The organism is Brevibacterium sp. CSND-B09 (assembly GCF_052906525.1).
Genome location: NZ_JBREGI010000001.1, coordinates 4,074,519 through 4,130,434 on the forward strand (window position 1 = coordinate 4,074,519; position 55,916 = coordinate 4,130,434).

The 55,916-nt window shown below is 64.3% G+C and carries 57 protein-coding genes and 1 tRNA gene (2 of these 58 cut by a window edge); 43 read left to right on the forward strand and 15 right to left on the reverse strand.

The annotated features are described in order from the left end of the window. From ACU4IU_RS18165 to ACU4IU_RS18175, 3 genes are all read left to right on the forward strand, one after another. On the forward strand, positions 1 to 538 hold the 3' portion of the coding sequence (locus ACU4IU_RS18165) for a MaoC family dehydratase (protein WP_446657528.1). The gene continues 314 nt to the left of window position 1, outside the view; only the last 538 of its 852 coding nucleotides appear in the window; its start codon lies off the left edge, out of view; its stop codon occupies positions 536 to 538. 84 nt (positions 539 to 622) lie between these two features. Beyond that, positions 623 to 710, forward strand: a tRNA-Leu gene (locus ACU4IU_RS18170). Between the two features lie 270 nt (positions 711 to 980). Then, positions 981 to 2,288, forward strand: a complete 1,308-nt coding sequence (locus tag ACU4IU_RS18175; RefSeq protein ID WP_139467248.1) for a M20/M25/M40 family metallo-hydrolase — start codon at positions 981 to 983, stop codon at positions 2,286 to 2,288. On the opposite strand, the gene ACU4IU_RS18180 is transcribed toward ACU4IU_RS18175, so the two are convergent. After that, the gene (locus tag ACU4IU_RS18180; protein ID WP_446657529.1) at positions 2,242 to 3,270 is read right to left on the reverse strand and encodes a DMT family transporter; all 1,029 of its coding nucleotides are present in this window, start codon (positions 3,268 to 3,270) and stop codon (positions 2,242 to 2,244) included. The two genes, ACU4IU_RS18175 and ACU4IU_RS18180, sit on opposite strands and share 47 nt — an antisense overlap. Positions 3,271 to 3,274: 4 nt before the next feature. Continuing rightward, positions 3,275 to 3,457, reverse strand: coding sequence for a DUF5703 family protein (locus ACU4IU_RS18185; RefSeq protein ID WP_139467246.1), 183 nt, complete (start codon positions 3,455 to 3,457; stop codon positions 3,275 to 3,277). A gap of 58 nt (positions 3,458 to 3,515) precedes the next feature. On the opposite strand from ACU4IU_RS18185, the gene ACU4IU_RS18190 reads away from it, so the two are divergent. Next, on the forward strand, positions 3,516 to 4,229 hold the full coding sequence (locus tag ACU4IU_RS18190; RefSeq protein ID WP_446657530.1) for a histidine phosphatase family protein: 714 nt from the start codon (positions 3,516 to 3,518) through the stop codon (positions 4,227 to 4,229). A 78-nt stretch (positions 4,230 to 4,307) separates the two neighbouring features. Here ACU4IU_RS18190 and ACU4IU_RS18195 read toward each other — a convergent pair whose 3' ends face one another. After that, complete coding sequence (locus ACU4IU_RS18195; RefSeq protein ID WP_139467244.1) at positions 4,308 to 5,144, reverse strand: undecaprenyl-diphosphate phosphatase; 837 nt, start codon at positions 5,142 to 5,144, stop codon at positions 4,308 to 4,310. Positions 5,145 to 5,213: 69 nt separating this feature from the next. Between ACU4IU_RS18195 and ACU4IU_RS18200 the strand changes: the two genes are divergently transcribed. After that, positions 5,214 to 6,128: an aldo/keto reductase gene (locus tag ACU4IU_RS18200; RefSeq protein ID WP_446657531.1), complete on the forward strand. Its 915-nt coding sequence runs from the start codon at positions 5,214 to 5,216 to the stop codon at positions 6,126 to 6,128. 29 nt (positions 6,129 to 6,157) lie between these two features. On the opposite strand, the gene ACU4IU_RS18205 is transcribed toward ACU4IU_RS18200, so the two are convergent. Then, positions 6,158 to 6,418 (reverse strand): hypothetical protein, encoded by a 261-nt coding sequence (locus ACU4IU_RS18205; RefSeq protein ID WP_025778383.1) that lies wholly within the window; start codon positions 6,416 to 6,418, stop codon positions 6,158 to 6,160. Between the two features lie 57 nt (positions 6,419 to 6,475). On the opposite strand from ACU4IU_RS18205, the gene ACU4IU_RS18210 reads away from it, so the two are divergent. The 3 genes from ACU4IU_RS18210 to mshC are packed head-to-tail and all read left to right on the forward strand — an operon-like array spanning position 6,476 to position 9,178. Then, a complete protein-coding gene (locus ACU4IU_RS18210; protein WP_115614059.1) occupies positions 6,476 to 7,039 on the forward strand; it encodes a DUF3090 family protein in 564 nt (187 codons plus the stop codon). Between the two features lie 6 nt (positions 7,040 to 7,045). Beyond that, positions 7,046 to 7,858, forward strand: a complete 813-nt coding sequence (locus ACU4IU_RS18215; RefSeq protein ID WP_446657532.1) for an SCO1664 family protein — start codon at positions 7,046 to 7,048, stop codon at positions 7,856 to 7,858. Between the two features lie 60 nt (positions 7,859 to 7,918). Continuing rightward, entirely contained in the window at positions 7,919 to 9,178 is a 1,260-nt protein-coding gene (mshC, locus tag ACU4IU_RS18220; protein ID WP_139908045.1) for a cysteine--1-D-myo-inosityl 2-amino-2-deoxy-alpha-D-glucopyranoside ligase, read from the forward strand. 56 nt (positions 9,179 to 9,234) lie between these two features. Here the strand turns inward: mshC and ACU4IU_RS18225 are convergent, their stop codons facing one another. Continuing rightward, positions 9,235 to 10,065: a proteasome assembly chaperone family protein gene (locus tag ACU4IU_RS18225; protein ID WP_139908044.1), complete on the reverse strand. Its 831-nt coding sequence runs from the start codon at positions 10,063 to 10,065 to the stop codon at positions 9,235 to 9,237. A 22-nt stretch (positions 10,066 to 10,087) separates the two neighbouring features. On the opposite strand from ACU4IU_RS18225, the gene ACU4IU_RS18230 reads away from it, so the two are divergent. Next, positions 10,088 to 10,762 carry an HAD family hydrolase gene (locus ACU4IU_RS18230; RefSeq protein ID WP_446657533.1) on the forward strand — a complete coding sequence of 225 codons (675 nt, stop codon included), beginning with the start codon at positions 10,088 to 10,090 and terminating at the stop codon, positions 10,760 to 10,762. 3 nt (positions 10,763 to 10,765) lie between these two features. Here ACU4IU_RS18230 and ACU4IU_RS18235 read toward each other — a convergent pair whose 3' ends face one another. Continuing rightward, positions 10,766 to 11,575: a RecB family exonuclease gene (locus ACU4IU_RS18235; RefSeq protein WP_376905677.1), complete on the reverse strand. Its 810-nt coding sequence runs from the start codon at positions 11,573 to 11,575 to the stop codon at positions 10,766 to 10,768. Between the two features lie 127 nt (positions 11,576 to 11,702). On the opposite strand from ACU4IU_RS18235, the gene ACU4IU_RS18240 reads away from it, so the two are divergent. Genes ACU4IU_RS18240 through arc form a run of 3 tightly spaced genes read left to right on the forward strand, consistent with a single transcriptional unit; the run spans position 11,703 to position 15,631 of the window. After that, the gene (locus tag ACU4IU_RS18240; RefSeq protein WP_139467236.1) at positions 11,703 to 12,863 is read left to right on the forward strand and encodes a site-2 protease family protein; all 1,161 of its coding nucleotides are present in this window, start codon (positions 11,703 to 11,705) and stop codon (positions 12,861 to 12,863) included. 45 nt (positions 12,864 to 12,908) lie between these two features. Next, positions 12,909 to 13,982 carry a tRNA (adenine-N1)-methyltransferase gene (locus ACU4IU_RS18245; RefSeq protein WP_446657534.1) on the forward strand — a complete coding sequence of 358 codons (1,074 nt, stop codon included), beginning with the start codon at positions 12,909 to 12,911 and terminating at the stop codon, positions 13,980 to 13,982. Then, positions 13,979 to 15,631 (forward strand): proteasome ATPase, encoded by a 1,653-nt coding sequence (gene arc, locus ACU4IU_RS18250; protein WP_446657535.1) that lies wholly within the window; start codon positions 13,979 to 13,981, stop codon positions 15,629 to 15,631. The genes ACU4IU_RS18245 and arc overlap by 4 nt, the downstream gene beginning before the upstream one ends. Before the next feature lie 102 nt (positions 15,632 to 15,733). Here the strand turns inward: arc and ACU4IU_RS18255 are convergent, their stop codons facing one another. Beyond that, the gene (locus tag ACU4IU_RS18255; protein ID WP_139467233.1) at positions 15,734 to 16,138 is read right to left on the reverse strand and encodes a DUF3054 domain-containing protein; all 405 of its coding nucleotides are present in this window, start codon (positions 16,136 to 16,138) and stop codon (positions 15,734 to 15,736) included. A gap of 32 nt (positions 16,139 to 16,170) precedes the next feature. On the opposite strand from ACU4IU_RS18255, the gene dop reads away from it, so the two are divergent. The 7 genes from dop to ACU4IU_RS18290 all read left to right on the forward strand — a co-directional run bounded on the left by dop (position 16,171) and on the right by ACU4IU_RS18290 (position 22,268). Further along, positions 16,171 to 17,700: a depupylase/deamidase Dop gene (dop, locus tag ACU4IU_RS18260; RefSeq protein WP_172169512.1), complete on the forward strand. Its 1,530-nt coding sequence runs from the start codon at positions 16,171 to 16,173 to the stop codon at positions 17,698 to 17,700. A gap of 11 nt (positions 17,701 to 17,711) precedes the next feature. Beyond that, positions 17,712 to 17,903 (forward strand): ubiquitin-like protein Pup, encoded by a 192-nt coding sequence (locus tag ACU4IU_RS18265; RefSeq protein WP_025778371.1) that lies wholly within the window; start codon positions 17,712 to 17,714, stop codon positions 17,901 to 17,903. 1 nt (position 17,904) lies between these two features. Continuing rightward, positions 17,905 to 18,702, forward strand: coding sequence for a proteasome subunit beta (gene prcB, locus ACU4IU_RS18270; protein WP_139467231.1), 798 nt, complete (start codon positions 17,905 to 17,907; stop codon positions 18,700 to 18,702). A 34-nt stretch (positions 18,703 to 18,736) separates the two neighbouring features. Then, entirely contained in the window at positions 18,737 to 19,426 is a 690-nt protein-coding gene (prcA, locus tag ACU4IU_RS18275; protein WP_139467230.1) for a proteasome subunit alpha, read from the forward strand. After that, positions 19,427 to 20,830 (forward strand): Pup--protein ligase, encoded by a 1,404-nt coding sequence (pafA, locus tag ACU4IU_RS18280; RefSeq protein WP_139467229.1) that lies wholly within the window; start codon positions 19,427 to 19,429, stop codon positions 20,828 to 20,830. 64 nt (positions 20,831 to 20,894) lie between these two features. Next, positions 20,895 to 21,851, forward strand: coding sequence for an FKBP-type peptidyl-prolyl cis-trans isomerase (locus tag ACU4IU_RS18285; RefSeq protein WP_229663925.1), 957 nt, complete (start codon positions 20,895 to 20,897; stop codon positions 21,849 to 21,851). A gap of 42 nt (positions 21,852 to 21,893) precedes the next feature. Then, the gene (locus tag ACU4IU_RS18290) at positions 21,894 to 22,268 is read left to right on the forward strand and encodes an FKBP-type peptidyl-prolyl cis-trans isomerase (protein ID WP_025778366.1); all 375 of its coding nucleotides are present in this window, start codon (positions 21,894 to 21,896) and stop codon (positions 22,266 to 22,268) included. Positions 22,269 to 22,407: 139 nt separating this feature from the next. Here the strand turns inward: ACU4IU_RS18290 and ACU4IU_RS18295 are convergent, their stop codons facing one another. Next, on the reverse strand, positions 22,408 to 23,541 hold the full coding sequence (locus ACU4IU_RS18295; RefSeq protein WP_139467228.1) for a DUF3866 family protein: 1,134 nt from the start codon (positions 23,539 to 23,541) through the stop codon (positions 22,408 to 22,410). Between the two features lie 40 nt (positions 23,542 to 23,581). On the opposite strand from ACU4IU_RS18295, the gene ACU4IU_RS18300 reads away from it, so the two are divergent. The 5 genes from ACU4IU_RS18300 (at position 23,582) to ACU4IU_RS18320 (ending at position 29,395) form a co-directional block, all read left to right on the forward strand. Further along, positions 23,582 to 24,604 carry a helix-turn-helix transcriptional regulator gene (locus ACU4IU_RS18300; RefSeq protein WP_229663924.1) on the forward strand — a complete coding sequence of 341 codons (1,023 nt, stop codon included), beginning with the start codon at positions 23,582 to 23,584 and terminating at the stop codon, positions 24,602 to 24,604. Next, positions 24,588 to 25,475 carry a WYL domain-containing protein gene (locus ACU4IU_RS18305; protein WP_446657536.1) on the forward strand — a complete coding sequence of 296 codons (888 nt, stop codon included), beginning with the start codon at positions 24,588 to 24,590 and terminating at the stop codon, positions 25,473 to 25,475. The genes ACU4IU_RS18300 and ACU4IU_RS18305 overlap by 17 nt, the downstream gene beginning before the upstream one ends. Before the next feature lie 86 nt (positions 25,476 to 25,561). Beyond that, positions 25,562 to 25,843 (forward strand): Sec-independent protein translocase subunit TatA, encoded by a 282-nt coding sequence (tatA, locus tag ACU4IU_RS18310; protein ID WP_139467226.1) that lies wholly within the window; start codon positions 25,562 to 25,564, stop codon positions 25,841 to 25,843. After that, complete coding sequence (gene tatC / locus ACU4IU_RS18315; protein ID WP_446657537.1) at positions 25,840 to 26,682, forward strand: twin-arginine translocase subunit TatC; 843 nt, start codon at positions 25,840 to 25,842, stop codon at positions 26,680 to 26,682. The genes tatA and tatC overlap by 4 nt, the downstream gene beginning before the upstream one ends. Beyond that, entirely contained in the window at positions 26,675 to 29,395 is a 2,721-nt protein-coding gene (locus ACU4IU_RS18320; protein ID WP_446657538.1) for a DEAD/DEAH box helicase, read from the forward strand. The genes tatC and ACU4IU_RS18320 overlap by 8 nt, the downstream gene beginning before the upstream one ends. Positions 29,396 to 29,449: 54 nt before the next feature. On the opposite strand, the gene secA2 is transcribed toward ACU4IU_RS18320, so the two are convergent. Both secA2 and ACU4IU_RS18330 read right to left on the reverse strand, forming a co-directional pair. Beyond that, complete coding sequence (gene secA2 / locus ACU4IU_RS18325; protein ID WP_446657539.1) at positions 29,450 to 31,711, reverse strand: accessory Sec system translocase SecA2; 2,262 nt, start codon at positions 31,709 to 31,711, stop codon at positions 29,450 to 29,452. A 42-nt stretch (positions 31,712 to 31,753) separates the two neighbouring features. After that, positions 31,754 to 33,457 carry a 5'-3' exonuclease H3TH domain-containing protein gene (locus tag ACU4IU_RS18330; protein WP_434595310.1) on the reverse strand — a complete coding sequence of 568 codons (1,704 nt, stop codon included), beginning with the start codon at positions 33,455 to 33,457 and terminating at the stop codon, positions 31,754 to 31,756. 76 nt (positions 33,458 to 33,533) lie between these two features. Between ACU4IU_RS18330 and ACU4IU_RS18335 the strand changes: the two genes are divergently transcribed. Beyond that, entirely contained in the window at positions 33,534 to 34,460 is a 927-nt protein-coding gene (locus tag ACU4IU_RS18335) for a metal-dependent hydrolase (RefSeq protein WP_181270642.1), read from the forward strand. Between the two features lie 277 nt (positions 34,461 to 34,737). After that, the gene (locus tag ACU4IU_RS18340; protein ID WP_446657540.1) at positions 34,738 to 35,496 is read left to right on the forward strand and encodes a polyprenol monophosphomannose synthase; all 759 of its coding nucleotides are present in this window, start codon (positions 34,738 to 34,740) and stop codon (positions 35,494 to 35,496) included. Between the two features lie 127 nt (positions 35,497 to 35,623). Here the strand turns inward: ACU4IU_RS18340 and ACU4IU_RS18345 are convergent, their stop codons facing one another. Both ACU4IU_RS18345 and ACU4IU_RS18350 read right to left on the reverse strand, forming a co-directional pair. Next, the gene (locus ACU4IU_RS18345; RefSeq protein ID WP_446657541.1) at positions 35,624 to 35,965 is read right to left on the reverse strand and encodes an RNA polymerase-binding protein RbpA; all 342 of its coding nucleotides are present in this window, start codon (positions 35,963 to 35,965) and stop codon (positions 35,624 to 35,626) included. Positions 35,966 to 36,076: 111 nt separating this feature from the next. Then, positions 36,077 to 36,841, reverse strand: coding sequence for a glycerophosphodiester phosphodiesterase family protein (locus tag ACU4IU_RS18350; RefSeq protein WP_139467221.1), 765 nt, complete (start codon positions 36,839 to 36,841; stop codon positions 36,077 to 36,079). Positions 36,842 to 36,897: 56 nt separating this feature from the next. Between ACU4IU_RS18350 and ACU4IU_RS18355 the strand changes: the two genes are divergently transcribed. Together ACU4IU_RS18355 and ACU4IU_RS18360 are read left to right on the forward strand one after the other, a co-directional pair. Then, complete coding sequence (locus ACU4IU_RS18355; protein ID WP_181270499.1) at positions 36,898 to 37,221, forward strand: hypothetical protein; 324 nt, start codon at positions 36,898 to 36,900, stop codon at positions 37,219 to 37,221. A 261-nt stretch (positions 37,222 to 37,482) separates the two neighbouring features. Then, on the forward strand, positions 37,483 to 38,319 hold the full coding sequence (locus ACU4IU_RS18360; RefSeq protein ID WP_181270498.1) for a septal ring lytic transglycosylase RlpA family protein: 837 nt from the start codon (positions 37,483 to 37,485) through the stop codon (positions 38,317 to 38,319). A 29-nt stretch (positions 38,320 to 38,348) separates the two neighbouring features. Here the strand turns inward: ACU4IU_RS18360 and ACU4IU_RS18365 are convergent, their stop codons facing one another. Beyond that, on the reverse strand, positions 38,349 to 39,284 hold the full coding sequence (locus tag ACU4IU_RS18365) for a helix-turn-helix transcriptional regulator (RefSeq protein WP_181270497.1): 936 nt from the start codon (positions 39,282 to 39,284) through the stop codon (positions 38,349 to 38,351). A 63-nt stretch (positions 39,285 to 39,347) separates the two neighbouring features. Here ACU4IU_RS18365 and ACU4IU_RS18370 point away from each other — a divergent pair, with 63 nt between their 5' ends. From ACU4IU_RS18370 to ACU4IU_RS18410, 9 genes are all read left to right on the forward strand, one after another. After that, entirely contained in the window at positions 39,348 to 40,334 is a 987-nt protein-coding gene (locus tag ACU4IU_RS18370) for an SDR family oxidoreductase (protein ID WP_139467219.1), read from the forward strand. 103 nt (positions 40,335 to 40,437) lie between these two features. Beyond that, the gene (locus tag ACU4IU_RS18375; protein ID WP_139467218.1) at positions 40,438 to 41,796 is read left to right on the forward strand and encodes a flavin monoamine oxidase family protein; all 1,359 of its coding nucleotides are present in this window, start codon (positions 40,438 to 40,440) and stop codon (positions 41,794 to 41,796) included. A 1-nt stretch (position 41,797) separates the two neighbouring features. Next, the gene (locus ACU4IU_RS18380) at positions 41,798 to 43,321 is read left to right on the forward strand and encodes an APC family permease (RefSeq protein ID WP_181270495.1); all 1,524 of its coding nucleotides are present in this window, start codon (positions 41,798 to 41,800) and stop codon (positions 43,319 to 43,321) included. Further along, a complete protein-coding gene (locus ACU4IU_RS18385) occupies positions 43,318 to 43,725 on the forward strand; it encodes a helix-turn-helix transcriptional regulator (protein WP_139467216.1) in 408 nt (135 codons plus the stop codon). The genes ACU4IU_RS18380 and ACU4IU_RS18385 overlap by 4 nt, the downstream gene beginning before the upstream one ends. Before the next feature lie 19 nt (positions 43,726 to 43,744). Further along, positions 43,745 to 44,155 carry a VOC family protein gene (locus ACU4IU_RS18390; RefSeq protein ID WP_139467215.1) on the forward strand — a complete coding sequence of 137 codons (411 nt, stop codon included), beginning with the start codon at positions 43,745 to 43,747 and terminating at the stop codon, positions 44,153 to 44,155. 5 nt (positions 44,156 to 44,160) lie between these two features. Next, positions 44,161 to 46,533, forward strand: coding sequence for an ATP-binding cassette domain-containing protein (locus ACU4IU_RS18395; protein ID WP_446657542.1), 2,373 nt, complete (start codon positions 44,161 to 44,163; stop codon positions 46,531 to 46,533). A gap of 171 nt (positions 46,534 to 46,704) precedes the next feature. After that, on the forward strand, positions 46,705 to 47,175 hold the full coding sequence (locus ACU4IU_RS18400; protein WP_282433169.1) for a transglycosylase family protein: 471 nt from the start codon (positions 46,705 to 46,707) through the stop codon (positions 47,173 to 47,175). Between the two features lie 351 nt (positions 47,176 to 47,526). After that, positions 47,527 to 47,952 (forward strand): DUF1801 domain-containing protein, encoded by a 426-nt coding sequence (locus ACU4IU_RS18405; protein WP_139467212.1) that lies wholly within the window; start codon positions 47,527 to 47,529, stop codon positions 47,950 to 47,952. A gap of 48 nt (positions 47,953 to 48,000) precedes the next feature. Then, complete coding sequence (locus ACU4IU_RS18410) at positions 48,001 to 48,519, forward strand: hotdog fold domain-containing protein (RefSeq protein WP_218973596.1); 519 nt, start codon at positions 48,001 to 48,003, stop codon at positions 48,517 to 48,519. 37 nt (positions 48,520 to 48,556) lie between these two features. Here the strand turns inward: ACU4IU_RS18410 and ACU4IU_RS18415 are convergent, their stop codons facing one another. Further along, the gene (locus ACU4IU_RS18415) at positions 48,557 to 49,117 is read right to left on the reverse strand and encodes a maleylpyruvate isomerase N-terminal domain-containing protein (RefSeq protein WP_446657543.1); all 561 of its coding nucleotides are present in this window, start codon (positions 49,115 to 49,117) and stop codon (positions 48,557 to 48,559) included. A gap of 241 nt (positions 49,118 to 49,358) precedes the next feature. On the opposite strand from ACU4IU_RS18415, the gene ACU4IU_RS18420 reads away from it, so the two are divergent. The 5 genes from ACU4IU_RS18420 to ACU4IU_RS18440 all read left to right on the forward strand — a co-directional run bounded on the left by ACU4IU_RS18420 (position 49,359) and on the right by ACU4IU_RS18440 (position 54,293). Beyond that, entirely contained in the window at positions 49,359 to 50,105 is a 747-nt protein-coding gene (locus tag ACU4IU_RS18420) for a DUF5058 family protein (protein WP_139467210.1), read from the forward strand. A 9-nt stretch (positions 50,106 to 50,114) separates the two neighbouring features. Beyond that, positions 50,115 to 50,852, forward strand: coding sequence for a hypothetical protein (locus tag ACU4IU_RS18425; RefSeq protein WP_139467209.1), 738 nt, complete (start codon positions 50,115 to 50,117; stop codon positions 50,850 to 50,852). 94 nt (positions 50,853 to 50,946) lie between these two features. Next, positions 50,947 to 52,188 carry an amidohydrolase gene (locus ACU4IU_RS18430; protein ID WP_446657544.1) on the forward strand — a complete coding sequence of 414 codons (1,242 nt, stop codon included), beginning with the start codon at positions 50,947 to 50,949 and terminating at the stop codon, positions 52,186 to 52,188. Next, positions 52,185 to 53,618, forward strand: a complete 1,434-nt coding sequence (locus ACU4IU_RS18435; protein WP_139467207.1) for an amidase — start codon at positions 52,185 to 52,187, stop codon at positions 53,616 to 53,618. The genes ACU4IU_RS18430 and ACU4IU_RS18435 overlap by 4 nt, the downstream gene beginning before the upstream one ends. A gap of 159 nt (positions 53,619 to 53,777) precedes the next feature. After that, the gene (locus tag ACU4IU_RS18440; RefSeq protein WP_139467206.1) at positions 53,778 to 54,293 is read left to right on the forward strand and encodes a ferritin; all 516 of its coding nucleotides are present in this window, start codon (positions 53,778 to 53,780) and stop codon (positions 54,291 to 54,293) included. A gap of 147 nt (positions 54,294 to 54,440) precedes the next feature. Here the strand turns inward: ACU4IU_RS18440 and ACU4IU_RS18445 are convergent, their stop codons facing one another. Then, positions 54,441 to 55,373 carry an AEC family transporter gene (locus tag ACU4IU_RS18445; RefSeq protein ID WP_139467205.1) on the reverse strand — a complete coding sequence of 311 codons (933 nt, stop codon included), beginning with the start codon at positions 55,371 to 55,373 and terminating at the stop codon, positions 54,441 to 54,443. An 82-nt stretch (positions 55,374 to 55,455) separates the two neighbouring features. Between ACU4IU_RS18445 and ACU4IU_RS18450 the strand changes: the two genes are divergently transcribed. Continuing rightward, a protein-coding gene (locus ACU4IU_RS18450; protein WP_139467204.1) for an Hsp20/alpha crystallin family protein crosses the window boundary here: on the forward strand, positions 55,456 to 55,916 show its 5' portion. It continues 10 nt past the right edge of the window; the window shows 461 of its 471 coding nt (coding positions 1–461); its start codon is at positions 55,456 to 55,458; the stop codon falls past the right edge of the window.

The following is a 55,916-nucleotide window of genomic DNA, read 5'->3' on the forward strand; positions in this document are numbered from 1 at the left end:
GGTTGTGGACTTCCACCTCGAGCTCGCCGGTCCCTTCGAGCACACGAAGGGCACCACGATCGAGGTTCGGCTCGAGGCGAAGGTCGACGGTCGTCCCGTGATGGACGAGGTCTCGACGTACCTGGCCAAGGGGCGGAAGCTCTCCGGAGCCAAGCCGAAGGCACAGGTGCCGCACCTCGAGTTCACGGCGCCGCAGCCCAGTGCCCTGTGGCGTCTGGATCCGATCATCGGTCAGCGCTATGCGAAGGTCTCCGGTGACTACAACCCGATCCACCTCAACGGTCTGGCCGCGAAGGGATTCGGATTCCCGCGGCAGATCGCCCATGGGATGTACAGCGCCTCCCGGGCGTTCTCGGCGATGGATCCGCGGCTCGAGTCCTACCGCTGGGATGTGTCCTTCGCGAAGCCGATCCTGCTGCCCGGCACGGTCGGCTATGTGCTGACCTCCGGGCGTCGTCACGAGGCTGCGCAGTCGGCCGTCTTCGACCTGAAGAACGGCAAACCGCACGTCCTCTCGCGGGTGGCACACCTCGAATGATGGCGTGATAAGTGCAGTGCGTCACAAAAGCCGATTTCGATTTTGCGACACCGTTTCGCGCATGTAGAGTTATCTCTGTTGCCAGCGCGAGTGGCGGAATTGGTAGACGCGCTAGCTTGAGGTGCTAGTGCCCAACTTATCGGGCGTGGGGGTTCAAGTCCCCCTTCGCGCACAACGAGGAGATGGCCTCCGGATTTCGATCCGGAGGCCATCTTCGTATTCGGCAGTCGGAGTCGTCTGCGGCGGGCTTCCGAGCCATCAGCGGCGGGCTTCCGCGGGTTCAAAGATCATTCGCCCCGATCACGATCACCACATTTGAACTTCCGACCCGCGGATCGACGCCATTTCCTCGGTGAGCCGGGCTCGCGGGTGGGATACGGTGGTGACTGTCAGGCCGATCACAGCACTGCCGCGTGATCGAACCACCATCGAGGGGAGTCCCGTGTTTGATTTCAGCACCGCAGAGGACGAAGTCACCGAACTGTGCCGTCAGCTCATCCGCATCGACACACAGAACTGGGGCGGGAACAAAGCCAACCCGGAGCTGCCGGCCGCCGAACTCATCGCGTCCTGGCTCTCCGAGGTTGACCTGAAGTCCGAAATCGTCGAATCCTCCCCGGGCCGGGCCAATCTCGTCGCTCGTGTGAAGGGCTCCGATCCGGAGGCTCCGGCGCTCGTCGTCCACGGCCACACCGACGTCGTTCCGGCGGCCGCGGAGGACTGGAGCGTCGACCCCTTCGAAGGAGTCGTCAAAGACGGTCTGCTGTGGGGCCGCGGAGCGGTGGACATGAAGAACATGGACGCGATGATCGTCGCGTCCGTCCGCGCCATGCTCCGCCAGGGACTCACTCCGCGTCGGGACCTCGTGATCGCGTTCTTCGCCGACGAGGAGGCCGGAGGAAACTACGGTGCCCGCCATATGGTGCGCAACCGTCCCGAGCTGTTCTCCGGGGCCACCGAGGCGATCTCGGAGGTCGGCGGCTACTCTGTCGACGTCCGCGGCCAGCGGATCTACCTCATCCAGACGGCAGAGAAGGGGCTGGCCTGGCTCAACCTCGTCGCTCACGGCACCGCCGGACACGGATCTCAGCGCAACGACGACAACCCCGTCACGCGGCTCGCAGCCGCGATCACCCGGATCGGCAACCACCCGTGGCCCCAGGAGATCCCCCTGGCCACACGGAAACTGCTCGAAGGCGTCTCGGAGCTCACGGGAATCGAGTTCACGGCAGAGACGATTCCGCAGCTGCTCGCCGAGCTGGGTTCGGTCGAGAAGTTCGTGGCACCGACCCTGCAGAACACCTCCAACCCGTCGTTCCTCGAAGCCGGATACAAACACAATGTCATTCCCGGCACCGCGACCGCCTACGTCGACTGCCGCACTCTGCCGGGACAGCACGAGGACGTCATGCTCAAGATCAAGGAACTCGCAGGGGAGGGGATAGACATCACCGCCGAAGATGAAGGCGAGGCGCTCGAGTCACCGTTCGACACTCCGCTGGTCGCGCAGATGCAGAAGAGCCTGCTCGCCGACGACCCGAGCGCGAACGTCTTGCCCTATACGCTCTCCGGAGGCACGGACAACAAGTCGATGGCCGAGCTCGGCATCACCGGCTACGGCTTCGCTCCGCTCCAGCTGACCGGCGACCTCGACTTCCCGGCCATGTTCCACGGCGTCGACGAGAGGGTGCCGATCTCGGCGCTCAAGTTCGGGACGCGGGTCCTCGGCGACTTCCTGATGAAGGCCTGACCGCTGATTTGGGCCTGGCCGCTGAAGTTGAAGGCCCGACCGGCACCGGCAGAATCGTCACGACGATACCGATGAGCACTCCGATGGCGCTGAGCACCGTGGTCAGCGTGACATCGGAGCCGGGGATCGGCAACAGCACATCGAGGGCCAATGCCCCGACGAGGTTACCGAAGAGCGCGAACAGGCTGAGCAGCAGCACACCCAGCCTGGCTACGGTGACCGTCGTCAGGGCGATGAAGACCACCCCGAAGGCCCCGCCGAGGAGGATCCACCACTGATCCGGCGCGGTCGGGAATTCGCGCCAGGGATGTCCGGTCATGAGCAGGACGAATGTGCCGACGACGAGTGCTGCGAAGCCGACCGTGAAGTTCACCGTCGTCGCGACCACCGCCGATTCGGTGGCAGCCCGGATATGGCCGTTGAACGCCTGCTGCACACTCGTCAGTGCCCCGGAGACGAGGGGGAGCAGGGCAGTCCACAGCGGAACCCCCGACTGCAGGCGGTCACCGGCGGCGAAAGCCAGGGAAGCGAGGACGATGACGACGCCGAGGATGCGCAGGACGCCCAGACGCTGACGGCCGCCCGGCGGCAGTTCGGTGGCATCGACGATGAGCCCGCCGGTGACCTGGCCGGAGACGAACGCCATCGTGAACATGGCCACGCCGATCCGCGGAATGGTCGTGGCTTGTGCAATGACGACGAGACAGCCGCTCAAGCCCCCGAGGAGCATCCACCAGGGCAGTGCATGGTCCCGCAGCAGCGTGAAAAGACGTCGGCCTGCAGCACGGGATTTGGCCGAGACAGCCAAGGCGATGCCGACGCAGATGAGACCGACGAAGAACGAGACGAGGGCGGCGAAGACGGCATGTCCGAGCACCTGCCCGAGCAGACCGTTCGCTCGTCCCTGCAGGGACATCGCCGCTCCTGCAGTGATCGTGACGAGGCCGGCAGTGAGAACAGGAACGAGGGAAGGCGATCTCACACCATCAGCTGCTCATCGTCAACGGCATGATCTTCCGGCGCAGCCACACGGTGCGGACTCCGCCGACCGATATGCGGGTGCGGGCGAGCTCCCATTGGCCGTATTCCGCCTGGTCGTTGAGTTCCTGCAGGCTGACCGACCGCGGCACATCACGAGAGAACGAGACCTTGCGGAACTCGTATGTCATACGTGGACGCTGACGTTTCATAGCCTCACCCTAGACGATCTGGGCTAATCTTGAGGGTATGCCCGTCATCGTTCTGCTGCGGCACGGCCTCTCCAGCGCCAACGTCTCCGGAATCCTGGCCGGACGCGCACCCGGCGTGTCCCTCACCGATGAGGGAACCCGGGCACTGCGGGCCAACCTCGAACTGCTGCCGCATCGGCACTTCACCCAGTTGCTGCATTCGCCCCTGCAGCGCTGCCAACAGACCGCATCGATCGCGGCCGAAACAGCTGACTTCGATCGCATCGACGTCGACGAGGCCGTCATCGAGCTCGACTACGGCGAATGGACGGGCCGGCCACTCAAGGAACTGGGCCAGGAGCCCCTGTGGGCGACCGTAGTGAAGTCGGCGTCGCAGGCCAGGTTCCCCGGAGGGGAATCCATCACCGAGGCGGCCGAACGTTCCACAGCCCGAGTCCGTGATCTCGTGGCCCAGCTGCGTAAGGACGAACGTGCCGATGCCGAAGCCCGGGGCGATGCAGTGCCCACGGGCGGTGCCGAGAAGTCGGCACCGCCTCGGTGGGCGATGATCGTCTCCCATGGAGACATCATCAAGGCGATCATCGCCGACGCCCTGGGGATGCCGCTGGACGATTTCCAACGGCTGAGCGTCGCTCCCGGGTCGTTCACGGTCATCGACTTCTCCGGTGACAGGCCGGTGCTCGCGGCGATGTCGGTGACCGCCGCCGGACTCGCCCAATCGGCCGCCGTCGGCGGCGGCGGATTGCGCTGATCCCGGCACTCGTAAGTGAATGCCGGGATCAGATGATGCTGGAGTGTCGGACGACAGCCCAAAATGAAATGTGCGGACTCAGACTGCTGCGAGGACTCCGGTGCCGAGCAGGATGTAGAGGACGATGCCCAGGGCGACGCGGTACCAGACGAAGATGGCGAAGGACTTCGTCTCAACGTACTTGAGGAACCAGTGGATGACGACGAGACCGAGAGCGAATGAAATCACTGTGGCGAGGATCGTCGGTCCCCAGCCGAGAACCATGGCTTCACTCCGACCGAGCGTCTGCGCCACACCGTAGAGACCGGAACCGACGACGGCGGGAATGGCGAGCAGGAACGAGTAGCGAGCCGCCGCAGGACGATCGAAGCCCATGAAACGGCCGGCCATGATCGTGCCGCCCGAGCGTGACACGCCGGGAATGACGGCGAGCGCCTGCGCGAAGCCGAACAGGATGCCCTGACCCCAGTTCATGTCCTCGAGGGTGCGTTCGCGTTTCCCGGCCCAGTCGGCGATGCCGATGATGAGACCGAAGACGATGAGCATCGTCGCGGTGATCCAGAGGCTGCGCAGTGCACCCTCGATGTAGTCCTGGAAGAGCAGGCCGATGATGACGATGGGAATCGAACCGACGATGATCAGCCAACCCAGGCGCACCTCGGGGTCCCTGCGATCATGCTTGCCGACGAGTGCCTTGCACCATTTGGAGATGATTGTGACGATATCGCGCCAGAAGTAGACGACGACGGCCGCCTCGGTGCCGATCTGGATGATGGCGGTGAAGAACGCGCCCGGATCCGAACCGGGCAGCATAAGTTCGCCGACGATGCGCACATGCGCCGAGGAGGAGATCGGGAGGAACTCGGTGAGTGCCTGCACGATTCCGAGCACGGCAGCGACCAGCCAGTCGTACATACGACTCCTTGAGAATATGAGGTGGGAACGAAACCACGGTAGTCGCAGCATCGGGTAACCTCAAGAAGCATGAAGCACCAACGCCTCGGCACTACCGGTCTGGACGTCAGCGATGTGGGCCTCGGAACCTTCGAGTGGGGGCATCGGGTCGATGACCAGGTCGCCCAGCGCCTCGTCGATGAGTACAAAGACGCAGGTGGCAACCTCATCGAGCTGCCCAGCTCGGCCACGATCTCCGCCGAGGTTCTCGGACGGCTGAGACTTCCCGAAGAGATTCTGCTGCTGGCCCGGGTGGGCGTGTCCATCAGTGAACCCGGCCACATCGAGGCCGGACTCGGGCGCTCGAGAATCCTCAGCCAAGTCGATTCCCTGCTGCGCACAGTCGGTCGCGACCACCTCGACGTGCTCATCCTCGACGTCTTCGATGCCGAGGTCGACCGTGCCGAGACCGCATCGGCGGTCGAGACCCTGCTCACTCTCGGGAAGATCCGCTACGTGGGCGTGTCCCACCACACCGGTTGGCAGCTGGCGGAGATGCGCGGGGCCGGGATTCCGGTCGCGTGTGCCGTCGCAGAATACTCGCTGCTCAACCGCGAGGCCGAGTCGGAGCTCGTTCCGGCCGCCGACTATGCGGGAGTCTCAATCATCGCCGGAGCAGGACTGGGTCGCGGAGTGCTCACTGACAAGTACCGGAACGCGACTCCCCAGGATTCGCGGTTGGCGGGGGAGCTGAGCGATTACGCCGGTGCCTATCTCGATGAGCGGTCGAACCGTGTGCTTGCCGGCGTCCGTCGTGCCGCGACCGCTCTGGGTGTGTCGACATTGGACATCGCCGTGGCTTTCAACCGGCAGCACGGTATCGCGAGCACTCTGGTCTCGCCGCGCACTTCGGCACAGCTGGCCGAGGTCACCGCCAGCGAGGTCGAACTGGCGGATGAGATCGCCGAAGTGCTCGACCAGATCTCCTGGGGCCCGTCGGACTAGAGCGGCAGGTCCGACGCTCTGTCAGGCCCTCAGTCGTCCTCGTCGTCATCGTCGAGGAGGAACTCGTCATCGTCCTTGGCATCCTCGACGTCATCGAAGAGTTCGAATGGAGTGACTTCGTCGAACGCGGTGTAGATCGCGTCTTCGTAGATTTCGAAGGCATCGGCCAAAGCCATATAAGCGGCTTCGACTCGGGGGTCTTGGTCACCATTGCGGTGCGCGGATGCAGCGTAGTGCTCTCTCACTGCTTCGAGGAATGCGTCCAGGGCCTCACGAGGATCAGTGCTCATGACTCAAATGTATCCCAGGCCGGACCGTCATGTAAGTCTTTGAACTAGGCTGAAGACATGGCAGCTCTGTACGACCACCCCACACCCGATCGTTTCGTCGTCGGCACAATCGGACTCCCCGGTGAGAGGACGTTCCTCCTCCAGGCGAAGTCCGGCAACGCGCTGACGACCGTGGTCGTCGAGAAGGAGCAGGTCGAAATCCTCTCCGACCGGATCACCGAACTGCTCGATATGGTGATGATCAAGGATCCGGCCGCGCGGGTGCCGCAGACGGCGCTCGACGATCTCATCGACAACGCCGGTCTCAACGTCCCCATCGAACCGGAGTTCCGCGTCGGCACGATGAGCCTGGGGTGGGACACTGTCAAGCACGAACTCGTCATCGAATGCTTCGAACTCACCGAGGCGGATGCCCAGGCCGGAACCTCTGCCGACCCCGATGACGACGAGGTCGAACGCGAAGTCCTGCGGATCGTCCTCGACGCAGCCGCCGCGCGAGAATTCGCCCGCCGCGGAGAACAGGTCGTCAGCGCCGGACGCGGAGACTGCCCGTTCTGCTCCCTCCCGCTCGAACCCGACGGCCATCTGTGCCCCCGTGCCAACGGGATCCCGCGCGCCTGATCAGTGATGGACCACGGGATTCTCCTCGACGCGCTGGCTGCGGGGGAGTGGACGGAGATGGGATCGATCCCTCGAGCCAGCAATGACACCCGACTGCTCGTGCTCGAACACGAAGGCCGGGCGATCAAGGCCGTCTACAAGCCCATCTCGGGGGAGCGGCCCCTGCACGATTTCCCGGCACAGACATTGGCTCTGCGCGAGGTGGCGGCGTATCGACTCTCTGCCGCACTCGACCTGGGGGTCGTTCCGCCGACGGTTCTGCGCGATGATCTGCCCGCTGGCCGCGGATCCCTGCAGGCCTATGTCGAAGCCTCCGACGATGACGAAGCGGTGACGCTGTCGGCGGTCAACGCGATCCCTGTCGATCACACTCCGATCTTCGCTCTGCGCACCGAGGACGGACGTGACCTCGTGCTCTCGCACTCCGTCGACGAGAGCCTGCGTTCCATTGCCTTCTTCGACCTGCTCGCCAACAACGCCGACCGCAAAGCAGGTCATGTCATCACCGGCAGCTGTCTGCCGAGCACCGCCGCGGCCGACATCGGCGTCTTCGGCATCGACAACGGACTGACCTTCCACAATGAGGAGAAGCTGCGCACCGTTCTGTGGGGTTTCTCTCGCACCTCGTTCTGCGCCGAAGAGATCGATGCGCTTCAGGAAGTCGCCACCATGGACGAGAGGCTGCGGACGCAGCTGAGCGACTGCCTGTCGGCAGACGAGATCGAGGCTCTGAAGGGCCGGGCCGATCGGCTTCTCGCCGCCGAGTTCTTCCCAGACGCACCGGACGATCGCACCGTCATTCCCTGGCCGCCGATATGAAACCGGCATCACTTTGCTTCGGAAGTGCCGAACGCCAGCCTCTCGGTTAGGCTGGGTGCCGTGAAGTCATGGCCCGAACCTCAACTGCCCCGTCTGACCAGCACCGGCAAGGTGCCTACGGTTTTTGATACGAGCACACGCAGCCCGCGCAGGCTGCGCGGATCCAAGCAGACCGCTCGACTCTACGTCTGCGGCATCACCCCCTACGATGCGACGCACCTCGGGCACGCCTCCACCTATGTGGCCTTCGACCTGCTCAACCGGATCTGGCGTGATGCGGGACTCGAGGTCGAGTACGCACAGAACACCACTGACGTCGACGATCCGCTGCTGGAGAGGGCCGACGCCACGGGAGTCGACTGGCGCGAACTCGCCTCGTCGCAGATCGATCTCTTCCGAGAGGATATGGAAGCCCTGCGGGTGATCCCGCCGGCGAACTTCATCGGCGTCGTCGAATCCGTCGACGAGATCGCCGCCGGCGTCCGCGATCTCGTGGACAAGGGGGCCGCCTACACTCTCGACAGCGGTGACGTCTACTACCGTGTGTCGACGCAGATCACCCCACCGTTCGGCACAGTCAGCCATGACGACGCCGAGACCATGGCAGCGCTCTCGGCCGAACGCGGCGGTGACCCCGAGACTCCGGGCAAGGAGAATCCCATCGATCCGCTGCTGTGGCGGGCCGAACGCGAAGGCGAACCGTCCTGGGACGGAGGCACACTGGGCCGGGGACGACCGGGCTGGCATGTCGAATGCACTGTCATCGCCGATCGGTATCTCGGCTTCCCCGTCGACGTGCAGGGAGGCGGCAGCGACCTCATCTTCCCTCACCATGAGATGAGTGCCGCCCATGCTGCTGCCTGGCGGGACACACCCATGGCGAAGACCTATATGCACACCGGAATGGTGGGCCTCGACGGCGAGAAGATGAGCAAGTCCAAGGGCAACCTCGTCCTCGTCTCGAAGCTGCGCGAGCGCGGAGTCGACCCCATGGCCATTCGCACCGTGATCCTGTCCAACCACTACCGCAGCGACTGGAGCTTCACCGAGGAGCAGCTGTCCATCGCCGAAGCACGTCTGCAGGCATGGAAGCATGCGGCCAAATGCGAATCAGAATGTCGCCAGGGTCTGCGCGAGCACATCATCGGCCTGCTGCGCGAAGCACTCACCGATGACCTCGACAGCCCGCGGGCTCTGGGGATCCTCGACGAATGGGCCGAACACTATGCGGACTCCGAACCCTCGGAGACGGCAGCCATCACCGGCGACCGAGTCGCCGACGCCGTCGACGCCCTGCTTGGCATCCGCCTGCTCGACTGACATCGCACGACCGATGTCGACCGGCGCTCACCGCCTGACCTCCGGGAGTCGGTGATTCACTTATCGCGGCCGCGTTTGCGCAGATAGCGTTCGAACTCGGCTGCGATGGCATCCCCGCTGGCTTCGGGCAGCTCCGTCGAATCGTTCTGCTTCTCCAGTGCTTGGACGAGTTCTGCCAGCCGCGGGTTGAAGGAGACGAGTTCGTCGGCGCCGAGCTCCCATGCCCGACTCTCCTCTTCGAGCACGTGGATGTCGATTTCGATGCCGGCATAGCGTTCGACGGCCTTCGCCAACGCGAGTTCGGCTTTCGGCGACGGCGACTCGGCCAGATAGTCCGGCACTCCCACCCACAGATTGATGGCGCGGACCCCGCGCCACCGGCAGGCGACGCCGAGGAGACCGAGAATGCCGATGGGACCCTCATAGCCGTTGGCGTCGATGCCGAGCTCGGACGCAAGCTCTGCGTCCTCCGTGTTGGCCACCACCGGCAGCGGACGTGTGTGCGGAACCTCGGCATGGAGACCGCCGAGGAGGATGACGGTATCGTCGTCACCGACGTGAGCGAGGACGAGGGAGAGGAACTCCCGCCATTTCAATCCCGGTTCGTGACCGTGGATGACCGTGATCGGCTGCTCGCCGAGGAGACCTCGATGGACCGCGACACCCGGCCAGGCGATCGACGCCGTCCCGTCCTCGTCGCGAATGATCTCGGGTTCGGAGAAGCGGAATTCGTAGAACCCATCGGTGTCGAGGATCTCGGAGTCATCCAGGTGCCAGACCTCGATGAGATCCTTGACCAGTGAGCTGGCTGCTTCGGAAGCATCGGCATCCTGACCTTCGAAGGCGATGAAGACGAGTGCCCCGGACCCGGATGGAAGAATACTCATGGTTCCAGACTACGCTGGGCGTATGACGAACCATGCATCAGCCGACCTTGCCGCCGTCCTGTGGGACATGGACGGAACCCTCGTCGACACCGAGCCGTATTGGATCCGCGCCGAGACCGAACTCATGAACGCCCATGGGCTGTCCTGGTCGGAAGAGCAGGGGCTCGAATTCGTCGGCAACGAGCTCATCGTCTCCGCCCGGATGATGCGTGAGGCCGGCCTCGATCTGCCCGCTGAGGAGATCGTCGAGACCCTGATGGGCAACGTCATCGGACAGATCCGCGAATCCGTGCCCTTCCGGCCCGGTGCGCTGGAGCTGCTGGCCGAGCTCAAGGCCGAAGGCATTCCGAACGTCATGGTCACGATGTCGTACCGGCCGCTGGCCGAGGCGGTCATCGCCAATTGTCCGCCCGACAGCTTCGCCGGTCTCGTCGCCGGCGATGAGGTGACCGCCGGCAAACCGGATCCGGAGCCCTATCTGCGGGGGGCTGCGTTGCTCGACCTCGACCCGGCCGACTGTGTGGCACTGGAGGATTCGAAGCCGGGCCTGGCCAGTGCCGAGGCGGCCGGCACCATTGCGATCGGAATCCCGCATTTCATCGACCTCGAACCTCGTCCGGGGCGGATCCTGTGGAACAGTCTCGATGGCCACAGCGTCGCCGATCTGCGACGCCTCCGTGCGCAGCAGAGCGCCTGAGCTCTACGCTCCCACGATCTTCGTGATCTCCGGGGTCGGGGGAGCGGTGTTGCCCCAGGCCGGGCACAGCGGCTTGAAGGTGCACCAGTTGCACAGCGGTGACTTCTTCGGCCGCCACCGGTCCGACTCGGCCGAGGCGATGATGTCCTTCCAGATGGCATCGATCTCGAATTGGGTCTGTTCGACCTCCGCCATCGTCGGATGAGACTTCAGTACGCTGCGCGAACCCAGGTACATCAGCTGCAGAGTGTGGACGAGCTCGCCCGAGAGTCGGTAGACGACGAGAGCGTAGAAGCCCATCTGGAACTTGGCTTCTCGTCCGTACTGAGGTTTCGGCTGCTTGCCCGTCTTGTAGTCGACGAGGCGCCGCTCCCCACCCGGGGCGACGTCGACGCGGTCGATGAACCCGCGCAGCTCGAGACCGCTGTCCAGTGTGGTGCGGACGAACTTCTCCGTCTCCTCCGGTTCGAGATGCTCGGGATACTCGAGCACGAAGTAGGAATCGATGAGCCGACGCGCAGATGTGAAGAACGTCTCCTTCTCCGATTCGCCCTCGAAGATCTCGAGCACATCCGGGTCCTTCTCGACGAGCTCGTCCCACGCCGGTATGAGCATCGTCTGTGCGAGCTCCGCCGTGCGCTCGGCCGCCGGCGCGGTGAACAGCTTCTCGAGTACCGCATGGACCACCGTGCCGCGGAACGCCGCCTGAGAAGGCGGCTCCGGCAGCTTGTCGATGCTGCGGAAACGGAACTTCAGAGGGCATTGGATGAAGTCGTTGGCCCGGGAGGGCGACAAACTGGTGAGCTCGGCCATAACTCCACTGTAACGACCTGCACGGACACGACGTGGCGACCAGCGATGAGTGCGTCGTCGCTGTTAGGCTGAGTAACCGACCCTCAGTGGTCAGCTGACCACGACATCGACCGGAGGACCCCCTTCAATGGCCGCGAAAAACCACCACCCCGGTGCGTCATCGGGTCTGCGCTTGGGCACTGTCCTCGGCGCTCCGGTGATTCTGGCGTGGTCGTGGTTCCTCGCCGCCATCGTGATCACCATCCTCTTCACCCCGTGGCTCAACCAGGTCCGCCCGGATCTGGGGATCGGGGCGTGGTTCGTCGCCTTCGCCTATGCGGTGCTCCTCTTCGCGTCCGTGTTCCTCCACGAACTCGCGCACGGAGTCGCCGGCCAGTTCTACGGGCAGAAGGTCGCCGCGATCGAGCTGAACATCTGGGGCGGGTTCACCCGCTTCGAGCCGCAGATGGACAACCCGCGCGACAAAGCGGCGATGACGAGCTTCGTCATCTCCATCGTCGGCCCCATCGTCAACATCGTTCTCGCTCTGCTGGGATGGTGGTGTCTCAGCGCCGCCAGCCCCACCTCGGTGCCGTGGCTGCTGCTCATCGCCGTCACCTTCGCCAACGTCGCCCTCGGTGCGATCAACCTGCTGCCGGGCATTCCGCTCGACGGCGGCTGGGCGCTGCAGGCGATCATGTGGCGCATCACCGGTTCGCAGTTCCTCGGCACGATCGTGGCCAGCTGGGTCGGCCGGATCATCGCCGTCGGCTTCATCGGCTGGTCGGTCATTACCCCGCTGCTCCGCGGTGATCGGCCGGAACCGCTGACCGTGGCCTGGATGTCGCTCATTGCGATCATGCTGTGGTTCTCCGCAGGAGATGCCGCCACCCACGCCAAGCGGGCCCGGAAGATGGAGACCTACGATCTCTCTCAGGTCATCCAGCCCGCGATCGCCGCCACCTGGGATGCCGACCTGGCCGACACCCTCGACTATGCGAACACGCTCGGGAACGCGAAGGAACGCACCCTCATCGTCGTCCTCGACCAGAAGGGGCTGCCGTACGGTCTCGTCGACCGGCACGCCGCAGCCGGTCGCCTCGCCGAAACCCTCGAAGCGGTTCCCGCCGGCGAGGTCGCCCGCCCTCTGGCCGGGTGGATCGGAGTGCCGAAGGACATCACGGCCCCGCACCTGCTCGAATCGCTCACCCACCGCCCCAAGGCGCAGTTCAGCCTGGTCATGGACGGCAACACCCTGGTCGGAGTCATCGACCTGCAGGAATTCTTCGACGAACTCCTGGCAGCCTGAGCCGGTTGTGTGAGGCAATCCTCACCAGCGTAGAGTGGACTCATCATGACTCAGCCACTGCATTCCCGGCCCCCGCGCGTTCTGAGCCGCGGAGAGAAGGTCCAGCTCACCGACCCCAAGGGGCGGATGCACACCTTCGTGCTCGCCCAGGGTGAGCACTTCCACACGAACAAGGGCCTCATCAGCCACGACGACATCATCGGGCGCACAGAAGGAATCATCGTCGCGAACACCGGGGGAGTCGACTTCCAGGTCTTCCGCCCGCGCTACGAGGACTTCGTGCTCTCCATGCCCCGCGGCGCCGCAGTCGTCTACCCGAAGGATTCGGGACTCATCGTCACCCTCGGCGATATCTTCCCCGGCGCCACCGTGGTCGAAGCCGGCGTCGGATCCGGAGCCCTGTCGATGGCGCTGCTGCGCGCCGTGGGCGCGACGGGATCCGTGCACTCGTTCGAACTGCGTGAGGAATTCGCCACGATCGCGGCCGGAAACATCGCCGACTTCTTCGACGGCGAACCGGACAACTGGTCCGTCACCGTGGGCGACCTCGCCGATACTCTGCCGCAGACCTTCGGGCCCGGCAGCGTCGACCGCGTCGTCCTCGACATGCTCACCCCCTGGAACACGCTCGAGGCCGTCAGCGAAGCCCTGACACCCGGTGGAATCGTCATCGCGTATGTTGCCACCGTCCCGCAGCTCTCACGCTTCGTCGAAGCCCTGCGCGCTTCCGGCAAGTTCGCCGAACCCGAGTCCATGGAGGCCATGGTCCGCGGCTGGCACGTCGACGGACTCGCCGTCCGGCCGGACCACCGGATGATCGCCCACACCGGGTTCCTCATCATGGCCCGCCGAATGGCCGACGGCATCAGTCCGCTGGAGAAGAAGAAACGCCCCCAGGGAGCCACCGCGGCCGCGGAGGATGTGGCGGCGTGGACGGAGCCCGAAGTCACCGAGGCGGCGATCGGCACCCGCACTGCGCACGGCAAGAAGCTGCGCCGGGTGATGCGAGATGCCGGCAGACGCCTGCGCACCGAGCCCGAGGGCTCCGCAGATGCGCAGCCCACAGATGTCACAGACAGCCCGACCAGCACCAGCACAGGGCCGAAGGAGGATCGATGACAGAGACCACGACCGAAGTGAAGAAGCTGCGCGAGGACACCGCGTCCCTGCGCCAGCAGCTCTACACAGCGGGCAAACGCAATGAAGCACTGTCGAAGACTCTGCGCACGGCCCGTGATGAGCTGAACCGGATCAAGGAAGAGGCTCGGCGCCTGACCGAGCCGCCGAACAACTGGGGCACACTCATCGCGCTCGGCGAGAACGCAGTGACGGCCGATGTCATCGTCGGCGGACGACGCATGCGCGTGGCCGTCGCCCCCGAAATCGAACCCGAGACGCTGCAAGCCGGAGCCGATGTGCTCCTGTCCGAAGGCCTCGTCATCATCGGCACCGGCGAGTTCCCACCCGTGGGATCGGTCGTCAACGTCCGTGAGTTCGTCGACTCCCAGCGCATCCTCGTCGGAGCTCCCGGCGATGACGAGCAGGTCTTCACCCTGGCCGCCGGCCTCGTCGACGCAGGACTGCGCGTCGGCGATGCCGTCGTCGTCGACACCCGGACCCATTACGCGCTGCAGGTCGTCGAGAAGCCCGAGGTCTCCTCGCTGCTGCTCGAAGAAGTCCCCGACATCACCTACCAGGACATCGGCGGGCTGGCCGACCAGATCGAACAGATCAAGGATGCCGTCGAACTGCCCTTCGAACATCCCGAGCTCTACACCGAACACGGACTCAAACCGCCCAAGGGCATTCTGCTCTATGGCCCTCCCGGCTGCGGAAAGACGCTCATCGCGAAGGCCGTGGCGAACTCCCTGGCCGACCGCACCGGCAAGGTGCGCACGAGCAAGACCTACTTCCTCAACATCAAAGGTCCGGAGCTGCTCGACAAGTACGTCGGCGAGACCGAACGTCAGCTGCGCCTGATCTTCGCCCGGGCACGCGAGAAGGCTTCGGCAGGATTCCCCGTCGTGGTGTTCTTCGACGAGATGGAATCACTGTTCCGCACCCGCGGCACCGGCAAGTCATCGGACGTGGAGACGACGATCGTGCCGCAGCTGCTCACTGAGATCGACGGAGTCGAACAGCTCGACAACGTCATCGTCATCGGCGCCTCGAACCGTGAAGACCTCATCGACCCCGCGATCCTGCGCCCCGGCCGACTCGATGTGAAGATCCGCATCGAACGTCCCGACGCCGACGCGGCCCGTGACATCTTCGAGAAGTACCTCACCGCGGAGCTGCCCCTGCACTCGAGCGTGCTCGCCGGTCACGACACCCCCGCCGAGGCGGTCTCGGCACTCATCGACAGCTGTGTCGAACGGATGTTCGCAGAGACTCCGGAGAACGAATTCGTCGAGGTCAGCTACGCCGACGGGTCGAAGGAAATCCTCCACTTCTCGGCCTTCGCCTCCGGCGCGATGATCCACAACATCGTCGACCGTGCGAAGAAGGCGGCAATCAAATCGCTGCTCGACACCGGCGAGCGCGGCCTGCGCCCCGGCCACTTCGAGGATGCGATCGCCGAAGAGTTCAGCGAACACGAAGACCTGCCGAACACGACGAACCCCGACGAATGGGCACGGATCTCCGGGCGCAAGGGCGAAAGGGTCACTCATCTGCGGATGATGCACCTCGACACGACAAGGGGCGCCCCGACCGTGCCGTACGAGACCGACATCGCCGAGGTTCGGCCCAACTCGGACCTCGTCTGAGCCGGATCCGGTAAGAACGACGAGCCCGCCGACTCCGTCAGCTGACGGAAGCGGCGGGCTCGACTCGTTGCCGGCCGTGCACAGGGCCGAAGGGGAAGATGCTCAACGACTGCGCTTGCGGCGGCCCGAACCCCCGGAGACGGCCGTGGCGATGAGACGCCAACCGACCAGAGTGATGAGGTTGAGCGACGTCGCGACGATCATGAAGCTCACCGGCACCGACCCCGGATCGCCGCCGGCTCCGGTGACCCCGCGCAGGACGAGTCCGACGAGGACGGTGATCGCCCAGACCCCGGTTCCCGTGGCCAGCGGAGCGATCGGCCGATCCCAGACGGCCGTGAGCAGCCAGGCGATGACGAGGGCTGCGACGAACGGCCACGCTGTGGTCATCAGCCCCTGCGGATCGAAATTGTGAGAATGTGTGTAATGACCGACGATCGTGAACAGAACCACGAGGATGAGGTCGACGATCAGTGCGATGGGGAGATGAGATTTCTTCGTTGCCACGTCCCCGAGTCTAGACCTTGGAGGAGAATCAGATGCTCAGAGTCAGGCGCGTCATGGGAGCCGAGACGGAGTTCGGCCTCAGCCAGCCGGGCAATCCGCGAGCGAACCCGATGCGGGACTCGGCGCGTGTCGTCGACGCCTATGCCGGACCGCGCGGACTGAAATCGTCCCAGAACTTCTGGGACTTCGCCACGGAGTCTCCATTGGCCGACGCCCGCGGCTTCTTCATGAACATCGCCGACGCCGACTCCTCGCAGCTGACCCATATCCCGCAGGACGACCTCGAAGCCCAGTACCTGGCGAACGTCGTCACGGAGAACGGCGCCCGCTACTACGTCGACCACGCTCATCCCGAGTACTCGTCCCCGGAAGTCCTCACTCCACGCGATATCGTCACCTTCGACCGGGCCGGCGACCTCGTCGCCCTCGAATCGGTGCGGACCCTCGAGAAGAGCGCGGAACCGGTGAATCTGTACAAGAACAACACGGACTCCAAGGGAGCCTCCTACGGCACCCATGAGAACTACCTCGTCGACCGGTCCACGGACTTCGACGACATCGTCGCGGGCCTCGTCCCGTTCTTCGTCACCCGGCAGATCCTGTGCGGATCCGGACGGGTCGGCATCGGTCGCGAAGGCGAGGGCAAGGGCTTCCAGATCTCGTCCCGCGCCGACTTCTTCGAAGCCGAAGTGGGGCTCGAGACCACCCTGCGCCGTCCCATCGTCAACACCCGGGACGAACCACATGCCGATCCCGCGAAATACCGCCGGCTGCACGTGATCATCGGCGACGCCACCCTGGCGGAGCCTGCGACGTTCGTCCGCTTCGGTTCGACCTCCCTCGTCCTCGGACTCATCGAGGCCGGGCTGGCACCGCAGATCGAACTCGCAGATGCCCTGCAGGCACTGTGGGACGTCAGCCACGACCTCACCCTCAGGGCTCCGCTGGCGCTGAGCGACGGTACGACGACAACGGCATTGGAGATTCAAGAAGCCTTCTACTCTGCGTGCCTCGAACACGCCGATGCCGAGGATGCCGAAACTGCCGAGGTGCTCGCCGAATGGCGCCGATTCCTCGATGGGCTCTCGACCGACCCGACGACCCTGGCCGACTCCATCGACTGGGTCGCCAAATGGGTGCTGCTCGAGAGCTACCGTTCTCGTGAGGGAATCGACTGGGACCATCCGAAGCTGGCCCTCATCGACGTCCAGTACCACGATGTGCGCCCGGAGAAGGGACTGTTCCACAAGCTCGAACGAGCCGGCCGCATCCGTCGGATGACCACCGACGCCGAGGTCGAAGCCGCCGTGGTCAACGCACCCGACGGGACCCGCGCGTTCCTGCGCTCCGTGGCGGTCAGCCGCCTCGGCGAGGATCTGGTCGCCGCCAGCTGGGACTCGCTCGTGGTCAACGCGGGAGCCCTCGGTGTGGTGCGTCTGCCCATGCACGAACCGCTCAAAGGCACCCGTGAGCTGCTTGCCGATCGGGTGGAGGGAATCGAAACCGCCGAGGGCCTGCTCAAGGCACTCGGAGTGGATAGACTGAGTTCGAAGAACGACTGAAGGAGTGTGAGATGAGCTCGCAGGAACAGGTCCAGAGAGACAAATCGTCCGGTGGGGGAGACGCCCCCGTCGATCCGCCGGAGGCCGTGCAGGGACAGATCAACACTCAGAACGTCGATTCCATCCTCGACGAGATCGACGGTGTGCTCGAGTCGAACGCGGAGGAGTTCGTCAAGAACTTCGTGCAGAAGGGCGGCCAATGAGATGGCAGGATTCCCTCCTGCATTCTTGAGTTCGACGAGCAATTCGTTCGTCGAACTCGCCCGCTCCTCGGCGCCTGAAGCGCTGCCGCACCCCGGTGTGCGGGATCTGGCCGAACAGTCCCCGGAGGGCACGACGATCATCTGCTTCCGCACCGCCTCGGGCATCCTCATGGCCGGTGACCGGAGAGCGACGATCGGCAACCTCATCGCCTCGCACTCGATGGAGAAGGTCAAAGCCGCCGACGACTACTCCGTCATCGGCATCGCCGGCACCGCCGGGGTCGCACTCGACCTCATCCGGCTCTTCCAACTCGAACTCGAACACTACGAGAAGATCGAAGGCGCCCGTCTCTCGCTCAACGGCAAAGCCAACCGCTTGGCTGCGATGCTGCGCGGAAACCTCGGGCTGGCGATGCAGGGACTCACCGTCGTCCCGCTGTTCGCCGGAGTCGACGTATCCAGACCGCAGGGTCAGATCTTCAGCTTCGACGTCACCGGCGGAAAGTACGAAGAGCACCGATTCCATTCCATCGGCTCCGGTTCCGGTTTCGCCCGCGGGGCGCTGAAGAAGCTGTGGCGGGCCGACCTCGACCACGAGCAGGCGATTGGGGTTGCCGTCGAAGCCCTCTTCGACGCCTCCGACGACGACTCGGCGACGGGCGGACCGGATTTCGTCCGGCAGATCGCCCCGACGATCTTCACCGTCGACCTCGAGAACGGGGTCACCGAGGTCGATTCGGCCTCCGTCTTGGACACCGCCACCGAGGTCGTCGCCCGCCGCACGGCCACCGCCCGGTGATGACTGCGGCACCGTTACCGCGAAAGGACCGTCGATGAGTCAGGCACCGTTCTACGTCTCACCCGAACAGCTGATGAAGGACCGGGCCGACTTCGCCCGCAAGGGCATCGCCCGCGGCCGATCCGTCGTCGTCATGCGCTTCGACACAGGCATCCTGCTGCTGGCGGAGAACCCGTCACCGACGCTGCACAAGATCGCTGAGATCTACGACCGCATCGGCTTCGCCGCCGTCGGCAAGTACAACGAATTCGAGACCCTGCGCCAAGCCGGAGTCCGCTACGCCGACCTGCGCGGATACTCCTACGACCGCACCGACGTCACCGCTCGCGGACTGACGAACGCGTACGCACAGACGCTGGCCGGCGTCTTCACCACCGAGTCGAAGCCGTTCGAGGTCGAACTCGTCGTCGCCGAACTCGGACTCACACCGGAGACCGACCAGCTCTACCGGCTCAGCTACGACGGATCCGTCATCGACGAGACCGAACATGTGGCCATCGGCGGTCAGGCCGATGCGATCACGGCATCCCTGGCCGGGGTGCGCAGCTCACAGATGACTCTGCGCGAAGTATTCAACCACGGTGTGACCGCACTGGGAGCCGCGACCCAGGCGATCCTGGCCACCGACGCACTCGAGGCAGCCGTCCTCGACCGCACGACGACGAAGCAGCGGACCTTCCGCCGCCTCGACGACGCGGCGATGAGCGCACTGCGGGAGGACTGAATGGCACGCATCTACGGGCTCGAAACCGAATACGGACTCGCCCACACCGCCGACCCCGACGGACGTCGCATCGGCCCCGAGGAGATCGCCCGGTATCTCTTCCGTCCTGTCGTCGAATGGGGCCGGTCGTCGAACGTGTTCCTGCCCAACGGGTCGCGCCTCTACCTCGACGTCGGATCCCATCCGGAGTATGCGACCGCCGAATGCGATGATCTCGGGGACCTGCTCTCCCAGGACCGAGCCGGCGAAGGTCTGATGATCGACCTGCTGGACAAGGCCCAAACCGCGCTAGAAGTCGATGGCATCGGCGGACGCGTGCACATGGTCAAGAACAATACGGACGCGGCAGGCAACTCCTACGGGTCCCACGAGAACTTCCTCATCCGCCGTACCCTCGACTTCAACCGGCTGACCACGGTCCTGCTGCCCTTCCTCGTCTCGCGTCAGCTGCTCGTCGGTGCCGGAGCCGTGATCCCGCGCCGTTCGGCCTTCACCCCCGATGAGGAAGCCGACCGCTCGGAGATGATGTTCGGCCTCTCAGCTCGGTCCGACGTCATGTGGGAAGGACTGTCATCGGCGACGACACGGTCGCGTCCGATCATCAACGCCCGCGACGAACCGCACGCCGATGCGGAGAAGTACCGGCGGCTGCACGTCATCGTCGGTGATTCCTCGATGTCGACGGCCACCTCGGCGCTGAAGATCGGATCCGCAGTCCTCATGCTCGACCTCATCGAACAGGGCGCACGGATCCCGGAGAACGGGCTGCGCCACCCGGTGCGCGATATCAGGCTCGTCGCCCGTGATCTCACGGGACGGGTCGTGCTCGAACGCACCGACGGAACCACGACGACTCCGCTGGGACTGCTCGGCGACTACCGGGATCGGGCACAGCGGATCGTGGAGTCCGGGGAGCACAGCCTCGGCGATGATGATCTGGCCCACTACGTCATCGACCTGTGGACGCGGATGCTCACCGCCGTCGAATCGCAGGACTTCTCGACCGTGGACACGGAGATCGACTGGGTGATGAAACGCACCCTCATCGAACGGTCGCTGCAGCGCGGAATCACGGATATCGCCGATCCGCGCATCCACCGACTCGACATCGCCTTCCACGACATCACGCCCGCGACGGGGCTGTTTCCCAAGCTCGAGGCCGCGGGAATGGCGAAGAGTCTCGTCCCCGCCGAGGCAGCCGAACGATCGAAGGACGTACCGCCAGCGAGCACACGGGCGGCGATCCGCGGCGAATTCGTCCGCGCAGCCCATGCGGCCCGTCGCGACTACACCGTCGACTGGGTGCACCTGCGCCTCAACGACGAATCCGGTCGAGCCGTCGCACTCAAGGACCCGTTCGCCACGACTCACCCGCAGGCGGAAACACTCATCGCGGGCCTGTAAGATCGCCCTGTGATTCGGTCGAGCCCCTACCCGGGCGCGGCCTCGGCGTGACGAAAGGAAACCAGTGCGCACCAAAGTGCTCAGCGCCATCGCGGCGGGCCTGTTGCTGCTCTCGGCCTGCGGGCAGGGTGATGAGTCAGAGGACTCGACCACGCCTCCGCCGTCGGTGGCCGCTCAGGACGCGAAGTCGACCAGCCTCGACGACATCACCGTCGACGGCAAGATGGGGAAGAAGCCCAAGGTCAGCTTCGAAGCACCGCTGGTCATGGACAAGACCGAGAAGAAGGTGCTCAAAGAGGGCACCGGCGACAAGGTCGCCGACGGCGAGCAGGTCACGGCACAGATGACGCTGGTCTCCGGGACGACCGGCAAGACCGTCGAATCCAGCTACGATTCGGACTCCGCCGCCGGATTCCCCATGGACAAGTCCCAGATCTCCGAAGACCTCTACAACGCACTCATCGACGTCAAGGTCGGTTCCCGCGTGATGATGTCGCTCAACGGCAGCGCCCAGCAGGGGGAGGCGTCGCAGACGCTCGTCTACGTCATCGACATCGAGGACACGAAGAAGCCGCTGACTCGCGCCGAGGGGAAGAAGGCCGATCAGTCGGACAACCCTGTGACCGTGAAGTGGGGCGACGACGGCGCCCCATCGATCTCGAAGCCGAAGGGCAAGAAGCCGACCGAGCTCGAGTCGTACACGACGATCGAAGGCAAAGGCGACGAGGTCAAGAAGGGCCAGAGCGTCGCCGTGAAGTACTCCGGCTGGCTCTGGGACGACACATCGAAGACCTTCGACTCGAACTGGAAGAAGGACGGACAGCCCTTCGTCGTCGCCCCGGTCGGCGAGGCCCAGGTCATCGACGGCTGGAACGAGGGGCTCGTCGGCAAGAAGGTCGGCGACCAGGTCGTCCTCGTCGTCCCGCCGGACAAGGGGTATGGCAAACAGGGCAGCGAACCGTCCATCCCAGGTGATGCGACCCTGATCTTCGTCGTCGACATCCTCTCGGCCCAGGGCTGAGAACGTCCGATATCTCAACAGAACCGACACCAGGAGGAACACATGAGCAAGCAGAAGCCCGAAGTCGATTTCCCCGGCGGGGACGCCCCGACCGAGCTCATCATCACCGATGATGTGATCGGCACCGGCGCCGAGGCGGGACCCGGCGACACCGTGAGCGTGCACTACGTCGGAGTCGCCCATTCCACGGGCGAGGAATTCGACGCCTCGTACAACCGCGGCACCCCGCTGGAGTTCCGCCTCGGATCCGGAATGGTCATCTCCGGCTGGGACCAGGGCATCCAGGGCATGAAGGTCGGCGGACGCCGCACCCTGCAGATCCCACCGCACCTGGCGTACGGCGATCAGGGCGCAGGCGGAGTCATCCAACCCGGAGAGTCGCTGATCTTCGTCTGCGACCTCGAGAACGTGCGCTGAGACTCAGCCGGATCATCAGCACACGCTGATCCTGACTGAGACGGCTGTGGCCGGGTTCTTCGGAACCCGGCCACATCTGTCTTCGCCGACGCGGAGGGGGATTCTGAGGAGATCAGGCGCTGACCTGTGTTCGACGCGGTCAGCGGCGCGCGAGCCCGGCGGCGCAGCGTCCAGCGGCGGCCGCTGCGAGGAACGACGCAGCATCGGCGGGCAGCTTCCTGCCCATTGTCGACAGACCCACAGGTGAGGTGCGCAGCGCTTCCCACAGCCCCATCAGATCGATGTCGACGAGATCATGCTTCCGGAGTCGATGCAGCTGCTCGGCCACAGTTTCGGCGACGACACCGGGATCCGGGTCCATCTCGGCTCGTTCCGCCTCGGTGAGGGTGGAGAAATCGGGCACCGGTACGGTCATCCCCGGTCGTGCGATCTCACTCAAGGGCGTCAGCGAATGATGGGAGATACCGAAATGGCGGCCGCGGGCATCGGCGTTCGACATCCGCAGCAGACCGATCGGATGCCCGCCGAGCAGAGCGGCGGCATTGAGGTGCTCTCCGGTGACCAGTCCCGAATAGCCGTACTTCGTGCCGGTGCCCAGGTTCCCTGGCCCCTGAGCGACGATGGTGATATCGGCACCCATCACGTGTTTGGCCGCGAGCAGTCCCGTGTGGATGGTCACCGCTTCGAGATCTCCGCCCCAGGCCTGACCTGTGCTGATCACGCCCTGAAGCCAGCCGGCGTCCTTGAGTCCGGCGACGGCCTGAGAGAACGGGGCCGGCAGAGCCGCACCATCACTGAGCACATAAGCCACCGACAACGACGGGTCGACGGCGCGAATGCCGGCAAGTACCGCGGGCAGAGCCGAATGCAGATCGGCCACGACCACCGGCATGCCACCGAGGCTGTCCGCCTCGGCGAGGGTGGAATGATGCTGCGACTCCTGATCGTCGACGCCGAGGACCATCGTCTGCAACGGCGAATAGCGGTCCTTGACCAGATGACCGGGGCCGTCCGGGGGATCTGCCGGCAGCGCATCGGGTAGGGCGACGATGAGACCGAAGCCACCGGTGCCCAGGCGCTTCGCAAGAGCCGAGACATTGACGATGACGGTGTCCCGGTTCTGCGGTTGCCCGACGGCATCGGTGTAGGCGACCGCTCGGATGGATCTCACATCGGTGCCGGGCACGGCCTCGTCCAGTTCGACCTCGACCTCTGTGTATCCTGGCCGGGTGGAGCGAATCGCTGCGACGATTCCTTTGCGCCAATGAATCATGGTCCCAAGACTATCGCCCGGCTTAGGTTACGGTGGAATCGTGAATACACCCCGCACCAGCAGACAGAGACAGCAGACCGAACGTCTGATGAATCTGCTGATCGCCCTGCGCGCTTCCCGCGGCTGGGTGTCGCGCAAGACGCTGATGAGCGCCATCGACGGCTATTCCGGACTCGACGAGGTCGCCTTCGATCGCAAATTCTCTCGCGACAAAGAGCTGCTGCGGCACATGGGCATCACCATCGCCACCCGGGCCGAACACGATGCCTATGGCGATGCGGGGGAGACGGGGTATCGGATCTCCACCGCCGACTATGCGATGGGCGACGTCGATCTCACCCCCGCCGAGGTGGCTGCCGTGACCGTGGCCGCCGCGTTCTGGGCGGAGACCGAACTCGGGGAGTCCTCGGCTCAGGCGCTGACGAAGCTGCGTGCTCTCGGCATCGACCTCGGCCAGTCCGCCGCCGGACCGGGAAGCGTCGACCCGGGCACCGCCGCGCACCGGCTGGCCAGCGCGAACTTCGCCACGGCCCTTCACCACATCAACGCCCGCGAAGCCGTCGGCTTCCGCTACCACAAACCCGGCCAGAGCGTGAGGAAAGTGCGTCTGGAACCCTATGCGCTGCTCAGCCGCGGTGACCGCGTCTACCTCTTCGGCTTCGATCTCGATCGCGAAGCTCGCCGCACCTTCCGGCTCTCCCGTGTTGAGGGAGGGATCGCGAAGCTCAGCGGCCGTGAACCCGGCGACTATGAGATTCCCGAGGACTTCTCCCCGCAGCTGGCGCTGCAGTCGAGTTCCGAGATGGCCGTCGTCGCCGAGGCGACGCTGCGCATCCGTGCGCACCGGGCCGATCCGCTGCGCCGTCGACAGATCCGCAGCGACGGAGACGACGTGATCATCGGGTATTCCGATGTCGAGGGCCTCGCCGCTGAGATCGTCGGCTTCGGGGACGCCGTCGACGTGGTCGATCCGCCCGACCTCGTGCGTGCCGTCGACCGCCGACGCGAAACGATTCGGGACTCGCTCAACCGCTTGGGAGGCACCAGTGTCCTCAGCGCGTGAACGCCTCACCCGGCTGCTCAGCCTCGTGCCCTACCTCGACGCGCATCCGGGAGCGGACCTCGAAGAGACCGCCGCCTATTTCGGCATCGACTCCGACACCCTCATCGACGATCTGCAGCTGCTCTTCGTCACAGGTCGACCCGGACATATGCCCGATGATCTCATCGACGCCTCCTGGGAAGGCGGGCAGATATTCATCTCCAACGCCGAAGAGGTCTCCGTTCCCGTGCGGCTCAGCGCCGAGGAAGCCGGCGTCCTCGTGCTCGCGCTCGATATGCTCTCTTCCCTGCCCGGACTCGATTCCGAAGCCGTGGCCACAGCAGCATCCAAACTGCGTGTGGCGGCAGGAGAGAACCTGCGCACCGCCGTCGACGTCAGCCCCATCGATGCCGACGAAGAGCTGCTGACCGCACTGCGACAGGCTGTCGAAGAAGGCACGGCGATGAGCATCGACTACTACGTCGGCTCCCGCGACGAACTCACGACCCGGACCATCGCCCCGACCCGGCTCGTACCTGGTGCTGACTGGTACGTCGATGCCTGGTGCTACTCGGCCGGAGCACCCCGCCGCTTCGCCCTGGGGCGCATCCGTTCCTGGGAACCGGCAGCGCATCCGCCGATGTCGGTCAGTGAGTCGACGACGAGCTCTTACGAAGTCACCCTCGGTCTCGCGGCCGCGGGAGCATGGCTGGCAGATGAACTCGACGTGACGAATCGCGAGTACCTCGACGGCGGTGACACGAGCGTACGCATCCGCCTGCTCGTGCATTCGGTGGATTGGCTCAGCCGGTTCCTGCTCTGCCATGCCGATGTCATCACCGAGATCGACGACACCGAAGCCGTTGCGGCCGCCCTGCGCAGGCTCGGCTGAGACGAAGACCGCGCCCGGATGTGGATGAAAGGCTCAGCCGCAGCGCGTAGAATCATCCACAGCATCAACAATCCAAGGAGCTCCCCATGAGACCAAGTTTCGTGCAGATCGCGATCGTGATCCTCATCATCGTGATCATCTTCGGCGCACCCAAACTGCCGCAGCTGGCCCGAAGCCTGGGACAGTCGATGAAGATCTTCAAGTCCGAAGTCAAGGACCTGCGCGACGACGACGAATCCGGCAAGACCACCGAGCCGGGAGCGCTCAACCAGAACTCCTCGACCGATTCCACCACGGCCACCGGTGAAACCACTGGTACCGAGGAGTCGCGGCGAGAGAAGCAGGACCCGCAGTCTCACGAGAAGTGAAAGAGAACAGCCAGCGGAAGCCATCTCGATCACGGAAGAGCAATCCTGAGAAGAAGATGCCCGTCGTCGGGCACCTCGTCGAGTTGCGCAATCGCGTCATCATCTCCGCCATCGCCATCGCCCTGGGTGCGGTGGCCGGCTGGTTCCTCTACGACCCTGTCCTCGACATCCTCCAAGAGCCGATCCGGACGATCCGTGACAACGGCGGACGGATGGCCGAGATCAACTTCGCCGGAGTCGCCTCTCCTTTCGACATGAAGATCAAACTCTCGTTCTTCATCGGTCTCTTCCTCTCCTGCCCCATCTGGCTCTATGAGGTCTGGGCCTTCATCGTCCCGGGACTGAAGCGCAAGGAGAAGCTGTACTCCCTCGGATTCCTCGGGGCAGCGATTCCGCTGTTCCTGGCCGGGTCGACCATGGCGTTCTTCGCTCTGCCCAATGCGGTGAAGGCATTGACCTCGTTCACCCCCGAGGGCGGCACGAACATCATCCCGGCACAGGACTACCTGAGCTTCGTGATGATCATCATCGTCGTCTTCGGACTCGCATTCGTCCTTCCCGTGCTCATGGTGGGACTCAACATGCTCGGAATCCTGTCGGCGGAGAGGATCAAGAAGTCGTGGCGCATCATCGTCATGCTCGTCTTCCTGTTCGCCGCGATCGCCACCCCGACTCCGGACGCCATGTCCATGTTCTTCCTCGTCATCCCCATGATGACTTTGTTCTGTCTGGCGTGGGTGATCTGTGTCTTCAATGATCGCCGACGTAAGAAGCGCCTCATCGCGCAGGGCCTGTGGGTCGACGAGGACGAACTGACCGACGAAGAGAAGAATGACTGACCCTACGCCGCTTTCGACCGACACTTCCGCCGAGGAACCGCTGAGCCCCTCGGCCGCCTACGCCGATTTCAAGGCGCGTGCGGAGTTCGCCCGCACTCCCTTGGGACAGTTCATGGAGCGCACCGAGTTCGCCCTCGATGACTTCCAGGTCGAAGCCTGCAGCCATCTGCAGGACGGTGAGGATGTGCTGGTCACCGCGCCGACCGGTGCCGGCAAGACGCTCATCGCGGAGTTCGCTGTGGAGTTGGCCCGGGGCGAGGGCAAACGGGTCTTCTACACGACCCCGATCAAGGCGCTGAGCAACCAGAAGTTCAATGACCTCGCAGAGGTCCACGGGGTGGAGAACGTCGGGCTTCTCACCGGCGACACGTCGATCCGCCGCGATGCGCCGATCATCGTGATGACCACCGAAGTGCTGCGCAACATGCTCTACAACGACGTGTCTGGTCTCTCGGACCTCGGATTCGTCGTCCTCGACGAAGTCCACTACCTCGCCGACCGGTTCCGCGGGCCGGTGTGGGAAGAGGTCATCATCCACCTGCCGGATCGTGTGCAGATGGTGTCTCTGTCGGCGACGGTGTCGAATGTGGAGGAGTTCGGGGCCTGGCTGCGTGAAGTCCGGGGACCGACGACGATCGTTTCGACGAGTCACCGGCCGGTGCCGCTGGTCAACCACGTCCTGGTCGGACACCGGATGTACGACCTGTTCACGCACAGCGATTCCGATCGCATCGATCCGGCACTCAATCACGCCACTCGCACACACGGGGGACCGCGGTCGAAGCGCGCACGTGCCACCCGTGCCCGGTTCCGCCGTCCCAGCCGCACTCAGGTGGTGGCATCTCTCGCCGAGGCGGCCATGCTTCCGGCGATCATGTTCATCTTCTCCCGCAATGGCTGCGATGAAGCCGTCGAACAGTATCTGAGCACGGGCACCGATCTGAACTCTCGAGAGGAGAAGACGATCGTCAATGCCGCTCTCGAGTCGCTGCGCGACGATCTCGCCGACGAAGACCTCGGCATCCTCGGCTATCACACCTTCCGTGAGGGTCTGCTGCTCGGAGTGGCCGCGCACCATGCGGGGATGATCCCGCAGTTCAAACAGCTCGTGGAGGAGCTGTTCTCGCAGGGAATCATCAAGGTCGTCTTCGCCACGGAGACGCTGGCGCTGGGCATCAACATGCCTGCACGCACGGTCGTGCTCGAAAAGCTCGTGAAGTTCAACGGCGAAGCACATGTGATGATCACCCCGGGGGAGTACACCCAGCTGACCGGACGAGCCGGTCGCCGCGGAATCGACCGCATCGGCCATTCGGTCGTGGTCTGGCACCCGACCATCGAGGTCAGCGAGCTGGCAGCCTTGGCCTCGAACCGCTCCTACGCACTGAATTCGGCGTTCGGACCGACCTACAACATGACGGCGAACCTGCTGTCGCGAATGAGTTCGGACGAGGCCGCCAAGGTGCTCGAAACCTCTTTCGCCCAGTTCCAGGCCGATAAGGCCGTCGTCGGCCTGGCACGGAAGGTGCGCAAGAACGAAGCGACGATCGAGGCGTATGAGAAGTCCATGCACTGCGACCTCGGTGATTTCTCCGAATATGCCGGACTCCGCCGGGCGATCTCGGACACCCAGAAGCAGGAGACCCGGACGAAGTCGCGGAACAGGCAGCGCGACATCGTCGAATCCCTCACTGCTCTCAAGATCGGCGATGTCGTCACGATGCCGGCGAAACGGGTCGGCGGTCGCGCAGTGATCATCTCTCCGATGAGCAACAAGGACGGAGTATCGCGGCTTCCCACCGTTCTCACCGAGCAGGGGAAGGTGTGGCATCTGCGACCCCATGAGGTGACCGAACCCGTCGCCTCCCAGGGGCGCGTCCGCGTGCCGAAGAAGTTCAACCACCGGCAGGCAGGCGACCGCAGGCAGCTGCTGTCCATCCTCGAAGCCGCCGTTGCCGACGGCAGGGTCGATGCGGAAGCCCACTGGGAATCGACCCGACAGCATCAGGGGGAGAGCACCACTGTCGCCGAACTTCAGGCACAGATGCGGGCACATCCCTGCCACGACTGCCCGGACCGGGAACTCCACGCTCGTTGGGCCAACCGTGCGGACAAGCTCATCCGGGAAAACGACTCGCTCATCGCCCGCATCGAAGGCCGCACCACCTCGATCGCTCTCGTGTTCGACCGGGTCCAGGATGTGCTGCGCGGGCTCGGGTTCGACCCCGAGCACTCGACGATGCTGCGTCGGATCTACGGCGAACGGGATCTCCTGGTGGCGCTGACGATCCGCGCCGGATTGTGGGACAGACTCAATGAGCCGGAACTCGCGGCCTTCGCCTCGATCTTCGTCTTCCAGTCGCGCAGGGACACCCTGACCGCGCATCGGGCACCGAGCGCCGACCTCAAGGCTGTCTGCGATGAATCGGAGACGATCTGGCGTCGGCTCTTCCACCTCGAAGAACAGCATGCTCTGACCACGACTGACGAACCGGACCGTGGGCTGATCCGACCGATGTACCGGTGGACAGAAGGCAAAACCCTGTCGGAATCACTGCGGGGCAGCGATATCGCCGCCGGTGACTTCGTCAGATGGGCCAAACAGAGCCTCGATCTGCTCGGTCAGGTCGCTGAGGTCATCGATGCGGAGACCGCAGTGCGCGTTCGGCGCACCATCGAATCCATTCGTCGCGGAGTCGTCGCCGACTCCTGAACGTCACCGCGTCTGCGCTCTCCGGCGGGGGAGCGCAGACGCAGCGTCATCGTCTCAGCGACGGACCTTCTTGACGATGTTCTCGATATCGGAGCCGAACGCGTTCTCCGTCGTCAGGTAGGTCCACGTCGACGACGGGCGTTTGAGTCCGTGCGACTCGAGGTCGATTCCCTCATCGGTGATCGTCGCTTCCTCGATCGTCGACTTCGAATCGTCGATGACATCGGACCAGAACGACGAGAAGACGCGGATCGACTCGGTGTTGAATGCCTCGTGCGGCTTCTCCCTGGCGAAGGTGCGCAGGTGGATGCCCTCACGCAGATCGTTGAGGAAGGCGAGGTGATCGACCCAACGCGCGTCGAGGTGGAAGAGCATGACCTCGCGCAGCACTGAGTCCAGCAGCTCCTCGGAGTGGTCCTGCACGATCTCATCGGCACGGTCGCCGAGCTCCTTGCGCAGCTGCTCGACGGGCTCGTCGCCCTTGCGGATCTCAGCTCGGCGTTCGAGGACGAGCTCGCGCTGTTTGGCCATGAGCTCATTGAAGCGCCAGGTGTCACGATGCAGTGCGGTGTTCTGTCCTTCGGCGATGCGCTGAGCGTGTTCGACGAGGCCGAGCGCGCGCTTGGATTCGATGAGGCCCGTCTCATCACCTTCGGAGACGAAGCGTTGGATCTCGGGAACCCTGGTGACCAGTTCGTCTTCGAGGCTGGTGAAGAACACGGACGTGCCGGGATCGCCCTGACGACCCGCGCGACCGCGCAGCTGGTCATCGAGTCGGGACGACGGATAGCGACCGGCACCGATGACGAGGAGGCCCCCGGCGTCAGCGACCTCGTCGTCGGCCAGACGGATGTCCGTTCCGCGTCCGGCCATCTGCGTCGACACCGTCACCGCACCGGGGGCACCGGCTTTCGCGATGATCTCCGCTTCCCGGGAATCGTCCTTGGCGTTGAGGACGGCGACGTCGATTCCGCGTTCGGTCAGCCGTTCGGCCAGCGACTCGCTCTCGGCCACCGAGGAGGTTCCGATGAGAACGGGACGGCTGCGGGCATGATGGTCGGCGACTTCTTCGACGATCGCTCGTTCCTTCGACTCCTGATAGGTGAACAGGCGGTCGGGTTCGTCCACGCGGACCACGGGCAGGTGCGTGTCGATGGGCACGATCTCCAGCCCATAGAATTCGCGCAGATCGTCCCCGACGGCCAGTGCGGTGCCGGTCATTCCGCAGACGGTCTGATATCCGTGGATGAGCTCTTCGACCGTCATCTGATCGAGGATCTCACCGCTGTCGGTGGCGTCGAGGCTCTCCTTGGCTTCGACCGCGGCTTGGAGTCCGTCCGGCCAGCGCTGGAGTTCGGCGACGCGGCCTCGGGACGAGGAGATGAGTTTGATCCGTCCATCCACGACGAGATAGTCGACGTCGCGTTTGACCAGCGCCCTAGCGTGGAGGGCCAGGTTGACGGCGGCGAGAGTCTCGGAGTCCTCTCCGAAGAGTTCGACGTCGAGTTCCTCCTCGACCCGGTCGACTCCGGCGTCGGTGAGTGAGACGGCATGCCTGTCGGCGCTGACCTCATAGTCGGTGTCCGGGCTGAGCTGGGACACGAGCGCTGCGATCGCGGCGTCGGTGTCCTGGACACTCGAAGAACCGGCGAGGACGAGCGGCACACGCGCCTCGTCGATGAGCACGGAGTCGGCCTCATCGACGATGACGACATCGCGTTCGGGAACCCGCTGATCGGCATCCTCGGTGAGGAACCGGTCACGGAGGACATCGAAGCCGACCTCGGTGACCGAGGCGTAGACGACCTCGGAGCGGTAGGCTTCACGGCGTTCGTCGTCGCCCTGCGCGCCGGAGATCGCGGCTGACTTCACCCCGAGGAGGTCGAACAGGGGCTTCATCCAGTTGCGGTCACGGACGGCGAGGTAGTCGTTGACGCTGACGACGTGCACGCGTCGCCCCTGCAGTGCGTAGCCGGCTGCGGCCAGCGCACCGACGAGAGTCTTGCCCTCACCGGTGGCCATCTGGACGATGCTGCCCTGCAGCAGCCCGACGAGTCCGCGAAGCTGTGTGTCATAGGCGCGTTCGTCCAGCACCCGCTCACCAGCTTCGCGCGCCAGAGCGCAGTAGCGGATGAGAGTCTGCTGCTGTGTGCCCGAGCCGAAGACCTCGCCGGCGGCCTCCGTGATTTCGGCATCGCTGAGCTCGGAGAATTCGCGCCCGGCCGCGTCCAGATCGTCGACGGCGCGCTCGAACCAACCTGTCGTCTTCTCCGCATGAGAGCCGGGTCGGTTGAGCAGGCGAGAAAAGAATCCCATTGTCGTCCTTCGTCGTTTGTACGTCGATGTCGAGTCTAGCGTTCAGGACATGGGCCACGAACCGTCGACGACGGCCTCGGCGTTGCCCTTCTTCCGCAGCCAGGCCTGCAGCCCTGCCGCCTGTGAGCGCTTCCAATCGGCTTGTGCGGCCATGATCTCATCGTTGCTCATCGCCCAGATTTCCGTCGACTTTTCGGCCAATGCTCGGGAAATGTCCAGAGCGGCCAGAGCGTCGGCGGCAGCATCATGGGCGTCGAGGAGTTCGACGCGGTAGGTCTTCGCCGTCTCGATGAGCGTCCGTTTGCCCTTGCGGTAGGGATCGATGTGCTTGTCGACGACGAAGGTGTCGACGATCGTCGGGATGATCGAGGGGAAATCGATGTCCGGGCGGTGGCGGGCCACCTCGGCGGCCATCACACTGAGGTCGTAGACGACGTTGTGTCCGACGACGACGGCGCCTTCTTCTCTCAGTGCGGCGAATTCTGCGCACAGCTCGCTGATGACCTGGGTGGCGGCGGCTCCGTTGGCCTGAGCGAATTCGGTGGTGATGCCGTGGACCGCCCGCGCCGATTCGGGGATCTCGATCCCCGGATCGGCCAGCCACGTGCGCACCTGATCCGCCGAGTCGACGAAGGCGGCGGTGACGATTCGGGCGGTGGCCGGTTCGACTCCGGTGGTCTCGAGGTCGAAGCCGACGAGCCGCGACTGAGCCCACGAACCGTCGGTCCCGTTCCGTACTGTTGACTCAGCTGACACGGCAGACTTGGATGGCAGGGACGCTGTCGCTGTGCTCCCAGGTGCCGCGGAGTGTGCGGAAGCCGCACCGGCGGTCCCCGACACGGATTCGAGAGCACTGGTGAGATTGTCGACGGAGCGGCGGATGTTCTGCCCTTCGGCCGCAGCTTCGACCCCGGCGCGGTCGAAGCTGTTCGGGACGCGGTCGAGGTCGATGCCGTGCTCGACGTCGGTCAGGCAGCGCATGACCTCCAGAGTCTTGTAGAGACTCTCCTCGACCTCGATGATCGTTGCGGCTCGCTTCGGACTGAGCCCGCCGGTCTTCACCCCGGCCTTGGCGGCCTTGACGATCGATTCGAGGGAGCCGAAGTTCTCCAGCAGCGTCGCGGCGGTCTTCTCCCCGATACCGGGTGCTCCGGGAAGCCCGTCGGACGGATCGCCGCGCAGAGCGGCGAGCTCGCGATAGCGGGCGCCGTCGGGCACTCCGTAGGCGGTCGGAAGGTCGGTCTGTGCCAGGGCTTCCCACTCGCCGCCTTTCCGGGGGCGCAGTACGCTGACTTCGGCGGACGAGTCGAGCAGAGCCAACAGATCGCGGTCGGGGGAGACGATGATCACAGGGGTTTTCGACTGGGCAGCCATCGTGGCGATGACGTCATCGGCTTCGGTCCCGGCCACCTCGGCGATGGGAATCCCCGCGGCTGTGAGGACGCGGTTCATGATCGGCAGCTGCACGGCCAGCTCAGGTGGGATCTCCGTGCCGGCTTCTTCGTCCTTGACGCGTGCCGCCTTGTACTCGGGCATGATCGCGGTGCGGAAGGCCGGACGCCAATCCGCGTCCATCGTCGCGATCACACGATCGGTGTCGAACCGGCGCACCATCTGCGCGACGGTGTCGAGCACCCCTCGAACGGCGTTGACCGGGTGACCGTCGGCATTGACGATCGAATCCGGCACCGAATAGAAGGCGCGGTAGTACAGGGCTGGAGTATCGAGCAGAACCAAGGGCTTCACATCAGGTGACGATACCCGACCCTCCTGACACAGGTGTAGCCGCAACGGCCGACGGTGTAGCCTGTCGGCTGTGACTATGTACTTTGGTGGAGATGTTTACAGCAGTGTCGATCCGTTTGCGACGGCGTTGGGATATGAGGACGGGAAGGTCTCGTTCATCGGTTCCGATGAAGCGGCCAAGGCTCTGGACCCGGAGGCGATCGACCTCGGTGAGGGCTTCCTCACCCCGGGATTCGTCCATGCCGGGCTGATCGTGGACGACTCGGCCCCGTCGGCAGCCGACCTGTACGCACAGGGTTTCACCCATGTGCACGCGATCGGCACCGCCGAGGCGGTCGCCCGGTTCGCCGCCGACACTCCTGAGGCACTGTCGATCGTCGACTACCCGCAGCTGGACTCCGGTTCCGTTGGGTCCCGTCGCGCCTCGATCACCGCCGCTGACCTGCTCGGACTCGAGGAGCTGCCGGCACTGAGCCTCTTCATCCTCGTCGCCTCGGACGCCCAGCTCACCGAGGTGCTCGAGACCCTGCGAGCCGATGCCGCTCATGCCCAACGCCACGGGTACCGTCTGCGCCTGGACTTCTCCGTTCCGGACGATCAGGTTCAAGCCCTCGGCCGCAGCGGAATCGCCATCACCCTCGACCCTGCTCGCCCGCAGCCCTTGGCTCAGCTGCTCGCCGCCGGAGCGCAGGTGTCCTTCAGCCATTCCCAGACCTCTCCCTGGGCAGGAGTGCGGGATGCCGTTGTCGGCGACGGAGGAATCGGCGCTCGTGCGGCCTTCAACGCTGCCACCCGCTTCGCCCACCGCGCGGCCGGTAATCCCGAAGGCGGAGTGCTCGCCCCCGGTGCCGATGCCGATTTCGTGCGCTGGAAGGTCGACCGGCTCGTCGTCCAGGTCGCCGACCCGCGCGTCGCAGCCTGGAGCACCGACCCGCGGTCGGGAACGCCTGGGCTGCCCGAACTGTCTCCCGATGTGGCGCTGCCCACCCGGGTGGAACTCTGATCTGAAACCGATGCTTCGGCCTGTCCAGCCGACACGCCGATGGACTGAAAGTTCCGGTTTTTCAACTAAGCCTCTGACCTGCAGTTTCAGCCATCAGCCCAGGTCACAGCGATTTTGCAAAGTCTCCGGCGGCCACTAGATTCGACGTGAACATTCCGCTTGACGTGGGATGGAGTCGGCACTCCCGTCAATAGATAACTCGCTGCTGCGGCAGCGTGGTCCGAAGGCGGGGGTGTCGACTCATTGTCTGGGGCGACTTCCGCGTATCGTGGAGTCCGTGCTTTCCAAGATTCTTGTCGTCATCCCCACTTTCAACGAACGTCTCGCCCTCCCCGTGACATTGGCCGGACTGTTCGAACAGCAGCCCGAAGTCGACGTCCTCATCGTCGACGACGGCTCTCCCGATGGAACCGGCGAGTGGGCCGATGAGCAGGCTGAGAAGGACCCCCGCATCAACGTCCTCCACCGCAGCGAGAAGTCAGGGCTCGGAATGGCCTATATCGCTGGATTCCAATGGGCATTGGAACGCGACTACGAGATCATCTGCGAGTTCGATGCTGACGGTTCTCACCGTTCCCTCGACCTGGGGCAGCTGCTCGACGCCGCGGGAGAAGGACGAGGGGACCTCATCATCGGCTCACGGTGGGTGCCCGGCGGCGAGATCGTCGATTGGCCGAAGTCGAGATACTTCCTCTCCCGCGGCGCGAACGTCTACGTCAACGCTGTCATGGGTCTGGGAGTCAAAGATGCGACCGCCGGTTTCCGCGCGTACAACCGCGCTGTGCTCGAGGCACTCGATCTCTCCGGTGTGCAGTCGCAGGGATACTGCTTCCAGATCGACATGACCTACCGCACCGTCGAAGCCGGCTTCCGCGTCGCCGAGGTGCCCATCGTCTTCGTCGAACGCGAGCTCGGTGAATCGAAGATGAGCGGCTCGATCATCTCCGAGGCGTTCACGAAGGTTGCGAGTTGGGGCCTGACCCGCCGCCGCAGTCAGCTGCGCCGCCTGCTGACCCGTTCCACCCCCACCACCTAAATTCCCCCTCTTACTACCTGACGGCGGCCCAGCAACCTCGCGCGAGGTTGCTGGACCGCCGTCAGGTAGCAATAAGGGGTGCAGGTCGGTTGACCTGCACCCCTTGTGTGCTCTTGTTGTGGTTATATCAGCTCTGGGCCGGAACCTCACCGCGACGGATTGCGAGGCGCTCGTCGAGGAGCACCTGGAGTTGGTCGAAGGATCGGCGTTCCAGGAGCATGTCCCAGTGGGAACGCACATGCTTGACGGGCTCGCCATCGGGTTCGTTGACTCCGACGCGGACGCCGATGCCGTGGATTCCCGAATCCCAGGTTGAGGGGACTTCGGCTTCGATGGAGAACGGCACCTTGAAGCGGGTTCCGTCTTCGCATTCGAATTCGACCATCTGGCGGGGTGCCGGCTCGACGCCCTCCTCGGTTTCGAGGCTGCGCGAGCCCAACTGTGTTCCGCGGAGACTGCGTTCGCTCATATCTAAGACCTTCCGACTCGACTGCACACCTTGGACGCAATGTAACAGTCTACCGTGCTCGGATATTCCTCGCCGACCGGGAGTGATCCATTCCTCGACCGGAATCTCGACTCAGCCGCGTCGGCTGGCCAGCACGTCGAGGCCGAGCTCGACATCATCGGTGACGATCCCGTCGACTCCGAGGTCGAGCAGCGACCGCATCGTCGCCTCGTCGTTGATCGTCCAGACGTGGACGAGCAGACCTGACCGGTGAGCCCGGTCGACGAAGTCGGCAGTCACCACAGGGACCCGTCTGAACGACACCGGAACCTGGAGGGCGTCGGCTCCGGGCGGGAGGGGAGCAACCCCGTGGTCGGGAATTCCCGGCAGTCGGCCGAGGGCGAAGAGGGCGGTCTCCGTCGTCCCCGTCGACGTCCGCACACCGGGCAGAGCTATGCGCAGCCGTCGGAGCGTTGCGGAATCGAAGGAAGCGAGGCGGATGCGGTCGGCGGCATGGAAATTGTGAACGAAGCGGATCATCGGGCCGATGCTGTGGGCGGCTTTGACATCGATGTTCCATCGCACGTCCGGCAGTGCTTCCACCAACGTCTCGAGGCGGGGGAGTCGACCGCCCGCGAGGAGTTCGACTCGGTCGAGCTCGGCTGCCGGCAGTTCCCGAATGGTGTGGTCCAGCCCGGCGATGCGATTGAGGTCGGCATCGTGTGCGGCGAAGAGGATTCCGTCGGCGGAGGCGTGGACGTCGGTCTCCATCCACTCGACTCCGGCCGACGCCGCAGCGGCGAAGGCCTCGAGGGTGTTTTCGCTCATCCCCGGCCAGAGGCCGCCTCGGTGCGCGATGATCTCTGGGTCCGCGATGACCTCCCGCTGGGAATTCATGGTCCAATCCTAACCAGGGTGTTGATTTCGCCGAGGCTGTGTTCAAGGATGGAGCCATGAGCTCACACCGCGAACCCATCGAACCCGACGACGTCATCGACGCGACCGCGAAGACCCCGACCGAACGCGCCCGCCGGGCCGCCGGACGCGCTTACAGCGTTGCGAGCAGCGGTGTGAAGAACGTGCGGGAGGCGGCCTCGACCTCCCGCCTCATCGAAGCCACCGAGAATGGGGTCAACCGTGCACTGGGAAGCGTTTCGCACGCGATCGATGATGCTGTGCGCAGCGGCAAGGTCGAACGCGCCTTCGACCGGGCGCAGGAGACCGTGACGACGGGAGCCGAAGGTGTCCGGAAGCTGGTGACACGCAAGTCCCGCTGACCGGGCAGACTCCACCGGCCTGGATCTGCGCAGCTCGCGCACCGCGTTCGAGAGGCGGCGGTTGACCAACTCTCACCGAAGCACTCAGTGAGCAGACTCTCATCCATGTGGCACACCATTTCGGTGTGCCACATTGCTTTTGTAACAGTTCCTTAACTAGAATCTGTGAAGATAACGATCAGATAACTTGGAGTTTCTCCTCGAGCGCACTGCTGCGAGAGGTCTTCCCATTACATCTCCGAGTTGCCGAGACACTCTCTGATGACGACGAGGAACACCACTGTGGGCAGACACTCAGCACCGAGCACCAAGAAGACCGGGTCGATCTTCTCAGCGCTGACGGCGAAGAAGAAGACCGGACGCCACGCACCGACCGACCGCCTGAACACCGCCGGGGGAGTGCTGGCAGCAGTCCGCACCCGTCCGGTGCTCTCCGCCTTCATCGTGCCGACCGCCGCAACGGCAGCCGTCGTCGCTTCGAGCCTTGCAATGGTGCCCAATGATTCTTCCACGGGCGGCCAGGTCGTGGCCGAAGCGCCGGCCGAAGCCCCCGCCGTCGCCGTCTCCGAACCGACCAAGGCCGCGGATGAATTTCTCGCTAAGGCGAAGAAGCAGGCCAAGGAGAAGCCCGCAGAAGTCACGATCGACACCCATATCGAGACACCGAGCCCCGAGCCGTCGAAGACCGCGGACAAGAAGGATGAGGGCTCGACCGGCGGCGGAGAATCCTCTGGCGACGAGGGTTCGTCCGGAGGGTCCGCGGATGAGAACGACGGACCTTCGAACTCCGGCAAGTCGGCCGGCGAATCCGGCAGCTGCCCCATGTCCTACTACGGCGGCGGTGACGGATTCGACGGGAAACAGACCGCAAACGGCGAGATCTTCGATACGAACAAGCTCACCGCGGCCCATAAGACCCTGCCGTTCGGCTCCAAGGTGAAGATCACGAACAGCGCGAACGGAAAGTCCGTGACGGTGCGGGTCAACGACCGAGGCCCCTACCACGGCAATCGGTGCTTCGACCTGTCCAAAGCCGCCATGGAGGCCGTCGGCGGCGTCGGCGCCGGGCAGATCAACGGCAAGTACGAAGTGCAGTGACCCGGGCGGTGAGCTGCTGACTGCTCACGTCACTCATTGAGCTCCGCCGCGGCCCATGCATGATCGTGCAGGTCGCGGCGGAGCTGTTTTGGCGAGAGGACTTCGACCCCGGGCACGGTGACGAGCTGGCTGACGGCCACCCCGGCGGGTTCCATGGGAAGGTCGATCTCGATAGTGTCGCGATCCGTCCGCCCCGAGTCGATGGCGTCCTCGGTGAGTCGGCCCGGAATCGCGCGCTTAAGGTCGTCGATCTGGGCCACGGGCAGCCGCAGTCTCACGAGTATCCGACGAATCGAAGCATCGAATTCAGCCTGCGCCCCCGTCCAGTAGTCCGCGAGGTCGAAAGAAGGCGGGGGAGTGCAGTCGAGGAATCGCAGCTCGGCCGAGCCGATCCGTGAGACTCGATACGTTCGGGGACTGCCTCCCGGCGGCTGCGCCGCGAGATACCAGCGACCAGCCTTGACGACGAGTCCCAGAGGCAGCAGTGTGCGCGATCGCAGATCGTTCCGTCCGCGATATGTGACCTGCAGTCCCCGCTGAGTGCGCAGTGCGGTGACGATGGTGTCGAGCTGCTCGGGATCCTCCTTGGCCATGAACCAATCCGGCCCGTCGACGAGGATGAGCTGCGAGAATGCCGATGACGATTCGGCGAGGACTTTCGCTCGGGCCGTGGCCAACGCGGACGAGAAGCCGAGATCGGCCGCGGCGGGGGAGCCGATGAGGAGGGAGTCGAGTTCGTCCCGGGTCAGACCCGCCACAGGCGAGACCCAGTCGCCGAGGAGGCTGATCCCGCCGCCGGGCCCCGCCTCGGTGATGACGGGCACGCCCATCCGCGACAGCTCACCGAGGTCACGGTAGATCGTCCGCTCGGTGACCTCGAGACGTTGCGCGAGATCGGATGCCGTGATCGGCCGAGAACGCGCACCGAGGATGACGATCTCCGAAACGAGGCGAGCAGCTTTCATAATTCCGAGAATAATGAAGGACACTGACACGAGATGTCAGTGGAAGCCGATGAGACTGTTCCCATGAATACACCGACACCGGAATCAGCTCACGCCGCCGACCCCGACGACTTCGCTCCGTTGTCCCAACGTGCACTGAGCGGCAAGGTCGCCCTCGTCGCCGGGGCCACCCGAGGAGCCGGCCGCGCCATCGCCCGGGACCTCGCACGCGCCGGCGCCTTCGTCCACTGCACCGGCCGATCGACCCACGAGCGTCCCTCCGACTACGCACGCACAGAGACGATCGAAGGCACCGCCGCCCTCATCACCGACGAAGGCGGCCAGGCCGAAGCCCACGTCTGTGATCACCTCGATCCGGCCCGGATCTCACAGGTGATCGGCCAGATCGAAGCCGACCACGGTCGTCTCGACATCCTCGTCAACGACATCGGGGGAGAAGCCTACGTTGAGTGGGGCACACCGTTCTGGGAGACCGAACTCGATACCGAGATGCGCTTGTTCCGGGCGGGTCTGCTCACTCACCTGCACACCGCACATGCCGCCCTGCCCCTGCTCACAAGGAATCCGGGCGGTCTCCACGTCGAGATCACCGACGGCACCGCAGAGTTCAACGCGGGCCATTACCGGGAGAATATCTTCCTCGACCTCACGAAGACGGCTGTGAGCCGTCTGGCCTTCGGGCTCGGCCACGAACTCGCCAAGGTGGAAGCGACTGCGGTCGCCATCACCCCCGGTTGGCTGCGCTCGGAGATGATGCTCGATCACTTCGGCACCACAGAGGATGACTGGATGCGCGACTCGCTCGACGAAACCCGCACCGAACCGCCACGTGATTTTGCGATCTCCGAGACGCCTCATCTGCTCGGTCGTTCCGTTGTCGCACTGGCCGCCGATCCCGACCGGCACAGCTTCAACTCGACGACGCAGGACACCCACGGATTGGCCCTCCACTACGGATTCAATGACCTCGACGGTTCGCGACCCGATTCGTGGAGCTTCATCACCGCCCTCGAGAACGACCCTGCGGCGGATCCTCGCGAGTTCCGCTGACCGCACGGGCGAGTGCGGATTCCGCACTTGCCGAATCCGTCTTGGCACGGGCCCGGGACCTCGTTAGTCTGAAGCCACCCAATCGCTTCAGGAGGAGTTCGCCGTGTCCGCAGAAACCCGTGACGTCGTCATCATCGGAGCAGGCCCATCGGGCCTGAGCGCCGCCCGTCGGCTGCGGAAGGCCGGACGCAGCGTCATCGTTCTCGAGGCCCGTGACCGCGTGGGCGGCCGCACCTGGACCGAGCACATCGACGGGCAGATGTTCGAACTCGGCGGCCAGTGGATCTCCCCGGACCAGACCGCGCTGCTCGCGCTCGTCGACGAACTCGGCAAAGAGACCTACCCGCGGTACCGTGACGGAGACAGCGTCTACATCGCTCCCGACGGAACTCGCACCGTCTACTCGGGAGAGATGTTCCCGGTGGGGGAGTCGACCCAGTCCGAGATGGAACGTCTCATCGGCATCCTCGACGAACTCGCCGCCAGGATCGGTCCGAATTCACCCTGGGATGCTGAAGACGCTGCCGAACTCGACTCGATCTCCTTCCATCACTGGCTGCGTGAGCAGTCCGCGGACGAACTCGCATGCGAGAACATCGGGCTGTTCGTCGCCGGCGGCATGCTGACCAAGCCCGCCACCACCTTCTCAGCACTCCAAGCCATTCTCATGGCCGCCTCGGCGGGATCGTTCACGAATCTCGTCGACGATCACTTCATCCTCGACCGTCGTGTCGTCGGCGGAATGCAGTCGGTTTCGGTGCAGATGGCCGAGGAACTCGGTGAGGACATCGTCCGTCTGCAGCAGCCGGTCCGTCGGATCGAATGGTCGGAGACCGGCGTCAGCGTTTCCACCGACGAACTGACAGTCAGCGCAGGCCAGGCGATCGTCGCCGTGCCGCCGAACCTCTACTCGCGCATCAGCTATGACCCACCTCTGCCGAGGCTTCAGCAGATCTTCCACCAGCACCAGTCGATGGGGCTCGTCATCAAGGTCCACGCCACCTACGACACCCCGTTCTGGCGCGAAGACGGTCTGTGCGGAACCGGTTTCGGCGCCTCCCGTCTTGTCCAAGAGGTCTACGACAACACGAACCACGGTGAAGAGCAGGGTACTCTCGTCGGCTTCATCTCCGATGTCAACGCCGATGCCATGTGGGCCCTGGACGAAGAGTCCCGCCGGACGAAGATCCTCGAAGCCCTCGCCGAGTTCCTCGGCCCGAAGGCACTCGACCCCCGGGTGTTCTACCTCTCCGACTTCGGCGCGGAGGAATGGACCCGCGGAGCCTATGCGACCAGTTATGACCTTGGGGGTCTGCACCGGTGGGGTCCGTTCCAGAACGACCCGGTCGGGCCCATCCACTTCGCCAGCTCCGATATCGCTGCCGAAGGCTACCAGCACGTCGACGGAGCGGTGCGCATCGGCACCGCCACCGCCGAGAGGATCCTCGGCGAGAAGTCCTGAGATGAGCAGCACACAGCCGTCACCGTCGACGAACACGAGCGGACTGAGCTCGAAGGGACTCTCCGCCGGCAAAATCGGAGCCATCGGGGGAGCCGTCATCGGCATCTCCTGCATCGCTCCGGCCTATACGCTGACCTCGGGACTGGGTCCGACGATCTCCGAGGTCGGGGTGCACACCCCGGCCGTGCTGCTCATCGGCTTCGTGCCGATGCTGCTCGTCGTCTTCGGCTACCGGGAACTGAACACCGCGATGCCGGATTCGGGCACCACGTTCACGTGGGCGACCAGAGCGTTCGGACCCTGGCTGGGCTGGATGGGCGGCTGGGGACTCGTCGCCGCCACCGTCCTTGTGCTGTCCAACCTCGCGGCCGTTGCCGTCGACTTCCTCTTCCTCCTCCTGTCCCAGGTGTTCTCCGATCCGTACATCGCCGAACTCACTCGAGTGTTGTGGATCAACATCCCCGTGACGATCATCCTCACCGCCGCTGCGGCCTGGGTGTCGTATCGGGGAGTCGAAGCCACCGAGAAGCTGCAGGTGTGGCTGGTTGCCTTCCAGGTGCTGGCGCTGGGCTGGTTCGTCGTCGCCGCGATTGTGCAGGCTTCCAATGGCACCTCCTACGATCCGACCCCGGTGTCTCTCGACTGGTTCAATCCGCTGTCTGCTGGCGACTTCTCCACCGTCGCTGCGGCCGTATCGCTGTCGATCTTCCTGTTCTGGGGCTGGGACACGGTGATCACGATGAATGAGGAAGCGAAGGATCCGGAGAAGACTCCGGGTCGCGCGGCGATGCTCACGATCATCGCGATCGTCATCATCTACATCGCCTGTACGATAGCCGTCATCTCCTTCGCAGGGGTCGGCACCGAAGGGCTGGGTGCGGGCAACCCCGATAACCAGGAATCGATCTTTGCCTCACTCGCCGGCCCGGTCATGGGGCCCTTCGCTGTGCTCGTGTCCATTGCGGTGCTCTCATCTTCCCTGTCCTCGCTGCAGGCGACGATGGTCTCGCCCTCGCGGACGATCCTGGCAATGGGCCACTACGGGGCGCTTCCGGAGAAGTACGGTCGGGTCTCTCCCCGCTACAAATCCCCATCGGTCGCCACCGTCACCTCGGCGGGGGCCGCGATCATCTTCTATGTCGTCATGCGCCTGCTCTCGGAGAACGCTCTGTGGGACACGATCACTGCGCTGGGACTCATGGTCTGCTTCTACTACGGCATCACGGGTCTGGCCTGCATCTGGTATTTCCGACGCAGCCTCTTCGCCTCGACCCGCACATTCTTCTACCGGTTCCTGTTCCCGCTCATCGGGGGCGTGACCCTGCTGGTCATCTTCGTCACCACCGCAATCGACTCGCTCGACCCCGACTACGGTTCGGGATCCTCGGTCTTCGGCGTCGGACTCGTCTTCGTCCTCGGCATTGGGGTGCTGGCCCTGGGCGTGGTCATCATGATCATCCAATCCGTCCGCCATCCCGACTTCTTCCGCGGCCGCACCCTGAAGCAGGGAGTCGACGAGGGGTGAACGAACAGCTGGTGGCTCTGCGCCGGGTCCGGGACCGCATCGACCGCGAGTTCGACCAGCCCTTGAGCGTGGAGGCCCTCGCCACAGGCGTGCACATGTCCGCCGGGCACCTCAGCCGCCAGTTCAGAGCGGCTTTCGGCGAGTCGCCGTATTCGTATCTCATGACGCGCAGGATCGAACGGGCCATGGCCCTCATCCGCCGCGGCGATCTCACGATCACCGAGATCTGCTTCACCGTCGGCTTCTCGTCCCTGGGCACCTTCAGCACTCGCTTCAGCGAACTCGTCGGACTCTCACCGACCCGTTACCGCGACGGGGTCGCCGCAGGCGAGCATCGGCTGCCGACGATCGTGGTGAAGAATGCACTGCGACCGGTCAGGAATCGAGAAGTCCCACCGAGCTGAGCAGTCTACGATTGCTGACATGGACATCTCGATCAACGCCAGCTTCCTGCCGCACACCGATGCGGAAGAATCCCTGACCTTCTACCGTGACATCCTCGGCTTCGAGCTGCGCCTCGACGTCGGTGCCGGACGCATGCGCTGGCTGACGGTGGGACCGGTCGGCCAACCCGACACATCGATCGTGCTCACCCCGCCCGTGACCGACCCGACGATCAGCGACACCGAACGGGAGACCATCGAAAGACTCATCGCCAAAGGCAGCTATGCCGCGATCGTGCTCGCGACACCGAACGTCGATGAGGCCTTCGCCGAGGTGGAGGCCAAGGGCGCCGACATCGTGCAGGAGCCGATGGACCAGCCCTATGGTCTGCGAGACTGCGCCCTGCGGGACCCCGCCGGGAACATGATCCGCATCCAGCAGAGAGACTGACACCAGTGCACAGTGCAGACAGCCACGACCTCATCCGAGTCAGCGGAGCCAGGGAGAACAACCTCAAGAACGTCAGCGTCGAGATCCCCAAGCGCCGTCTCACGGTCTTCACCGGCGTGTCCGGCTCCGGAAAGAGCTCACTCGTCTTCGACACCATCGCCGCCGAGTCCCAGCGGATGATCAACGAGACCTACTCCGCCTTCGTCCAAGGCTTCATGCCGGCGATGGCCCGACCCGAGGTCGACGTCCTCGAGGGACTGACGACGGCCATCATCGTCGACCAGGAGCGGATCGGGGCGAACCCGCGCTCCACGGTGGGCACGGTCTCTGACATCAATGCGAAGCTGCGCACCCTCTTCGCGCGTCTGGCAGAACCGAACCTCGGATCGACGAACGCGTATTCCTTCAACGTCGCCACCCTGAGCGGCAAGGGCGCGGTGACCATCGACAAGGGCGAGGGCAAACAGGTCGAACGGAAGGCATTCTCCGTCAACGGCGGCATGTGCCCGCACTGCGAGGGCATGGGCACAGCTACGGACATCTCCATCGCCGAGGTGGTCGATGAGTCGAAATCCCTCAATGACGGGGCCATCACCGTTCCCGGGTACAAACCCGGCGGCTGGTCGGTGCGCATGTTCTCCGAATCCGGGTACTTCGATCCGGACAAACCGGTCGCCGATTTCGATGAGAAGGAGCGGCACTATCTGCTCTATGCCGAAGGCGAGAAGGTCAGGATCAATGGCACCAACATCACCTTCGACGGGCTGATCCCGCGGATCCAACGGTCGTTCCTGTCCAAGGACCGGGACTCGATGCAGAAGCACATCCGCGAATTCGTCGACCGTGCCGTCGTCTTCACCACCTGCCCCGAATGCGCAGGGACACGGCTCAACGGAGCCGCCCGGTCCTCGCTGGTCGCCGGCAAATCGATCGCCGATGTCTGCGCTCTGCAGATCTCGGACATCACGGGTTGGTTGGACCAGATCAAGCCGGGAGCCGCCTCGGCGCTGCTCGATTCCCTGCGTGCGGATGTGCGCGCCTTCAACGACATCGGCCTCGGTTATCTGTCCTTGGACAGATCAGCCGGATCGCTGTCCGGGGGAGAGGCGCAGCGGATCAAACTGGTCCGCCACCTCGGGTCCTCGCTCACGGACGTCACCTACGTCTTCGACGAACCGACGATCGGCCTGCACCCACACGACATCCGATCGATGAACGAACTCCTGCTGGCGCTGCGGGACAAAGGCAACACGGTGCTCGTCGTCGAACACAAACCCGAGACGATCCTCATCGCCGATCACATCGTCGATCTCGGTCCCGGAGCCGGCAGCAACGGGGGAGAGGTCACCTTCACCGGCACCGTCGACGGTCTCCGGGCATCCGATACGCTCACCGGTCGCCACCTCGGATACACGGCGTCGCTCAAGGAAAAGGTGCGGGAGCCGGCGGGAGCTCTCGAGATCCGCGACGCCGGGTCGCACAATCTGCGAGATGTCGATGTCGACGTGCCCCTCGGCGTGCTCACCGTCGTCACCGGCGTCGCAGGGTCAGGTAAGAGCAGCCTCATCGAGGGATCCCTGCGTGGACGTGATGGGGTCGTGATGATCGATCAGGCGCCGATCAAGGGATCCCGGCGCAGCAACCCAGCCACGTATACAGGGATGCTCGAGCCCATTCGGAAGGCATTCGCGAAGGCCAATGGGGTCAAGCCCGCTCTCTTCAGCGCGAACTCCGAAGGTGCCTGTCCCGTCTGCAACGGGGCCGGAATCATCTATTCGGATATGGCGCTCATGGGCGGCGTGTCCGCACCCTGTGACGAGTGCGAGGGCAAGGGTTTCCAAGCCGAGGTGCTCGAGTTCGCCTTGGGCGGACTGAATATCCGTGAGGTCCTCGACCTGCCCGTTGACGCGGCGATCGAGCATTTCGGTGCGGGGGAGTCGCGTATCCCTGTGGTCGTGAAGATTCTGAAGATCCTCGCCGAGGTGGGACTCGGCTATGTCAGCCTCGGTCAGCCGCTGACGACTCTGTCCGGGGGAGAGCGGCAGAGATTGAAGTTGGCGGTCCATCTGTCGGCGAAGGCCGCTGATGCCGCGCAGGTGATCATCCTCGACGAACCGACGACCGGTCTGCACTTGGCCGATGTCGAGAATCTGCTCCAGCTCCTCGACGGGCTCGTCGATTCGGGGCGGACCGTCATCGTCATCGAACACCATCAGGCCTTGATGGCTCACGCCGATCACATCATCGACCTGGGGCCCGGCGCCGGACATGACGGAGGGTCGATCGTCTTCGAAGGCAGCCCGACTGAGCTGGTCGCAGGGGCGAAGGCGAACGGATCGCTGACCGCGGAGCATCTGGCACAGTACGTGAATTCCTGACCGGGGGAGCCGCTGCTCTTCAGGCCTCACTCAGGTTCCGCGGAGGCGATTCGGATGCTGAAATTCACGGTCTCGGGTTCAAATGCGGCAGTTGATTCGTTACGGTGTATAACGGCTCGGTAACGACCGGGTTACAGAACCGAAATGCAGTCGTACTTTGGAGAAGACACAGTGAACCTCTACAGCACAAGCCTCCGCAAGGTCGCCCTGCTCGTCGGCGCCGGCGCTGTCGCAGCCGCCGGGCTGACCGGAATGAGCGCAGGGCAGCCGGCCCAGGCATCTGAGAAGGGCGTCTGGGACAAGGTCGCCGAATGCGAATCCGGCGGAGACTGGCACATCAACACCGGCAACGGATACTACGGCGGACTGCAGTTCTCCAAGCAGACCTGGAACGGCTTCGGCGGTTCGGGCACTGCGGATGAGCACAGCAAGAAGGAACAGATTCGGATTGCTCAGAAGGTCCTCAAGGAGCAGGGGCCGGGCGCATGGCCGACCTGCGGTGAGAAAGCCGGACTGACGAAGTCCAATGGCGCTGCCGACGACGGAGGCGGCAAGAAGGACGATGGCGGCAAGAAGGACGACGGTGGCTCTGACGACAGCGGCAAGGTCGGCCTCGGCGGCAACGTCACCGTCGGCAGCTGAGACCACACGATGATCTGACGATCAACGATCTCCAGGCATGAACTCGTACGCAGCGATCGTGATCATGGAATGGCCGTGAGTGACCCATGCGTCGCTCACGGCCATTTCTGTCGGTGAGGGTCGTCGCTGCGCATTGTGCTTTCGTGTCGGGAGCGTCATTCGTGAGTTACGAAGCTCCTCTCCGTCTTCGGATAGAACGCCGATAATATACATTATGTTAAGTCAAGATTGAGAGCCGAGCCGCTTCCCCGTGGTTTCGCCTATAGAGTTGATGCTGACGATCGATGGCCGCAGATGTGTTCTGCGATCTGATGGTCCAGGTCTTCTGCTGAGTTCTGACTGGGAGGCGAAATGGCGACGAAGCAACCAGCAATGCGACCGACAGGCGAACCCGTCGATGACGTGCTCGACCGTGCAGGCGGTCCCAGGCGCGCCGAGGCTGATCGCCTGCGCGAGATCCTCACAGAGATCTCCGGCGAAGAGCCCGTTGTCTGGGCCTCACGCATCATCGGATTCGGCGAGGTCGAGTATCGCTACGAATCAGGACATGGCGGCACGATGCCGGTTCTCGCGTACTCCCCTGCCTCGCGTCAGCATACGATCTATCTCACGAGCGACTATGAGGACCGTTGGCCCGACCTTGCCTCCAGGCTCGGCAAGTACCGCAGCGGCACGTCGTGCCTGTATCTCACGCGCTTGAATGATGCCGACGAATCGGTGCTGCGTGAACTCCTCAAGCGCACTCGTGACCACACGCTCGCCGAATGGTCCGACTGATAGCATGTGTACTGAACAGTAACTCAGATCACAGTGAAGGGCGCCTCCATGACCGCAGACACCACAGCCGTGCAGACCGCCGAATCTGCACCCACCTTCAAGCTCTGGAAGAAGATGCAGGAGATGCCTCTGGGCGGCCTCGTCGGTTCATGGCTGTTCTCTCAGGGCATCTGCTTCAAGGCACCCTATTTCCGTACTGTGCGCCCGCAGATCAAAGAGCTGCGACCCGGGCTGTGCCGCGTCACTGCGCCCAACCGCCGTGGAATGCACAACCATATCGGCACCTATCACGCAATCGCGTCGTGCAATATGGCCGAAGTCGCCGCCGGTGTCATGACGGAAGCGACCGTGCCGCCCACTCACCGCTGGATCCCAGCGGGAATGACCGTGGAATACAACGCCAAGGCCAGCAAAGGGGCGGTCATGGCAGTCACCCGGCTTGAAGAGATCCCCGAATTCGGCGACGAGAAGTTCGACCTGATCGTCCCTGTGGATGTCCTCGACGCGAATGGCATCGCCTTCGTCACCGCACGCATCACCATGTACATCTCACCGAAGAAGCGCTGAAGCACCGCGGATCCACCAGGTCACCGCCTGGAACCCTTTACCGGCCCGACAGCAGCAACACGCGCTGAGCGTGCGTGACTCCCCCGCCGATCGGGCGTGGCGGCCTGTACCCGCCCTCAGGCCCTAAGTCGATGATGAGATCGCCGAGCTCGGTTGAGATGAACTCGGCAAGGCTCTCATTGATCGGCCAGTCATGTCCGGTGCCGCGTGAGAGATCAGCGGCATGGAGTGCGAGCTCGAGAATGCGCATCTGCACCAGCTGCGCTCCCGGGATGCTGCCGATCCGGTGAGCGACGGGCGCGTGGAGGTCGCATTCGTACACCAGCGCCCTGAACGACCTCTCGTGAGTCCAGAAGGAATCGAGCATGTCCTCTCCGAGCTGATCGGCTCCCCTGGTGGCTTCGACTTCCTCCGTGCTCGCCTGCTGCAGCAGCTTCGTGTAGCGGACTCCCCCGCCGATCAGGTGATTGATGAGCTCCGCATTCGACCATTCCGCCGCCCCGCTCGTCCGGTTCAGATCGGAGGTGCGGACTCGACGGAGGGCTGTGACCCAACATGCTTCTGCCTGATCGAGCTGAGTGGTCGTGACTTCATCCATGCCCTCAGCCTAAGTCCGGATGCCTGGGACCGTACCGACGATCTCGGGTGGTGTCGTTCCGCAAGGCGGGAAGGGCATCAGAAATCGCTCCGCTGAATCTCGAGTGTTGAGAACTTCTGGTCAAACCATGGTCCTGACCGTTCGGTCAGTATAAGTTGTTCCTGCGCGCTGCGTGATGGTATACCAATGTGGATCGCCGTCCTGCGCCCCTGCAACTCGACAATGAAGTGAGGAGCTGACCATGACCGTGGCCAGCGGTTCGGCCGACTACATCGGCCTCGCAAACGCACCGATTCTCTGGATACTCGCGATGGCGGTGATGGGTGTCGTCGTCGTTCAATCGCTCATCTACATGACCGCGGTGAAGAAGAACGCCGAGTCCGCGGGTATGAGCCAACAGGAAGTCCGTTCGGCCTTCCGCGCCGGCGGTGTCGCCGCCATCGGGCCATCGCTGTCGGTGGTCCTCGTCGCCATCGCTCTGCTGCCTCTGTTCGGCACTCCCCCGGTCATCGTCCGCGTCGGACTCATCGGGTCCGCCGCCACCGAGGTCGCATCTGCGTCCCTGGCGGCAGGCACCATGGGTGCCAACCTCGGTGATGAGACCTTCACTCGCGGCGTGTTCATCGTCGCCCTCATGGCGATGAGCCTCTCGGGCGCCGGCTGGATGATCTCCACCCTCATCCTCACCCCGATCTTCAAACGCAGCTCTCACAAGCTCGAGAAGGTCAATCCCGCACTCATGTCGATCATCCCGGGTGCGGCACTGCTCGCGGCCTTCGCGGCGCTGACCTTCCGTGAGCTGCCGAAGTCACCGACCCATGTCATCGCCGTCATCGTCTCGGCAGTGGTGATGAGCATCTGCCTGCTGCTCGCCAAGACGCTCAAACAGAACTGGCTGAAGGAATGGGGATTGGGAATCTCCCTGCTCATCGGCCTCGTCGCCGCCTACTTCGCCCACTATGCCGGTCTCGGCATGCCCGAAGCCTGAGGAGAGACTATGTCATCGATCATCACATCACCCTCGCACGCGGCATTCGAGCGCACCACCAGCCGGTGGGGCTCGATCACGCTGTTCATCGGATTCCTCATCGCCACCTCGGTGCCGTTCTATCTTCTGTTCGTCGCCGACGCGAACATCGATCTCGGAGAGATCCTCAAGGGATTCCTCGCCGTGTTCGCCGTCTACGGAGTCTTCTACATCGTCGAACCTCTCACCTATTTCCCGATCCTCGGACCCGCCGGGATGTACCAGGCCTTCATGATCGGCAACGTCGCGAACAAGCTGCTGCCCTCGGCGATCGTCGCCCAGGACACGATCGGGGCGAAGCCCGGCACCCGCAAGGGAGAATACGCGGCGACGATGGCCATCTGCGGAGCCGCGATCATCCACGTCGCCTCGATGGTCATCTTCGTCGGCATCCTCGGCACCTGGCTCGTCTCCCTCATTCCCGAGCCGGTGACCCTCGTCGCGAAGCTCTACATCCTCCCGGCGATCCTCGGCGGTGTCACCGTCCAGCTCATCGCTTCTCTCAAGCAGCTGAAATCGACGCTCATCGCCCTCGGCATGGCGGCGCTGGTCATCCTCGTCCTCGTCAGACTGGTTCCCGTGCTCGCGCCCGGCGACGTCGCCATCGTCGTGTTCCTGACCATCCTCATCACATGGTTCACCCGCAACAAGGCGGTCACGGACAAAAGACCCGACAGCGACGGCACCGACACCGTCGGCATCAACTGAGGGCTGACAACGTTCGGTGCTCGTCTGCCGAGACCGACCCCCGCATCCGACAATTCCTGCCAAGATGGCACCAGACCTCTGCTGAAAGGACATCATGTCACTCAACTCCGCCCTCCGCGCGTCGATCAGTGCCAATCTTGACCAGACGATCGCCGACTACAAGCACTTCCACCGCACTCCCGAGCTGTCCATGCAGGAGACGAACACCGCCGCGGAGATCGCCTCCCGGCTCCAGGCCCTCGGACTGAAGACACACACCTTCGGCGGAACCGGAGTCGTCGCCGTGATCGAGAACGGCGACGGCCCGGTCATCGGCTACCGTGCCGACATCGACGGACTGCCGATCAGCGAGGACACCGGACTCGACTATGCCTCCACGGCGGACGGCACTCTTCCCGACGGCGAGACGACGAAGGTCATGCACGGCTGCGGCCACGACACTCACATCACAGTCGGCCTCTACCTCGCCAAGCACCTCGTCGCACACAGGGACCTGTGGTCGGGAACAGTCGTCATGCTCTTCCAGCCCGGTGAGGAAACCGGCCAAGGTGCGCGCGCCATGCTCGATGACGGGCTCTGGGATGAGATCGTGCGCCCCGAGGTCATCTTCGGTCAGCACGTGTGGCCCGGTGCCGCCGGTCACCTCTACGTCAGCAGCGGCACCGCCATGGCGATGTCCGACTGCCTGCGCGTGACCGTCAAGGGCAAGCAGGCACACGGATCCCAGCCGGAGAACGCGATCGACCCGATCGTCCTCGGCGCCTATATGATCACCCGCCTTCAGTCGGTCGTGTCACGCGAGATCTCCGGCCGCGACATGTCGGTCGTCACCGTCGGCACCTTCCACGGCGGACTCAAAGAGAACATCATCCCCGACTCCGCCGAATTCAAACTCAATATCCGCACCTTCACCGAGGAGGTCCGCGCGGTCGTCCTCGACCGGGTCCGCCGCATCATCGAAGCCGAGGCTCTTGCCTCCGGAGCTCCGGAACCCGAGATCGAAGAGATGTATCGGTTCCCGCGGTGCTACAACGACCCCGAGGAGACCGAGTCGTTCCTCACCCATGTCGGAGCCGAACTCGGCACCGAACAGGTCCACCTGTCCGAGCCCGCCACCGGCAGCGAGGATGTCGGAGCGTTCGGCGATGACATCGGAGTCCCATACGTGTACTGGTTCTTCGGCGGCTACTCCCCCGAGAAGTTCGCCGATGGTCAGACCCCGCCCGGGAATCACTCCCCGTTCTTCGCTCCCGACGATGTCGAGACCACTCTCGAGACGGGCATCAGAGCCGCGTTGTCCGCGGTGCTGAGCAAGGTCGGAAAGGACCGCGCATGAGCGAGGAGGTGCTGTGGTGGTCGACCCGTGAGCTGGCCGGCCGAATCGCCGCCAAAGAAGTCTCTGCTCGGGAGGCTCTGCAGGCCCATCTCGACCGCATCGATGAGGTCAACCCTGCTCTCAACGCCGTCGTCACACGAGACGACGAAGCTGCCTTCGCTCAAGCTGATGCCGCAGACGCAGCAACCGCCCGCGGTGAGAGCTTCGGTGCCCTGCACGGAGTGCCGATGACGCATAAGGACACCCACGACACGGCAGGTATGCGCACGACCTGGGGTTCACCGCTCATGGCCGATCGCGTGCCCGAAGCGGATGCGCTCATCATCGCCCGGCTCAAAGCCGCCGGCGTCACGACGACAGGCAAGACGAACGTGCCCGAGTTCGCCGCCGGCTCCCACACCTACAATGAGGTGTTCGGCACAACCGTGAACCCCTACGACCGGACGAAATCGGCATCGGGATCCTCCGGCGGTGTGGGGGCGGTGCTCGCGGCCGGGATCCAGGCGTCAGGCGACGGATCAGATATGGGCGGATCACTGCGGTCGCCCGCATCGTTCAACAACGTCGTCGGTCTGCGACCGAGCAACGGCCGTATCCCCCACGTTCGACCGGGCAACCCCTTCGCGTGGCTGTCCCAGAGCGGATTCATGGCACGCACGGTCTCCGACGTGGCGCTGCTCATGTCGGTGGCTTCGGGGCCACATCCTTCGGCGCCGGAATCGATCCTGGAATCGGGCAGTGTCTTCGACCTCCCGGAGTTCGCACTCGACGCCGACCGCTCCCCCGACCTCGCCGGACTGCGGGTCGGCTTCAACCCCGACCTGGACGGACTGCTTCCGGTCGAATCCGAGGTGCAGGAGATCGTCGCTTCCGCCGCGCCGGTGTTCGGCAGCCTCGGCGCGCATGTGGACGAAGAGATCCCGGATCTCACGGACGCCGACGAGGTATTCAACGTCCGCCGCGCCCTCGACTTCGTGGGCTCCTGGGGCGGTCTGTATGAGGCGCACCCGGACAGAATCAAGGAATCGGTCCGGTGGAACATCCGCATGGGCCTCGACCTCACCGGTGCCGAGGTGGCTTCGGCCGAATCAGCACGCACCCGCCTGCACGCGGAAGTCGACAGCTATTTCGCCGGCCATGACGTCCTCGTGCTCACCACGTGCCAGGTCCTGCCGTTCGATGCGGACATCGAGTATCCCAGGCAGATCAACGGGGTACAGCTGGAGAACTATCTCGATTGGATGCGGGCACTGTGCCTCATCTCGGCGACGGGCTGCCCAGCCATCTCGGTACCCGCCGGCTTCTCGGCTTCCGGCCTGCCGGTGGGTGTCCAGATCGTGGCGAAGCCGGGGGCGGACGTCGAGCTGCTGCGAGTCGCTCATGCCTTCGAATCCGCCACTGGACATCACCTCAGACGGCCGGACCTCTGATCGGCATTCTGCGCAGGACGCGGCGTCGGTCGAGGCAGGTATGGCATACCTGGGCAGAGTTTGCCGAGCCTTTCCACACTGGAACGGTTCTAGAAAAGGTGTCAGGATATTCTCTAAGCAGGCGGAACGGATCCGCCTCGAACCGCAAAGGAGTAAAAGATGCACCTGAGCCCCGCTATGCAGAAGGTCCTCAACGAGCAGGTCACCCTCGAACTCGAAGCCTCGTTGGTCTACCTCCAGCTCTCCATCCAGCTCGATGATCTCGATCTTCCCGGAATGACGCGCTGGATGCGCGCCCAGTCCGAAGAAGAGCAGGTTCACGCCGCCAAGTTCACCCAGCACTGCCTCGACCGCGGATTCGCCCCTCAGATCGGCGACATCGCCGCTCCGAAGGTCTCCGGTTCGCAGCCGATCGACTTCTTCAAGGCTGCACTGGCCCATGAGGAGAAGGTCTCGGAGTCCATCCGCAACATCTACCGCACCGCTCAGGACGAGGCCGACCTCGACGTCCTGCCGCTGCTCCACTGGTTCATCGACGAGCAGGTCGAGGAGGAGTCGAGCATCTCCGAGATCATCGGTCGCCTTGAGCGCGTCGGCAACGACGGTGCCGGCGTCCTGCGCATCGATTCCGAACTCGGCTCACGCCACCCTGATATCACCGCCGACAGCGAGTGAGAACTGCATGACCGCTCCGGCTCAGCGCTCCGAGCGAGCTCTATGAGTCGAGTGTGAACTCGAATCGAGTACTCAAGCGGCCGATCCCAGCACGGGATCGGCCGCTGACGTATGCAGGACCGAGGTTGCGGGGAGACCGGTCCGTCCTCAGCCGAGGACCGACTTGCCGATGAGCAGCACGACCGGCAGGGACACGAGCATGACGACGGTCTGACCGGCGATGAGTGCAGCCATGAGCTTCGCATCTCCCCCGAGCTGCCGGGCCATGACATAGCCCGAACTCGCCGTGGCGATCGACTGGAAGAGCAGCCCGACCAGCGCCGACACCGTCGGGACTGCCAAGAGAGACAGTGCGACGAGGGACAGCCCCGGCAGCACGATCAGCTTGACGATCGTTGAGACGATGATCGCCCGGGCATGGGCACGCATCGAGAACACCTGCAGACCGGCACCGACGCAGAGGAGCCCGATGGGCAGCGAGGCGGCCGCCAAGGGTTCGAGGACCGTGGCCGCCACGTCCGGCAGACCCAGACCGCTGACATTGGCCGCGGCTCCCGCGACGCAGCCGAGCACGAGAGGATTCGTCACGATCGCCTTGAACAGCGCGAGCAGCGAGCTCGGTCCGGTGCGCAGGAACTCGAAGCCGAGGCTCGAGATGACATTCACCGTGGGGACGAGGATCGCCGCGATGATCGCGGCCACGGCGCTGCCTTCGGAACCGAACAGGCTGCCCGCCAACGACAGGCCGATATAAGTGTTGAAGCGGATCCCGCCTTGGAGCACGGAGGTGAAGGCCGGAAGATCGCGGGCGATGACCCGGCGGGCGAGGACGATGCCCAGGGACACGATCACGGTGGGGATGACGAGAGCCGCTGCCAAGCGCGCGAGCGGGACATGGGCCACATCTACCTCGGCGACGGAGGTGAAGAGGAGCACCGGAAGGAGACAGTAGTACGCGAGCTTCTCCGCGCCCGACCAGAATTCCGGACTCCGAAATCCCGGCAGTCTCTTCAGCACGAGACCGAACGCGATGAGCGCCGTGACGGGAAGAAGGGCGAGGAGTATGGGAACCAGGCTCACAGACTGAGAATTTCATGAGTTTGGAATCATTTCAAAGTTGAGTGTGTTTGACTCAATGTAGGACCCGAACGAAAGGAAGCACATGGCTACACGTTTCGACCCCATCCGTGACCTCGACCGATTCTTCTCCGAGGTGACCCGCACTCCGAACGCCACCACCTTGCCGATGGACCTCTACCGCGACGGCGAAGTCTTCATCGCGCGCATCGATATGCCCGGAGTCGATCCGAGCAGCATCGATGTCGACGTCGAAGACCGCACGCTCACGGTTCGCGCTCGCCGCGAGTCCGAGGTCGCCGACAAGGACGTGAAGTGGCTGACCCGAGAACGCACCAACGGCACCTATGCCCGCCAGCTCACGCTCGGCAACCGGGTGGCGCTGGATCGTATCCGCGCCGACTACAGCGACGGTGTCCTCACGCTGACGATCCCCGTCGCCGAGGAGGCCCGCCCCCGGAAGATCTCCGTCTCCCATGCAGCCGGACAGACCTCCCCCGAGGTGGTTGAATCGTCTTCGTCCGACGAGCCCCGCTCCCCCGGCCT

What these genes read in the sequence shown, in the direction of transcription:
- ACU4IU_RS18235 (WP_376905677.1), bottom strand. Translation starts at nt 11,575, where the DNA reads ATGGCCGAGCTCACCAGTTTGTCGCCCTCCCGGGCCAACGACTTCATC.
- ACU4IU_RS18320 (WP_446657538.1), top strand. Translation starts at nt 26,675, where the DNA reads ATGACTGACCCTACGCCGCTTTCGACCGACACTTCCGCCGAGGAACCG.
- ACU4IU_RS18345 (WP_446657541.1), bottom strand. Translation starts at nt 35,965, where the DNA reads ATGAGCGAACGCAGTCTCCGCGGAACACAGTTGGGCTCGCGCAGCCTC.
- ACU4IU_RS18410 (WP_218973596.1), top strand. Translation starts at nt 48,001, where the DNA reads ATGACCGCAGACACCACAGCCGTGCAGACCGCCGAATCTGCACCCACC.
- ACU4IU_RS18240 (WP_139467236.1), top strand. Translation starts at nt 11,703, where the DNA reads ATGGCCGCGAAAAACCACCACCCCGGTGCGTCATCGGGTCTGCGCTTG.
- ACU4IU_RS18225 (WP_139908044.1), bottom strand. Translation starts at nt 10,065, where the DNA reads ATGAGTATTCTTCCATCCGGGTCCGGGGCACTCGTCTTCATCGCCTTC.
- tatA (WP_139467226.1), top strand. Translation starts at nt 25,562, where the DNA reads ATGAGACCAAGTTTCGTGCAGATCGCGATCGTGATCCTCATCATCGTG.
- ACU4IU_RS18435 (WP_139467207.1), top strand. Translation starts at nt 52,185, where the DNA reads ATGAGCGAGGAGGTGCTGTGGTGGTCGACCCGTGAGCTGGCCGGCCGA.
- ACU4IU_RS18265 (WP_025778371.1), top strand. Translation starts at nt 17,712, where the DNA reads ATGAGCTCGCAGGAACAGGTCCAGAGAGACAAATCGTCCGGTGGGGGA.
- ACU4IU_RS18355 (WP_181270499.1), top strand. Translation starts at nt 36,898, where the DNA reads ATGAGCTCACACCGCGAACCCATCGAACCCGACGACGTCATCGACGCG.
- arc (WP_446657535.1), top strand. Translation starts at nt 13,979, where the DNA reads ATGACAGAGACCACGACCGAAGTGAAGAAGCTGCGCGAGGACACCGCG.
- prcA (WP_139467230.1), top strand. Translation starts at nt 18,737, where the DNA reads ATGAGTCAGGCACCGTTCTACGTCTCACCCGAACAGCTGATGAAGGAC.
- ACU4IU_RS18205 (WP_025778383.1), bottom strand. Translation starts at nt 6,418, where the DNA reads ATGAGCACTGATCCTCGTGAGGCCCTGGACGCATTCCTCGAAGCAGTG.
- ACU4IU_RS18350 (WP_139467221.1), bottom strand. Translation starts at nt 36,841, where the DNA reads ATGAATTCCCAGCGGGAGGTCATCGCGGACCCAGAGATCATCGCGCAC.
- ACU4IU_RS18415 (WP_446657543.1), bottom strand. Translation starts at nt 49,117, where the DNA reads ATGGATGAAGTCACGACCACTCAGCTCGATCAGGCAGAAGCATGTTGG.
- ACU4IU_RS18370 (WP_139467219.1), top strand. Translation starts at nt 39,348, where the DNA reads ATGAATACACCGACACCGGAATCAGCTCACGCCGCCGACCCCGACGAC.
- ACU4IU_RS18360 (WP_181270498.1), top strand. Translation starts at nt 37,483, where the DNA reads ATGACGACGAGGAACACCACTGTGGGCAGACACTCAGCACCGAGCACC.
- ACU4IU_RS18190 (WP_446657530.1), top strand. Translation starts at nt 3,516, where the DNA reads ATGCCCGTCATCGTTCTGCTGCGGCACGGCCTCTCCAGCGCCAACGTC.
- ACU4IU_RS18210 (WP_115614059.1), top strand. Translation starts at nt 6,476, where the DNA reads ATGGCAGCTCTGTACGACCACCCCACACCCGATCGTTTCGTCGTCGGC.
- ACU4IU_RS18295 (WP_139467228.1), bottom strand. Translation starts at nt 23,541, where the DNA reads ATGATTCATTGGCGCAAAGGAATCGTCGCAGCGATTCGCTCCACCCGG.
- secA2 (WP_446657539.1), bottom strand. Translation starts at nt 31,711, where the DNA reads ATGGGATTCTTTTCTCGCCTGCTCAACCGACCCGGCTCTCATGCGGAG.
- prcB (WP_139467231.1), top strand. Translation starts at nt 17,905, where the DNA reads ATGGCAGGATTCCCTCCTGCATTCTTGAGTTCGACGAGCAATTCGTTC.
- ACU4IU_RS18335 (WP_181270642.1), top strand. Translation starts at nt 33,534, where the DNA reads ATGTACTTTGGTGGAGATGTTTACAGCAGTGTCGATCCGTTTGCGACG.
- ACU4IU_RS18390 (WP_139467215.1), top strand. Translation starts at nt 43,745, where the DNA reads ATGGACATCTCGATCAACGCCAGCTTCCTGCCGCACACCGATGCGGAA.
- ACU4IU_RS18185 (WP_139467246.1), bottom strand. Translation starts at nt 3,457, where the DNA reads ATGACATACGAGTTCCGCAAGGTCTCGTTCTCTCGTGATGTGCCGCGG.
- ACU4IU_RS18425 (WP_139467209.1), top strand. Translation starts at nt 50,115, where the DNA reads ATGTCATCGATCATCACATCACCCTCGCACGCGGCATTCGAGCGCACC.
- dop (WP_172169512.1), top strand. Translation starts at nt 16,171, where the DNA reads ATGCTCAGAGTCAGGCGCGTCATGGGAGCCGAGACGGAGTTCGGCCTC.
- ACU4IU_RS18200 (WP_446657531.1), top strand. Translation starts at nt 5,214, where the DNA reads ATGAAGCACCAACGCCTCGGCACTACCGGTCTGGACGTCAGCGATGTG.
- pafA (WP_139467229.1), top strand. Translation starts at nt 19,427, where the DNA reads ATGGCACGCATCTACGGGCTCGAAACCGAATACGGACTCGCCCACACC.
- ACU4IU_RS18230 (WP_446657533.1), top strand. Translation starts at nt 10,088, where the DNA reads ATGACGAACCATGCATCAGCCGACCTTGCCGCCGTCCTGTGGGACATG.
- ACU4IU_RS18405 (WP_139467212.1), top strand. Translation starts at nt 47,527, where the DNA reads ATGGCGACGAAGCAACCAGCAATGCGACCGACAGGCGAACCCGTCGAT.
- ACU4IU_RS18195 (WP_139467244.1), bottom strand. Translation starts at nt 5,144, where the DNA reads ATGTACGACTGGCTGGTCGCTGCCGTGCTCGGAATCGTGCAGGCACTC.
- ACU4IU_RS18380 (WP_181270495.1), top strand. Translation starts at nt 41,798, where the DNA reads ATGAGCAGCACACAGCCGTCACCGTCGACGAACACGAGCGGACTGAGC.
- ACU4IU_RS18245 (WP_446657534.1), top strand. Translation starts at nt 12,909, where the DNA reads ATGACTCAGCCACTGCATTCCCGGCCCCCGCGCGTTCTGAGCCGCGGA.
- ACU4IU_RS18420 (WP_139467210.1), top strand. Translation starts at nt 49,359, where the DNA reads ATGACCGTGGCCAGCGGTTCGGCCGACTACATCGGCCTCGCAAACGCA.
- ACU4IU_RS18290 (WP_025778366.1), top strand. Translation starts at nt 21,894, where the DNA reads ATGAGCAAGCAGAAGCCCGAAGTCGATTTCCCCGGCGGGGACGCCCCG.
- ACU4IU_RS18430 (WP_446657544.1), top strand. Translation starts at nt 50,947, where the DNA reads ATGTCACTCAACTCCGCCCTCCGCGCGTCGATCAGTGCCAATCTTGAC.
- ACU4IU_RS18215 (WP_446657532.1), top strand. Translation starts at nt 7,046, where the DNA reads ATGGACCACGGGATTCTCCTCGACGCGCTGGCTGCGGGGGAGTGGACG.
- ACU4IU_RS18440 (WP_139467206.1), top strand. Translation starts at nt 53,778, where the DNA reads ATGCACCTGAGCCCCGCTATGCAGAAGGTCCTCAACGAGCAGGTCACC.
- ACU4IU_RS18365 (WP_181270497.1), bottom strand. Translation starts at nt 39,284, where the DNA reads ATGAAAGCTGCTCGCCTCGTTTCGGAGATCGTCATCCTCGGTGCGCGT.